This is a genomic window from Ensifer sp. Root278, from assembly GCF_001429285.1.
GTDB lineage: Bacteria > Pseudomonadota > Alphaproteobacteria > Rhizobiales > Rhizobiaceae > Ensifer.
In genome coordinates this window covers 1-57,671 of record NZ_LMJJ01000008.1, presented here as the reverse complement: position 1 = coordinate 57,671, position 57,671 = coordinate 1, and the positions used below count along the sequence as shown (strand labels likewise).

At 59.3% G+C, this 57,671-nt stretch carries 43 protein-coding genes, 3 pseudogenes and 1 riboswitch (1 of these 47 running past the window's edge); of the genes and pseudogenes, 31 read left to right on the top strand and 15 right to left on the bottom strand.

The features are described from left to right. From ASE60_RS09190 to ASE60_RS09150, 9 genes are all read left to right on the top strand, one after another. Nucleotides 1-898, top strand: the 3' portion of a protein-coding gene (locus ASE60_RS09190) for a lipopolysaccharide biosynthesis protein (protein ID WP_057249478.1). The gene continues 587 nt to the left of window position 1, outside the view; 898 of the gene's 1,485 nt are visible here — the last part of the coding sequence; its start codon lies beyond the left edge, outside the window; the stop codon is at nt 896-898. A gap of 415 nt (nt 899-1,313) precedes the next feature. Next, on the top strand, nt 1,314-2,429 hold the full coding sequence (locus tag ASE60_RS09185) for an acyltransferase (RefSeq protein ID WP_057249701.1): 1,116 nt from the start codon (nt 1,314-1,316) through the stop codon (nt 2,427-2,429). Between the two features lie 2 nt (nt 2,430-2,431). After that, nucleotides 2,432-3,214: a glycoside hydrolase family 16 protein gene (locus ASE60_RS09180; protein WP_057249476.1), complete on the top strand. Its 783-nt coding sequence runs from the start codon at nt 2,432-2,434 to the stop codon at nt 3,212-3,214. Between the two features lie 107 nt (nt 3,215-3,321). Beyond that, on the top strand, nt 3,322-4,527 hold the full coding sequence (locus tag ASE60_RS09175; RefSeq protein WP_057249474.1) for a hypothetical protein: 1,206 nt from the start codon (nt 3,322-3,324) through the stop codon (nt 4,525-4,527). Then, nucleotides 4,524-5,522: a glycosyltransferase family 2 protein gene (locus tag ASE60_RS09170; RefSeq protein ID WP_057249472.1), complete on the top strand. Its 999-nt coding sequence runs from the start codon at nt 4,524-4,526 to the stop codon at nt 5,520-5,522. The genes ASE60_RS09175 and ASE60_RS09170 overlap by 4 nt, the downstream gene beginning before the upstream one ends. Then, nucleotides 5,519-6,445, top strand: a complete 927-nt coding sequence (locus tag ASE60_RS09165; RefSeq protein ID WP_057249471.1) for a glycosyltransferase — start codon at nt 5,519-5,521, stop codon at nt 6,443-6,445. The genes ASE60_RS09170 and ASE60_RS09165 overlap by 4 nt, the downstream gene beginning before the upstream one ends. Continuing rightward, entirely contained in the window at nt 6,442-7,458 is a 1,017-nt protein-coding gene (locus ASE60_RS09160) for a glycosyltransferase family 2 protein (RefSeq protein ID WP_057249469.1), read from the top strand. The genes ASE60_RS09165 and ASE60_RS09160 overlap by 4 nt, the downstream gene beginning before the upstream one ends. Nucleotides 7,459-7,462: 4 nt before the next feature. Next, nucleotides 7,463-8,368 (top strand): UTP--glucose-1-phosphate uridylyltransferase, encoded by a 906-nt coding sequence (locus tag ASE60_RS09155; RefSeq protein WP_057249467.1) that lies wholly within the window; start codon nt 7,463-7,465, stop codon nt 8,366-8,368. Nucleotides 8,369-8,481: 113 nt separating this feature from the next. After that, nucleotides 8,482-10,803, top strand: a complete 2,322-nt coding sequence (locus tag ASE60_RS09150) for a polysaccharide biosynthesis tyrosine autokinase (RefSeq protein ID WP_280137705.1) — start codon at nt 8,482-8,484, stop codon at nt 10,801-10,803. Nucleotides 10,804-11,431: 628 nt separating this feature from the next. On the opposite strand, the gene ASE60_RS09145 is transcribed toward ASE60_RS09150, so the two are convergent. Beyond that, nucleotides 11,432-12,886, bottom strand: coding sequence for a TrkH family potassium uptake protein (locus tag ASE60_RS09145; RefSeq protein WP_057249463.1), 1,455 nt, complete (start codon nt 12,884-12,886; stop codon nt 11,432-11,434). A 356-nt stretch (nt 12,887-13,242) separates the two neighbouring features. On the opposite strand from ASE60_RS09145, the gene ASE60_RS09140 reads away from it, so the two are divergent. After that, complete coding sequence (locus tag ASE60_RS09140; RefSeq protein WP_057249462.1) at nt 13,243-13,485, top strand: hypothetical protein; 243 nt, start codon at nt 13,243-13,245, stop codon at nt 13,483-13,485. A gap of 48 nt (nt 13,486-13,533) precedes the next feature. Here ASE60_RS09140 and ASE60_RS09135 read toward each other — a convergent pair whose 3' ends face one another. The 7 genes from ASE60_RS09135 to ASE60_RS09105 form a co-directional block, all read right to left on the bottom strand. Further along, nucleotides 13,534-14,640 (bottom strand): glycoside hydrolase, encoded by a 1,107-nt coding sequence (locus tag ASE60_RS09135; protein WP_244495574.1) that lies wholly within the window; start codon nt 14,638-14,640, stop codon nt 13,534-13,536. 7 nt (nt 14,641-14,647) lie between these two features. Then, entirely contained in the window at nt 14,648-15,820 is a 1,173-nt protein-coding gene (locus ASE60_RS09130) for a polysaccharide pyruvyl transferase family protein (RefSeq protein WP_057249460.1), read from the bottom strand. A gap of 144 nt (nt 15,821-15,964) precedes the next feature. Beyond that, entirely contained in the window at nt 15,965-17,143 is a 1,179-nt protein-coding gene (locus ASE60_RS09125) for a polysaccharide pyruvyl transferase family protein (RefSeq protein ID WP_057249458.1), read from the bottom strand. Nucleotides 17,144-17,181: 38 nt separating this feature from the next. Further along, nucleotides 17,182-19,863: a glycosyltransferase gene (locus ASE60_RS09120; protein WP_057249456.1), complete on the bottom strand. Its 2,682-nt coding sequence runs from the start codon at nt 19,861-19,863 to the stop codon at nt 17,182-17,184. Further along, entirely contained in the window at nt 19,850-21,322 is a 1,473-nt protein-coding gene (locus ASE60_RS09115) for a DUF6212 domain-containing protein (RefSeq protein WP_156414615.1), read from the bottom strand. The genes ASE60_RS09120 and ASE60_RS09115 overlap by 14 nt, the downstream gene beginning before the upstream one ends. Nucleotides 21,323-21,496: 174 nt before the next feature. After that, entirely contained in the window at nt 21,497-22,750 is a 1,254-nt protein-coding gene (locus ASE60_RS09110; RefSeq protein WP_057249452.1) for a glycosyltransferase family 4 protein, read from the bottom strand. A 44-nt stretch (nt 22,751-22,794) separates the two neighbouring features. Beyond that, complete coding sequence (locus ASE60_RS09105; RefSeq protein WP_057249450.1) at nt 22,795-23,367, bottom strand: MarR family transcriptional regulator; 573 nt, start codon at nt 23,365-23,367, stop codon at nt 22,795-22,797. A 232-nt stretch (nt 23,368-23,599) separates the two neighbouring features. Here ASE60_RS09105 and ASE60_RS09100 point away from each other — a divergent pair, with 232 nt between their 5' ends. The 9 genes from ASE60_RS09100 to ASE60_RS09060 all read left to right on the top strand — a co-directional run bounded on the left by ASE60_RS09100 (nt 23,600) and on the right by ASE60_RS09060 (nt 36,401). Continuing rightward, nucleotides 23,600-25,345: a type I secretion system permease/ATPase gene (locus ASE60_RS09100; RefSeq protein WP_057249448.1), complete on the top strand. Its 1,746-nt coding sequence runs from the start codon at nt 23,600-23,602 to the stop codon at nt 25,343-25,345. Beyond that, nucleotides 25,342-26,760: an HlyD family type I secretion periplasmic adaptor subunit gene (locus tag ASE60_RS09095; protein WP_057249446.1), complete on the top strand. Its 1,419-nt coding sequence runs from the start codon at nt 25,342-25,344 to the stop codon at nt 26,758-26,760. Before ASE60_RS09100 ends, ASE60_RS09095 begins: the two co-directional genes overlap by 4 nt. A 291-nt stretch (nt 26,761-27,051) precedes the next feature. Next, nucleotides 27,052-27,711 carry a calcium-binding protein gene (locus ASE60_RS09090; protein ID WP_057249444.1) on the top strand — a complete coding sequence of 220 codons (660 nt, stop codon included), beginning with the start codon at nt 27,052-27,054 and terminating at the stop codon, nt 27,709-27,711. A 67-nt stretch (nt 27,712-27,778) separates the two neighbouring features. Then, nucleotides 27,779-30,031: a glycosyltransferase family 2 protein gene (locus ASE60_RS09085; protein WP_057249442.1), complete on the top strand. Its 2,253-nt coding sequence runs from the start codon at nt 27,779-27,781 to the stop codon at nt 30,029-30,031. After that, the gene (locus tag ASE60_RS09080) at nt 30,028-30,873 is read left to right on the top strand and encodes a class I SAM-dependent methyltransferase (RefSeq protein WP_057249440.1); all 846 of its coding nucleotides are present in this window, start codon (nt 30,028-30,030) and stop codon (nt 30,871-30,873) included. Before ASE60_RS09085 ends, ASE60_RS09080 begins: the two co-directional genes overlap by 4 nt. Continuing rightward, complete coding sequence (locus ASE60_RS09075; protein ID WP_057249438.1) at nt 30,870-32,132, top strand: glycosyltransferase family 4 protein; 1,263 nt, start codon at nt 30,870-30,872, stop codon at nt 32,130-32,132. The genes ASE60_RS09080 and ASE60_RS09075 overlap by 4 nt, the downstream gene beginning before the upstream one ends. A 10-nt stretch (nt 32,133-32,142) precedes the next feature. After that, complete coding sequence (locus tag ASE60_RS09070; RefSeq protein ID WP_057249436.1) at nt 32,143-32,874, top strand: hypothetical protein; 732 nt, start codon at nt 32,143-32,145, stop codon at nt 32,872-32,874. Between the two features lie 9 nt (nt 32,875-32,883). Then, nucleotides 32,884-35,103: a hypothetical protein gene (locus ASE60_RS09065; RefSeq protein WP_057249434.1), complete on the top strand. Its 2,220-nt coding sequence runs from the start codon at nt 32,884-32,886 to the stop codon at nt 35,101-35,103. Continuing rightward, nucleotides 35,100-36,401, top strand: coding sequence for a glycosyltransferase family 4 protein (locus ASE60_RS09060; RefSeq protein WP_057249432.1), 1,302 nt, complete (start codon nt 35,100-35,102; stop codon nt 36,399-36,401). Before ASE60_RS09065 ends, ASE60_RS09060 begins: the two co-directional genes overlap by 4 nt. 156 nt (nt 36,402-36,557) lie before the next feature. Here ASE60_RS09060 and thiD read toward each other — a convergent pair whose 3' ends face one another. After that, on the bottom strand, nt 36,558-37,367 hold the full coding sequence (gene thiD / locus ASE60_RS09055) for a bifunctional hydroxymethylpyrimidine kinase/phosphomethylpyrimidine kinase (protein ID WP_057249431.1): 810 nt from the start codon (nt 37,365-37,367) through the stop codon (nt 36,558-36,560). Nucleotides 37,368-37,619: 252 nt separating this feature from the next. Next, nucleotides 37,620-37,722: riboswitch (TPP riboswitch) on the bottom strand. A 643-nt stretch (nt 37,723-38,365) separates the two neighbouring features. Between thiD and ASE60_RS36180 the strand changes: the two genes are divergently transcribed. Further along, on the top strand, nt 38,366-39,100 hold the full coding sequence (locus ASE60_RS36180; RefSeq protein ID WP_348272221.1) for a recombinase family protein: 735 nt from the start codon (nt 38,366-38,368) through the stop codon (nt 39,098-39,100). Nucleotides 39,101-39,178: 78 nt separating this feature from the next. Here the strand turns inward: ASE60_RS36180 and ASE60_RS09045 are convergent, their stop codons facing one another. The 3 genes from ASE60_RS09045 to ASE60_RS09035 form a co-directional block, all read right to left on the bottom strand. Continuing rightward, on the bottom strand, nt 39,179-40,333 hold the full coding sequence (locus tag ASE60_RS09045) for an amidohydrolase (RefSeq protein WP_057249429.1): 1,155 nt from the start codon (nt 40,331-40,333) through the stop codon (nt 39,179-39,181). Nucleotides 40,334-40,647: 314 nt separating this feature from the next. Next, nucleotides 40,648-43,959, bottom strand: coding sequence for a Ti-type conjugative transfer relaxase TraA (gene traA, locus ASE60_RS09040; RefSeq protein ID WP_057249428.1), 3,312 nt, complete (start codon nt 43,957-43,959; stop codon nt 40,648-40,650). A 375-nt stretch (nt 43,960-44,334) separates the two neighbouring features. Next, a complete protein-coding gene (locus tag ASE60_RS09035) occupies nt 44,335-45,225 on the bottom strand; it encodes a LysR family transcriptional regulator (RefSeq protein WP_057249427.1) in 891 nt (296 codons plus the stop codon). 133 nt (nt 45,226-45,358) lie between these two features. Here ASE60_RS09035 and ASE60_RS09030 point away from each other — a divergent pair, with 133 nt between their 5' ends. After that, nucleotides 45,359-45,694, top strand: coding sequence for a helix-turn-helix transcriptional regulator (locus tag ASE60_RS09030; RefSeq protein WP_057249426.1), 336 nt, complete (start codon nt 45,359-45,361; stop codon nt 45,692-45,694). Between the two features lie 104 nt (nt 45,695-45,798). On the opposite strand, the gene ASE60_RS09025 is transcribed toward ASE60_RS09030, so the two are convergent. Further along, a complete protein-coding gene (locus tag ASE60_RS09025; RefSeq protein ID WP_057249425.1) occupies nt 45,799-46,053 on the bottom strand; it encodes a hypothetical protein in 255 nt (84 codons plus the stop codon). 847 nt (nt 46,054-46,900) lie between these two features. Between ASE60_RS09025 and ASE60_RS09020 the strand changes: the two genes are divergently transcribed. The 7 genes from ASE60_RS09020 to ASE60_RS08990 all read left to right on the top strand — a co-directional run bounded on the left by ASE60_RS09020 (nt 46,901) and on the right by ASE60_RS08990 (nt 54,375). Then, the gene (locus ASE60_RS09020; protein WP_057249424.1) at nt 46,901-47,902 is read left to right on the top strand and encodes a glycosyltransferase family 4 protein; all 1,002 of its coding nucleotides are present in this window, start codon (nt 46,901-46,903) and stop codon (nt 47,900-47,902) included. Further along, nucleotides 47,895-48,866 (top strand): glycosyltransferase family 2 protein, encoded by a 972-nt coding sequence (locus ASE60_RS09015; RefSeq protein WP_057249423.1) that lies wholly within the window; start codon nt 47,895-47,897, stop codon nt 48,864-48,866. Before ASE60_RS09020 ends, ASE60_RS09015 begins: the two co-directional genes overlap by 8 nt. 352 nt (nt 48,867-49,218) lie before the next feature. After that, nucleotides 49,219-50,433: a hypothetical protein gene (locus ASE60_RS09010; RefSeq protein WP_057249422.1), complete on the top strand. Its 1,215-nt coding sequence runs from the start codon at nt 49,219-49,221 to the stop codon at nt 50,431-50,433. Nucleotides 50,434-50,437: 4 nt separating this feature from the next. Beyond that, the gene (locus tag ASE60_RS09005; RefSeq protein WP_057249421.1) at nt 50,438-51,091 is read left to right on the top strand and encodes an ABC transporter ATP-binding protein; all 654 of its coding nucleotides are present in this window, start codon (nt 50,438-50,440) and stop codon (nt 51,089-51,091) included. Nucleotides 51,092-51,117: 26 nt separating this feature from the next. Beyond that, nucleotides 51,118-52,386, top strand: coding sequence for a hypothetical protein (locus ASE60_RS09000; RefSeq protein WP_057249420.1), 1,269 nt, complete (start codon nt 51,118-51,120; stop codon nt 52,384-52,386). 223 nt (nt 52,387-52,609) lie between these two features. Next, nucleotides 52,610-53,659 (top strand): hypothetical protein, encoded by a 1,050-nt coding sequence (locus ASE60_RS08995; protein ID WP_057249419.1) that lies wholly within the window; start codon nt 52,610-52,612, stop codon nt 53,657-53,659. A gap of 65 nt (nt 53,660-53,724) precedes the next feature. Beyond that, a complete protein-coding gene (locus ASE60_RS08990; protein WP_057249418.1) occupies nt 53,725-54,375 on the top strand; it encodes a class I SAM-dependent methyltransferase in 651 nt (216 codons plus the stop codon). Between the two features lie 28 nt (nt 54,376-54,403). Here the strand turns inward: ASE60_RS08990 and ASE60_RS35015 are convergent. Beyond that, nucleotides 54,404-54,505: pseudogene (locus tag ASE60_RS35015) on the bottom strand (transposase domain-containing protein); the annotation flags it as partial. A 393-nt stretch (nt 54,506-54,898) separates the two neighbouring features. After that, a pseudogene (locus tag ASE60_RS08985) lies at nt 54,899-55,171 on the bottom strand (transposase); the annotation flags it as partial. Nucleotides 55,172-55,257: 86 nt separating this feature from the next. Between ASE60_RS08985 and ASE60_RS35560 the strand changes: the two are divergent. From ASE60_RS35560 to ASE60_RS08970, 3 genes and pseudogenes are all read left to right on the top strand, one after another. Beyond that, nucleotides 55,258-55,470: pseudogene (locus ASE60_RS35560) on the top strand (transposase); the annotation flags it as partial. A 170-nt stretch (nt 55,471-55,640) separates the two neighbouring features. Further along, a complete protein-coding gene (gene tnpB, locus ASE60_RS08975) occupies nt 55,641-55,985 on the top strand; it encodes an IS66 family insertion sequence element accessory protein TnpB (protein WP_057249416.1) in 345 nt (114 codons plus the stop codon). A gap of 74 nt (nt 55,986-56,059) precedes the next feature. Next, a complete protein-coding gene (locus ASE60_RS08970) occupies nt 56,060-57,649 on the top strand; it encodes an IS66 family transposase (RefSeq protein WP_057249415.1) in 1,590 nt (529 codons plus the stop codon). Nucleotides 57,650-57,671: the final 22 nt, after the last annotated feature.

The window sequence follows — 57,671 nt, the reverse complement described above, 5'->3', positions numbered from 1 at the left end:
TGTGCCCCGGCTCGTCTTTTCCCCACGCCGCGTGCTGACGCTCAGTCGGTTCAGTTTCGGCATGATGGGGTCGGAGATTGCCAATTTCGTCACTTTCCAATCGCCAATGGTGGTGATCAGCCGGTATCTCGGCCTTTCGGACGCCGGTGCCTATTCGGCGGCGAACCGTTTCTCCAGCATTCCCAACCAGATCGTGCTTTCGGCGGTCATGGGCGTTCTCTTTCCCGCCTTCAGCCATATGGGCGAGGATCGCCAGCGGCGGTCTCAAGCGTTGATGTTGAGCACGCAGGTCACCACCGTGCTGTTGGCACCGATGATGTTTGGCCTTTGGGCTCTTGCCGAGCCGGCGATGCTGGTGCTTTTCGGCCAGCAATGGGCGGCCGCCTGGCCGGTCCTTGGTTTGCTTGCGCTGTCAAAGGGACTTTTGACACCCTGCAGCACCTACGTCCCCTACCTGAAAGGCATCGGCCAGGGGACCATCCTCTTCTGGTGGGCGGTCATCCGCGCTGTCGTGACGACCGCAGCTGTCGCCTACGGGGCAATTGGTGGCTCACTTGTTGAAGCGATGATTGCGCTCTGCATCGTCAACCTGGCAACGCTGCTCGGCTATTCCTGGGTCGTGTTCCGGGCCGATCGCCTGCCCTTCTTGCGCGGCTTCCTGATCTCGATCAGGCCGATGATCGCGGCTTTCGCGATGGCGGTTGCCGTCAGGCTGTTGCTGGACTTCTATGGCGCGCTCATACCGAGCGCGGTTCTCCAGGTGCTGATTGGCACGGCAATCGGTGGCTTGATCTATCTCGTGCTGATGCTGCTCGTCGAGCGCCCGTTGTTGGCGAAACTCTACGGCATGATCCGCAAGCGCAACGCTTCGTCGAGCGTGGCCGCCGCGGCTGAATAACCGATTTCAGGCGCCGGAAACTGCCTCATCCTCGCCGCATTTCGGCTCGGCTCGGGTCCGTATTGGCCATTTGTCGCGTGACAAGAGAGAAAAACAGCACAATTTTACCGCGACTAGCGACACCAAACACTAGTAAAAGCATCAGCAAATAAGCGGCTGATAATATTCCGTAAATGCCCTATGCATAGGCTTTTTTCCCGACGCCGGCGCGCAAATGGGTAAATCTTCCTAGAAATTATTGAACATCGGATGCTGCATTGCAACAAAGTACGGCCGATTCGTTTGTTGCAGCGCCATATTTTCATCCGTGCCCGGGCCTAGCCTTTAGCACAATGAATGCGGGCTCTGGTCTGCTCTGTTGAAACGGTCGCCTGGAAAATGGCGCTGGCAGATAGGGGTGACGGACATCGTGGATGTGAACGCGAACATCTCGTCGCGGATCAATCTGATGCGCATCGTGCTGATCTCCGGCATCGTCTTCGTGCACGTGCCGCATGATCCGGTGACGAGCCCGTATGTCGGCACCTATGGTGTGCTCGATTGGCTGCGCGTCTTTCTTGGCGACAGCCTTTTTCGTGTCGGCGTCCCGTGCCTCAGCGCGATCTCCGGCTATCTCCTGTTCCGGCGTGGCCTCGACAGTTTCGACTATGGCAAAACGCTCAAGACCAAGGCCAGAACCGTCCTGTTGCCCTTCCTGCTTTGGAACATTGCTTTTCTGGCACTGGCCTTCGTTGCGCAAAGCAAGGGTATCAGCTTCGGCTACCTGCCCGATGTCGTGGGCGCAAGCGCACGGGAATGGTTGAACCTCGCCGTGGCGCTCCAGGATTTGCCGATCAACGTGCCGCTCTACTTCCTGCGGGATCTGCTGCTTTGCATCGTGCTTTCGCCGGTACTGGCGTGGCTGATCAAGCGTTATCCGATGCAGACGCTCGCACTGTTGCTCGCCTATGCCGTGCTACCGCTGCCAAACGGCATCTTCCTGAAGAAGTCGATCCTCTTTGGTTTCAGCGTCGGCATATACATGAGCCTGAATCGCGTTGACGTGCGCAGTCTCGATCGCTTTTCCTGGCCGATCACCATCGCCGTCCTTGGCGCTTCGGTGCTGCTTTCGCTCGTGCTCTATCGGTACGGACCCGACTTTCCGGTCTGGGTCGATATGCTGCGCAGTCTGACCGCCCTCTGCGGCATTCTCGGCTCCTGGGCGGTTTCCGCGTTACTGGTCCGCACGAACGTCGGGGCATCTCTGGCGCGCGGCGGCGGGCTCAGCTTCTGGATCTTCTGTACGCACTATCCGCTGCTGGTTCTTTTTTGGATGATTTGGAACCGCGCCGGCCACGGATATTACCCGGCCTTCTATTACACGGTTCCGTTCATCACGATCGCAATCCTTGTCGCCGCCTACGGCCTCGCCGGGCGCTGGCTTCCGAACCTGACTGCAATCCTGACCGGCAGCCGAGCGGGCGCCGCCCGAGGCGCAAAGGTGCGGCCGGCGGAACAGCGCGCCGAACTTTCACCACAGCAAAGGACCTGACCATGAGATCTTCTGGACCTCACCGCCTCGCCCTGTTGAGCCTTGTCGCGATTGGCCTTGCCGGCCCGGCAAACGCCGGGGACACAGCAGAGGCAAAGTCCTTCATCGACAACTTCGATACCCTCGACACCGGCATCTGGTATGTCTCCGACGGCTGGAACAATGGCGCCCACCAGAACTGCACCTGGTCCAAGAAGCAGGTGAAGGTCGAGAACGGCATCGCGGAACTCTCCTTCACCGAAGGAAAGCTTGGCAAGCGCAACTACGCCTGCGGCGAGATCCAGACACGCAAGCGCTTCAGCTACGGGACCTATGAGGCCCGCATCAAGACGGCCGATGGTTCCGGGCTGAACTCGGCGTTCTTCACCTATATCGGCCCGGCCGACAAGAAGCCGCACGACGAGATCGATTTCGAAGTCCTCGGCAAGAACCCCGCAAAGGTTCAGATCAACCAATATGTCTCTGCCAAGGGCGGCAACGAAAAGCTTGTCGACGTGCCGGGCGGCGCCAACCAGGGCTTCAACGACTACGCCTTCGTCTGGGAGAAGGAACGTATCCGCTACTACGTCAACGGCGAACTGGTCCACGAAGTGACCGATCCCGCGAAGATCCCCGCCAACCCGCAGAAGATCTTCTTCAGCCTTTGGGGAACCGACACGCTTTCGGATTGGATGGGCGCCTTCTCCTACAAGGGACCGTCGACCATGCAGATCGACCGGATCGCGTTCACCGCGCCGGGAGACGAATGCCAGTTTGCCGAATCGATCGCCTGCCGAACGAACTAAGCGGCGGCCAGGAACCGCATTCCTAATCGACGCGTTCAAACCGCGACGCCCAACGTTTCAAACCATGCTCGGCGACGGCCGAGCAGAGAACCGGATATTCGATATTCATGCTGCAGGTACTTTATTTCGCACAGGATCTTGCCGACCCCGCCGTTCGTCGGCGTGTCCTGATGCTCCTTGCCGGGGGTGCAAGGGTCAAGCTTGCGGGGTTCAGGCGCGACGCAAACCCGCTAGCGGCGATCGAGGGCATCGAGCCCATTGAGCTCGGGACAACGCATGACGGGCGTTTCGTTCAACGGATCGGCGCGATCGCCAAGGGCTGCTTCTCGCTCAGGCAGGCGCTGCGCAATGTCGAACGCCCGGACGTGATCATTGCGCGCAATCTCGACATGCTGGCGATCGCCAGGAAGGCTGTGAGTGTGTTGGGCGGTGACGTGCCGATCGTTTACGAATGCCTCGACATTCACCGCCTGCTATTGCGCCCCGACATCGCCGGCAAGACGTTGCGGGCGAGCGAGGCGTTCCTCGGGCGTGATGCGCGGCTCCTGATCACCAGTTCTCCGGCCTTCGTCGAGCACTATTTCCGCCCGCTTTCCGGCATCACGGCCCCGACCATGATGCTGGAAAACAAGGTGCTCGAGCTCAACGAGACCATGGCGCGACCGCTGGTTCCGGCAGCGTCGCCGCCAAAGGATGGGCCGTGGCGCATCGGGTGGTTCGGCGCATTGCGCTGCCGCAAATCGCTGGCGCTGCTGTCGGCCTTGTCCCGCAAAATGGAAGGACGCTTCGAGATCGTGCTGCGCGGTCGGCCGGCCTATTCGCAGTTCGATGACTTCGAGGGCTTCGTGCGCAATGAACCCTTCATGCAGTTCCACGGGCCCTACCGCAGCCCGGAAGAACTGAGCGACATCTATTCCGACGTGCACTTCACCTGGGCGATCGATTTCTTCGAGGAAGGCCAGAACTCGAAATGGTTGTTGCCGAACCGGCTCTACGAGGGCTGCCGCTTCGGCCGTGTGCCGATTGCGCTCCGCGGTACCGAGACGGCACGGTTCCTCGCCATCCGCGGCCTCGGCATGCTGCTCGACAAAGCGGAGCCGGAGGCGCTCGCCACCCTGCTCGGTTCGATCGACCCCGAGCGTTACATTGAGGCATCCGGCCGGATCGCGACTTGCGCGGCTGATACCTGGATTTTCAGCCGCAGTGACTGCGAAAGCCTTGTCCGGCGGCTTTCGGCGGTCACGTCGGCGGCTCCGCCGCGGATCGCGCCTAACCTTTCCCCAACTCCTCAGAACGAAGGCGGATTGTCATGAGCAACAACACGCTGGCTTCGACACGAACCCTTATCGTCATTCCCTGCCTCAACGAGGCTGAGCACATCGAAGGCCTGGTTGAGGGACTGCGACCGGCAGCGGCGCATCTCAACGGCGCCATTCTGATTGTCGACGGCGGCAGCACCGATGGCACGGGCGAGATTGCTGCGCGCCTCGCCAAGGCGCATGCCTCGGTGCTTGCTCTCGACAATCCGAAGCGCATCCAGAGTGCGGCGATCAATCTTGCCGTCGCCGAATACGGAGCGTCCTACGATTACCTGATCCGCATCGATGCTCACGGGACCTATCCAGACGACTACTGCGAGCGTCTTGTCGAAGAGGCGCTTGAGACCGGTGCGGACTCCGTCGTCGTCGCAATGCAGACGGTCGGCTTCACGCCTTTCCAGAAGGCGACGGCCTACGCCCAGAATTCCAAGCTCGGCAATGGCGGCGCCAAGCATCGGCTCGGCGCCACGAGCCACTGGGCCGATCACGGCCACCATGCGCTGATGCGGATCTCCGCCTTTCAGGCAATCGGCGGCTATGACGAAATCTTCAGCCACAACGAAGATGCGGAGTTCGACTACCGCTTCCGTCAGGCGGGCTATCGCATCTGGATGACCGACCAGACGAGCATGGTCTACTATCCGCGCGCCAAGGTCGGCCCGCTCTTTCGCCAATACTTCGCCTATGGACGGGGGCGCGCACGCAATGTCCTGAAGCACCGCGCCTGGCCGAACCTCCGACAGCTTCTGCCGCTCGCCGTGGCACCCGTCGCCATTGGCGCTCTGCTCGCCGTCATCAACTGGCTCGCGGTCGTGCCGGTGGCGCTCTGGGCGGCCGCCTGCATCGGCTACGGCATGTGGATGGCGCTCGGCCAGCGGAACCCCTACGGCCCGCTTGCAGCCCTTTCGGCCATGGTGATGCATTTCGCCTGGTCGGCCGGCTTCTGGCGCGAGCTTCTTACCGCGCGAAACCGAAAGGTGGCGCCATGACCGATCTCGCCAGAAAACGGATCGATATTGCGGTCTGCACCTTCCGCCGTCCGGAACTTGCGGAAACTCTGCATTCGCTGGCGCTCATCACGTTGCCCGCCGATGTCGACATCCGCGTCATCGTTGCCGACAACGACACGACGCCGAGTGCCGAGGCGCTGGTCAACCAGATGCGCCCGACCATGCCCTTCGAGATCCTTTACGTGCATTGCCCGGCGTCGAACATCTCGATCGCCCGCAATGCCTGTCTCGACAATAGCGCCGGTCACTATCTCGCTTTCGTCGATGACGACGAGACCGTATCGAGGACGTGGCTCCTGCAATTGCTCGACACGGCCGCTACGACCGGGGCCGATGTCGTGCTCGGCCCGGTTCGCGCCGAATACGCGTTGTCCGCGCCGAACTGGATGCGCCGCGGCGACTTTCATTCGACCCGCCCCGTATGGGTCGATGGCGAGATCCGCACGGGCTACACCTGCAATGTGCTGCTCGATCTCACCCGGCCGGTCCTTTTCGACAGACGGTTCAACCTGGCTCTTGGGCGGACTGGTGGTGAGGACACAGAATTTTTCCGCCATATGCATGCGGCCGGCGGACGTCTCGCCTATGCCCCGGATGCATTGGTCTTCGAACCGGTTCCGGAAAAGCGCGCGCGCCTTGCCTGGCTTGCCAAGCGCCGCTTCCGTTCGGGCCAGACTCACGGGCGCCTGTTAAGCGAGCCGGGCCAACCCACAAGGCAGGTGGTGGAAATCGCCCGGGCGATGGCCAAATCCGGCTATTGCGCTACGGCGAGCCTCTTTCTTCTCGGGTCGCCGATCGCCCGTTCGCGCTACGCCCTGCGCGCCATCATGCATGCGGGTGTCGTCAGTGGGCTTCTCGGCGTACGTGAACTTCAGCAGTATGGGGCCGCGACCGCCGGATGACGATCCCAGCACCAGAGGTCAGTTTTGTCGTCGCGGCCTATAATGCCGCCGACACGATCCGCCGCGCCATTGAGAGCGCGCTCGCACAGGAAGAGGTCGACCTGGAAGTGATCGTCGTCGACGATTGCTCCACCGACGACACCTGTGCCGTGGTCGAAGAGATCGCGGATCCACGTGTGCGGCTGTTGCGGCTTGCGAAAAATCGTGGGCCCGGCGGAGCGCGCAATGCCGGACTTGAAGCGGCACGCGGCAACTGGATCGCCATTCTCGACGCGGACGATACCATCAGCCCCCGACGGCTCTCCCGCATGATTGCGCTGGCTTCGACGGCGAGCGCCCAGATTGCCGTCGACAACATCGACGTCGCGAACCTCGACGGGCGCGTCGAGCGCATGTTTCCGGAAACCTTGCTCGAACAACACCGGGTGCTGACGCTTGCTGCTTTCATTCAATCCAATGTGCTTTTCCGCTCGACCTATAATTTTGGCTATATGAAGCCGATTTTCGAGCGCCGTTTCCTGGAGGAGCATGGCCTTCGCTTCAAGCAGTCCATACGGATCGGTGAAGATTACATCCTGCTTGCATCTGCGCTCGCCCATGGCGGACGTTGCATCGTCGATCCCTTAGCCGGCTATTGCTACCACATTCGCGAGGGCTCGATCTCCCGGGTGCTCGAACTTCGCCATATCGAGGCGATGATCGCAGCCGACAAGGATTTCCTCGCAAACCACTCGATCGACGCCGAAGCGATGACAATGCAGCGTCGCCGTGACAGGAGCCTGAGCGAGGCGCATGCCTTCCTGCGCCTCGTCGATCATCTGAAATCCAGATCGTTGGTTGGGGCCGCCCAGGTGGCCTTGTCCGACCCCAGTGCGCTTCGGCACCTCAGAATGCCGATCGCCGTGCGGCTGCGACGCTTGCTTGCGCCGCTCGCACGATTGAAGCCCGCCACACCGACGGTGGCGGCTGAACGATCCACCTCGGGCAATAGCCCTCACGTACGTAAAGGATAAAGCCATGGACCGTATCAGGACCGTCAGGAAAGCTGTGATCCCGGTCGCCGGCAATGGAACGCGGTTCCTCCCCGCGACAAAGGCGATACCCAAGGAGATGCTGACGATCGTCGATCGTCCGGTGGTGCAATATGCGGTTGATGAAGCCCGCCAGGCGGGTATCGAGCACATCGTTTTCGTTACCAGCCGCAACAAGCAGGCAATCGAGGACCACTTCGACGACACGCCGGAGCTCATCTCGTCGTTGACCCGTTCCGGCAAGAATGCCCAGGTTTCGGAACTGGAAGAGATGCTGCCGCGTGCCGGCTCGGTCAGCTTTACGCGGCAGCAGGCGCCGCTCGGCCTTGGCCATGCCGTCTGGTGCGCGCGCGACGTGATCGGCGACGAGCCTTTCGCGCTGCTCCTGCCGGATATGCTGTGTCACGGGGCGCGCGGCTGCATGGCCGGCCTCGTCGATCTCTATCGCCAGACCGGCGGCAACGTCGTCGGGGTCGAGCAATGCGCCCCGGAAGATGCGTCGAAATATGGCATCGTCGGCAAGGGCGCCACCGTTCCCCACGGTTTCGAAGTCACGAAAATGGTCGAAAAGCCGCGTGCAGGCGAAGCACCGTCGAATTTTTACCTGAACGGCCGCTACATCCTTCAGCCCGAGATCTTCGACATTCTCGCGCACCAACAACGGGGTGCCGGCAACGAAATCCAGCTGACCGACGGGATGCTGAAACTCTCGCAAAATCAAGCGTTTCACGCCCATCCGTATGAGGGGCGCACTTTCGACTGCGGTTCCAAGGAAGGCTTCATCGCCGCCAATGTCGCCTTCGCACTCGCGCGCTCTGACCTCGGCGACATGGTCTATGCCGCGGTCAAGGACATGGTTCTGTCTCATGAAGGCCGCATCCGCGCGGCATAGAGCTAGTTTGGCGCCTCTTATCGAGGCGCCAGCCTTCGGACCAAAAGGGAAACGGACAGAGCGACCCAATGAACCAAAGAAGTCTCCCCTTCAATAGCGTTGTGCCGAGGGAAATGGAGGAACCCGATAGGTTCATCGACCTTGACCGGCTCTTTTCGGTCATCGTTCGCCGCGCCAGGCTGGTTGGCGCGTTCGTCGTGCTGTTCATGGCACTTGGCGCGGTCTACCTCGTTTTCGCGACGTCGTTCTATACGTCGATGACGCAGATCCTGCTCGACGAGAACCTCTCGAAATATGCCGAGGAGCAGGCAACGCCACAGAACAGCCAGCTGCTCGACACCCAGATGGCAAGCGCCGTCGAGATCCTGAAGTCCGGCGAGCTCGCCTTGCGGGTCGTCGACAAGATGAAACTCGACGACAACGACACGGTCCTCAATCCGCCACGCTCGCCCTTCGGCGCCGTTAAGGACTGGCTGAGATCCGTGACCGGCGTCTTTTCGTTTGGATCCGATATTTCCGAAGAGGCGGCCCGCAATGGCCGACGTCAGAAGGCGGCCGCGCTCATCCAGCAGGGGCTGGCCGTCGAGCGCGTAAACCGAAGCTCCGTTGTTGCGCTTGCTTACCGTTCCAGCGATCCGCAGCTCGCCGCGGCTATCGTGCGCGGCTATGCGGATGCTTATCTCAACGATCAATTGAACGCCAATTTCGATGCGACGGAGCGCGCCTCCGTCTGGCTGCAGGAGCGTCTTGCCGATCTCAGGCAACGCTCGCAGGTGGCTTCGCTCGAGGTCGAGAAATACCGCAGCGAGAACGGCCTGACGCTCGCTCGCGGCGAACTGATGTCCGAACAGCAACTGGCAGATCTCAACAGCCAGCTCATCATCGCTCAAGCCGACACGGCAAGCGCGTCCGCACGGTTCAAGCAGTTCCAGGCGATCGTCGACCAAGGGCCTGAAACTGCGGTCAAGAACGCGACGATTTCCGCCAAAGAGGGCGACAACTCCGTCATCCGCGAACTGCGTACCCGTTACCTGGCCGTCAGCAAACGCGAACAGGAAGTGACGCAAAGCTTCAGCGCCGACCATCCCCAGGCAGTATCGCTGCGCAAGGAAAAGTCCGATGTCGGCCGGCAGATCTTCCAGGAACTGGAGCAACTCACCGCGAGTTACCGCAACGAATATGAGGTCGCCCGCTCGCGCGAGGCTTCGCTCAGGGAAAACATCGAAGGCACAACGGGCCGAAACTCGGATGCGAACCTTTCGCTCGTGCATCTGCGTGAACTCGAGCAGAAGTCGGCAGCGTTGAAGACCCTCTACGAGACCTACCTGAACCGCTACGAGCAGGCCTCGCAGCAGCGCTCCTTCCCGATCGCCAAGGCCCGGGTGATTTCCACGGCTGGTGTTCCAACCTCGCCCTCAAGTCCGAAGAAGACCTTGGTTCTGGCACTTTCGGCGGTGCTCGGCATGATGGCAGGCGGTGCGTTCGCAGCTTTCCAGGAGTTCCGCGAGCGGACCTTCCGGCTCGAAAGCGACGTGCGTTCAATCCTCGGACACAGGTCTTTCGGCTATGTTCCGCTGATCGGCCCGCGTCAACTGACCACGACCGACCGCGTTCGCGCGCGGTTGATGAAGGGCAAGACGCCCCAGCCGGCGACACAGGCCGCAGAGCCGTTGCCGTTTGAACGGGTCAGTCGCATCGTGCTCGACGCGCCGCGATCGTCTTTCGCCGAGACCTTCCGCAACGCCAAGCTCGCCTGTGACCGGATGTTGCACGGAAACGGCTCGCGGGTGATCGGCATTGTTTCTGCCGTTCCGGACGAGGGCAAGTCGATCATCGCGGCGAACTTTGCCGCACTGCTCGCGGCAAGCGGCAAGAAGACGCTGTTGATCGACGCCGACATCCGCAAGCCGGGGCTGAGCAAGATGATCAATCCGCCGCCAAAGACCGGCCTCGTCGAGGCGCTGATCGGCGAATCTTCCTGGCCCGCCGGCATCAAGATCGACCAGAAGACAAAACTGGCAATCTTCCCGGTTGGCGGGGAAGCTGGGGCAAAGAGCGAGCCCTATGACAGCCACGAGTTGCTCGCCTCCCCGGCGATGGCCGACCTTATCGACAATGCCCGCAAATCGTTCGACTACGTGATTGTCGATCTTGCGGCGCTTGCTCCGGTGGTCGATGGCAAGGCGTTTTCGCCGCTCGCCGATGGCTTCATCTACGTTGCAGAGTGGGGCCGCACGCCGTCGCGTCTGGTGCGTGATCTGCTCAATTCCGAACCGCAGATCAACGGCAAGATCCTTGGCGTGATCCTCAACAAGACGGACATGAACGAACTGGCGAAGTACAGCGACTTTGGTGGCGCTGAGCACTATCGCCATCGTTTCGAGAAGTACTACGTCGAGAACGCCGGGACCTACCGCAAGACTGAAGCGGCCTGATCGCGTTCCCTTGCGCGTCGAGACACGAAGCCTCGGACCGGAAACGGTCCGAGGCTTTTCACTGTGGGTGGTCGCAGGCTAACAGGGCTGAGAATGCCATCCACTGTCGAGCGAAAGCCCAGAAAAGATGATTGCAGCGCCAGCGGAAAGCTATTCGGCGGACGGGTCTGGTAGCGAGGGCGATCCCAGCAACCTCAACCGTGCAAGATGGGGCGAAGACGTGGATGCAAGCAATCTAGGATCACGCACACGTTTCACGAAAGCAATTACGCCTACGCTCAGTTGAATAACGTTTGAGGCGAATTATGTTTCCAGACGAAATTACCGCGGCGGCGTGGACCATTTCAGCCAGACATCTCGCACGCGGACAACGCGACCCTACGATGATGGTTGCCGAGGCGATTGCGTTGGAGCGGCAACGCTGTTTGGCCATTGCCACTGAATGCTGCGGAGAAAACAGCGGCGTGGCCAGAGAAATACGAAACGCCGGTAGTTAGGTGACGTGTTTCAATCTACTCCGTTGTAGGTGGCAGGCGCCAACTGATGGTGCTTGCCGTACTCACGCGTTGATGATGCCTGCGGCGATCGCGAGAAGTGCACTATCAACGACTGGTACCATCCGCGGAGCTCAATCCTTCCAGAAGAGCGGGGTCAGGATGACCAGCACCGTCAGGATTTCGAGACGGCCAAACAGCATCATCACCGACAGAAGGTATAGGGCTGGATCCGACAAGGTCGAGAAGTTACCAGCCGGTCCGATGATCGGCCCGAGACCGGCGCCGACATTGGAGAGCGCTGTGGCAACGGCGGAGGCAGCAGTGACGAGATCATAGCCCATGGCGCCCATTGCCAGGCTGCCGAACGCCCAGATGAACATATAGGCGGTAAAGAACATGAAGACCGTGCGCTGGACATCAATATCGACGAGGCCCTTGCCGTAGCGCACCGTGTGGACCGCATTCGGATAGATCAGCTTGAAGAGGCCCGCCCGAATGGAATTGAAAATGATGATGAAACGGTACGCCTTCATGCCGCCGGCCGTCGAGCCGGAGCAACCGCCCATGAAGGTGGCGGCGAAGGCGAGCGCCACGATGAACTCCCCCCACAGCATGTAATCGTCGCTGGCAAAGCCGGTGGTCGACAGGATTGACGAGACCGTGAAGAACCCATGCGCAAGCGCATCGCTCGCTGTGACGCCATTGGCGAGCCGCTGATAGAGACTTGCGGCAAGCGCAAGTGTGGTCAGATAGGACAGGAAGACGATGATCTGCGGATCCTTCAGCGTATCGAGCCGGCCGCGAACGATGAAGAGAATGAGCACCGAAAACGGCAGGCTGCTCAAGGTCATGAAGAACGTGGCGACCCAGAGGATCGGCAGGCTCTTGAAGTAGCCGAGCGAGGCGTCGTGGGTGGCGAAGCCTCCGGTCGCGATCGTCGACATTGCATGGTTCAGCGCGTCAAAGCGGCTCATGCCGAGGTAGGAGTAGATAATCGCGCAGGTGACCGTCAGCACCACGTAGATGAGGATGAAGGCACGGGTAAAGGTGACGATCCTGGCGAAGGGCTTTTCGGTCGTATCCGACGATTCCATCTTGAAGAAGGACATGCCGCCGACACGCAAGTAAGGCATGACAAAGAGCCCGAGCGCCACGATCCCGATGCCGCCCAGCCAATGCAGCAGCGAGCGCCAGAGCAGAATGCCCGGGGGAGCGAAATCGAGACCGGTGATCACCGTCGAGCCAGTCGTGGTAATGCCCGAGACGGATTCAAACAGGGCCTTGGCAAAATCGAGTTCCAGCGACGAGAACCAGAAAGGCACCGCGCCGACGAGCGAGATGACGAGCCAGAGCAAGTTAACGACGAGGAAGCCCATCTTGCGGCTGAAGGGCGGAGGGCCGCCCTGCGTCGCGGCCATCGTCAGGAGTGAGATGCCCCCAGTCATGAAGGCCGACACGGCAAATATCCGCCAATCCGGATGCCCATAGAACAGGTCCACCGCCGCCGGAAGAAGCATCGTGAGCGACAGGTAGAAGGCTGCCTTCGCGGCGATGTTGATTGCGGATTGGTAGAGAGATGCATGCAATGGTCGGCGGCCCCAGCGCAGTTGCCCGAAAGCCCGAATCGGCTGTTGGGATCGGCCGCCATTCAATCCGAAAGTCGCGCGATTCGCACCCGCCGCGCTTGGCAAGCCCGCCGGGCATCGACCGACAGCCCGCTTTCTATCTTGCATTCCGCGCGTTTTATCACTGCCAGTGGGACGAGCAGCAGCGGCAAACGCCGATAGGCTGCGGTTTCCACAGCCCTTCTGCGGCATTTTGCCCATTCAACTCTAACTCACGAAAAGATCGGGCCTTTCGGCAGCGACAAGTCATCACCTTGACTTATTTCAGCGTGTAAAGCCTGCTGCATCCATTCCACATGCAACCTTGAGCACAACCGATGACACCCGCCCGTTTCACCCAATGCCTTCTCGTTCTTCGTTGGACGCCGATCAATCTGGCGAGCGCCCTCCATTGCAACCTGGCGTGGATCGAGGCGATGGAGACCGGGGAGGAGAAGGTGCCGGACGAACTGGCGACCTGGCTGGAGACGCTGGCGCGGACCCACGAGGAACTCGGCATCCCCGTCACATATCGTGGCAAAGGCCTTGAACCGGCAACAAGCCGAGCTTCGCGCCGTTAACCGACGCAGCCGGGCGCTGATCCAAGCGGAACTCTGCGCCGGGGTAGGTCAATTGTTCTCCGGGGCGATTGCCAAGGCACCAGCAGGGCTGAGCGTACCGCAGCGCCAGAGCCGGTAAGATTGCTGCGTATCCCAGTCATAGTAGTAGGCCGCATCCAGTCGCTTTGTCTTCGCGAAGTCGGAGAAGACGCTGCGCATGGCAGCCATCGCGCCCTCGCGCTGACGATCATCGACGGGACAGGTGCGGGCCGTGTTGGCGATCCCCCACTCCGTCACCCAGCATGGCCGGCCGCTCTCCGATGGCTCACAGAAACCGAGGAGCTTAGTGACGACGGATGTGATCGCTTTCGGATCCTTGCGGGCGGGGTAGATGTGGATGCCGTAGGCATCGACATGCTTGTCCATTCCTCGTTCCCGCAGAAGCGTTATCACCTCAGCTGGATCGAGCCGCTCCATGCCTTGCCGGTCCGCTTCCTTGGCGCCCATGTCAGAGAGCCCGGCGGAGACAATGGCGCCGCCGCTGCTCTTGGCGCTTTTGCGCACCTCATCCCGGGTGATCCTTAGTACCTCGATGTAGCGGTTGAGGCCTTCTTCGAAAGCTGCGCGATCCTTGAGATCGGCGACAGTTCGCGGCGTCTGCTGACCGGGTTTCGGATAGACGGCAAGATCGCCATTGTAGCCGGCAAGGTTGATCTCGTTTCCAGGCTCCACAGCTTCGAGGCGAACACCGAGCGCATCCAGCCGCGTGAGTGCTTCGCGAAGGCCCAAGCGGTATCGATCGAGATCCAGATCGGACAGGCGGTTGATGTCCCAGATGCGCCCCTGGCCGCTCCGGGGGCGTACCGAATCCGCATAGTAACTTTTGTTCGCCAGCTGGATTTCGAGCAGGATACGCAATCCGAGCCGGCTGGCTATACCGACCGCGTCGATGCTCTTTTCGACCGGCCGCGACAGAGAAAGCCGCACATGCGTGGCGCCGCTATCGGCGATCTCTTTGAGCACGCGCTCCTGCTCGGCACGGTCGAGCCAGGCGAGATTGAGCCGATTGACCCCGTAGCGCGCAAAAGCGGCGTCCCCGGCCAGGGCTGGCAGGGCGATCGCCGCCAGGGAAAGCTGGGCGGCAAGGAGCAGCGCCCATGGCGCTGCTCTCGTCAAGAGGCGATTAGATCCCAACCTGTTTGAGCGCACTTTGGAAGTTCGCCTCGCAAGCCGAATATCGCTCGGTGACGGCCTGTGCATCGATCTTGGACAGGAAGTTGGCGAGATGGGCGCGCTTGTCGCTTTCGCGGTTCCACACGCCCGCCTCGATATAGGGGAAGCCGATGAATTCGAGCATCTCCCGCATGCGGTCGTCGACGGCAATCATCAACGACGGCGTACCCGCCTGCATGCCGATGACGCAACCGTGGAATCGCCGGCCGATGCAGAGGTCTCTCGACGACGACCAGGCGCGCCACTGGTTGGTGTCGAAGAACACCATGAGCTCGTTCTCTCTCTGCCACTTCTCTTGATGCTTGTATTCGGTCTTGCCGGTGATGCGCCCGCTTGAGCGGTCGTAGACCGGGTCGTTATCGTCAACGGGAAGCGTAAGGTTATAGGCGACGACCTCGTCCTGGATGACGTAGCTTGCGACGCTATCGGGCTTCAGCAGCGCATGGGCATCGACGATCGTGTCGGCGACGCTGCCGAGATAACCGCCGAGAGCGAGTTTCTGGGCCGATGCCAGGTCCGCATTGGCTAGAGACGTCAGCGAACGTCGCATCTCGTTCGGCGCGAAGAAGAGCGACGGGCAGCCGGTCGGCTTGACGAACTTCATGCCCTCGGCCCTGAGGAACTCCGCGGTGAAATAGCCCCGGGTCAGGAAGAAGCTCTCCTTCTGCTTCAACACCTCGAGGAACCGCAATGTGCCGGCCGGCAGGTTCTCCTTGAGCCCTTCCCGTTTCTGGATGCCGATGCCCATCACCAGCACGGGCATCTTCAGTTTCTCGAAGACATCCGCTTCGAGATCGGCAGAGTATCCCGGGCGCAACAGGTTCGCCGAGGCGAACACGCACATGTCGAATTCCTTGTTCAGGGCATCATAGACATCGTTGGCGCCGCGGCTGTTGACCAGGTGCCAGAAGGGCACATAGGTCACGTCATGTCCGCGCAAGGCGTAAGCTGCGCCCTCGCCGATCAGGTAGTTACCGGTGTTGGCGATCTTTTTGACCTGATCGATCAGTTCCTTCTTGCTTCGGATGTCGTCGAAGTAAGGCTTGTGATGGACCGTCGCACCGGAAACACGCGAGACGGTACGCTGGAGATATGAAGGGATTCCGGTGAGCAGGATACGCATCGATACACCTGAGTTATGGGCTGACCCACAGTTGACGTAGAGCGGGATGAGGAATCGTGTGCGCAGTCTTCCCCATCCCGCCCGAACATTATGAAATCGATCGCATTCGTGCCTCGGGTAGAACGCACCCGAGGCGTCAGCGATTTATTGGCCGATGCCGATTTCGCGCAGCGCCGTGCGGAAATTGCGTTCGCGATCGGAGTAACGGTCGACGAGTTCGGATACGTTCAGCCCGGCCAGATGGCTGGCGACGAATTCCGCGCGGTTTTCGGCTTTTTCGAGTTCCTGCACCTCGACCGACGGTAGGCCGGTAAAGCCCAGCATTTCGCGCATCCGGTCGTCAACTGCCACCATCAGGCTCGGCACACCCGCCTGCATGGCGATGATCGAGCCGTGGAACCGTCGGCCGAAGTTGAAGTCCATATGCGAGGCCCAGGCGCGCCACTGGTTGGTATCGAAGAAGGTGCGCAAGTCGAACGGCACCTTCAGACGATCCGTACCGGGATAGGCGATATCGCCGAGCATCTTTCCCGAGCAAGAGTCAAATACTCTGCCATCGGCATCCGGCTCGACCTTCATGTCGAAGTGGAGGAACTCATCCTGGATAACATATTGCGGCTTTGCACCCTCGGGGTTCATCGCGATGGCATCGACGATGCAATCGTGATTGGCGCCGAGATAACCCGAAAAGATCGTCTTTGCCTGGCCGATCTTGACGCTTGGCAGCTTCTTGATCGATGCGCGCATGTTGTTCGGCGCGAAGTAGACCGAGGGGCAGCCGGTCGGTCGAACGTATTTGAAGCCCTGGTCCTTCAGATAGCCAGCCGTCTCATAGCCACGGGTCAGGAAATAGTGTTCGCGGTCCTTGAGCACGTCGAGCAGCCGCTTCGTCCCTTCCGGCAGGCCGGTTTCGAGATCCTTGCGGTTCTGATGGCCGATGCCGAGCATGACGATCGGCATCTTGAGCTTGCTCAGCACATCGGCTTCGGCATCTGCCGACAGTCCCTTGCGCAGGAGATTTGCGCAGGTAAAGACGCAGATATCGAAGTTGTTGTTGAACTCGTCGAACCCGCTGCCGTTCTTGTGGGCGTTGTAGAGATGCCAGAACGGGATCTGCTTGGCATGCGGCGCGATGGCACGCAGAGCTCCCTCACCGATCAGATAGTTGCCGGTGTTGCTGATGTTGCGAAGCTCCTGAAGAAACTCGTCCTTCGATTCGGGCTGTTTCTGCCGTTCCGAATAGGAAACCGACAGGCCATTCGCGCCATTGGCGAGGCGCGTATAATGGCCAGGAATGCCCGTCAGGAGGATTCTTGGACGCATGCGTATGTCCCTTCTAGTTAAAAAGTCGCCCGGCGCGCTCAAACTGCTGCTGCAACGCCGGTATTGGATGTCTCGCGTGCGCGGATAACCTTGGCGCGCGAAAGAGATGAATTGGTCACGGAGCCGTCGCACCAGCCAAGGAACTCCGCAAAAGAGTTTGGCCAGGCACGGCGCGCCGCCGTTCTGAGGCAGCCTTCCATGATGGGGGCGAGCAGGTTGCGGTCACGGGCGACCTCGGTGATCGCCTTCACCATGTCTCGCACCACCTGCGGGTCGGAGGGGGCGTCGATCAGAATGCCGTCCTCGCGATCAACGATGAGCTCATCGACGGCCCCGACGGCGGTAGCGATCGGGACGCAGCCAAGCTGCTGCGCTTCAGCGATCATCAAGGGCGCACCTTCCCAGCGCGACGGCATGACCAGCACGTCTGCCCAGCCGAGCGCCTTGATCAGATCCCGGCTGGCAAAGACGGGCGGGCGCACATCGACGCCAAGCTCTTTCAGCCGGTCGGTCCAGGAGAAGCTGGCGTCAGCCAGGATCTCGCCACCGATCGCCCGAGCGTCGAACGGCACATGTGCCGCGCGCAGCTCCGAAATCGTCGCAGCGAGCCGGTCGATACCTTTCTGCTGGTCGAGGCGGCCCATGTAGAGAAGCCTCAACCGATCGTCCTTGCGTTCGATCCGCCGCACCTGCAGCACCTCCGCAAGCACCTTCGGCGGGACGGAGAAGCTCGCACCGTTCGGAACCGCGAAGATCTTTTCAAGCGGCACACCGAAGCTGTGCAGATAGAACTTGAGCTGTTCCGAGCAGGTCAGGAAGGCGTCGTAGCAATGCTCGTGCGCGATCGCTGCGAAAGGCTGGCCGGCCGGGCGCTTGAACGGCGTGTTGTCGACGACGTGCAGATAGCAGGCCGTGCGCGTGCCTTCGGAACGCAATCGGGCGATCAGCGGGTGCACCGCCATGACGTGGTTGTTGATGACGAGATCGAAGCCCGAAAGCTGGCCCTTCAACGCGCCCCAGTCGACCTCATGATGTTCGGCGATGAAGTCGTGTCCCAGGAACGAGCCGGAGCCTCCCCAGGCCGGAATGCCCTGGTCCCAGAAATGAACGTAGTCGAAGCTCGCATCGAATTCGTCGATCACGTCCATTCGGCTGGTGCCAAGCACGAACAGGTGCGTCTCATAGCCGGCGGCGCGCAATTCGCGGGACGCAGCGTAGATCACCTTCTCGGCGCCACCGAAGGAGGCGTTCGGCACGAGTAGTGCTGCCGTTTTCTTTCCGGCTTCGCTGTGCCCGAGCGGCAGCACCGGCGAACCGCCGATTTCCGTGCGCAACGCCTTATGCAGATCGGAATAGGGCATGAGCCGCGGCGGGCGCCAGGTCCAGCGGCGCCCGGCGGTGCGGCGCAGCGGGCTCGTAGCGATCGCGTTGACGCAGTTGATCATCACCTGCTGCGGTGTAATGAGCGTCCGGCGCGGCAGGGCCCTTGGGAACGGGAACCGCACATTGAGGACCGCCGATGTCGGCCAGACCTGCTGGCTGCCGATCGAGGCGAACCAGTCGAGCGCGTTGTTGCGGATGACATCGCGCAAAAGCGCCGTCGAAATGAAGATGAGATCCGGCTGGCCGAGGTGCTCGGATCCGGCATCGAGGAAAGTCGGTTCGATCTTGCGCTGCGTGGCGTCGTTGCCGAGGTGGACGAACACGACGTTCGCCTTCTCGCTCAACCGCTCCAGGTGGCAAAGCACGTTCGGCAACATGCGCGAGCGCAAGAGGAGATCGATCGTCGCCCCGCTGCCGGCCATCACAAATGGCGGAAAGTGCACGTTGTCGGGCTCGCCGGTATTTGCCCAAAAGGCCGGAATGATATCGTCGAGGCGCAGCCGCTTCGGCTGCTTGGTCGGGTCGGTGAAGAACGAGATCGCCGTGTCTTCGGTGCGTGCGAAGAGATAGCGCGGGCACTCCTCGTGCTCGAAGTCGACCAGCATAGGTCTCTGGAACAGGGCTCTGTGGCGCTTCCTGAGGAAGCTTACGGACGTCGCACGGTCGCGGTTGGCTTCCTTGAACCGGCTTTCCGCCCGCAAGCGGTATTCGAAGGTCGTCTCGTGGCAAGGCGTGCCGACGAAGCCGTGTTCCACGCAGGAGAGCCAGAATTCCCAGTCCTCGAAACCGTTCTGCCGGTCGTCGTTGAAACGAACGCCCTCCCGGAAGACATCGATGGAGATCATCGAGCCCGTGTCGCAGATGTTGTCGGTGATGCAGTGAACCAGCCTGGAATAGTGGTTGCCGTAGTGCGCCCGCCAGCTCACCGAGAAGGTGTCGATATTGGTGTAGACCCAGCCGGCGCCGCTCTCACGCAGTTGGCGGTAAAGGGTTTCGATCGTGCCCGGCAGAACGCGATTGTCGGCGTCGAGAAAATAGACGGCCTTCGCTTCAGACAGGTTTTCGAGCACATAGTCGATGGCCCGGTTGCGCGCGCCGCCCGGCCCTGCATTCCGGCCGAAGACCACGTGGATGTCGGGATGAGCCGCAGAAAACAACAGCAATTGATCGAAGGTCTCGTGCCGTGGGTCACCATCGACCGAGACGACGATGGCGATCCGGCAATCCGAAAGCGCCGAAGCCAACGCGGACTCGATTGCCTCGAGTGCCAGCGCCGCGTGCCCGTAGAGCGGCATGGCAATCGCGATCAGGTCGCGTGGATCGCTATTGCTTGACATGAGACGCACCACCCGACTGCTTTACCATCCGGAAGCCCGACACCTTGAGCCAGGAAAAGTCGACGGAGTCGGTGACCGCACGGCTGAGGATCATCAGATCCATGGGATGGCGCACCGGCTCGTCCAATTGGAAATTGATATTGATCGGCTGCTGGTTCGTGACCTCGCGCCAGCCACTGAAAAAGGCCGAAGGCTTCACCGAGCCCTTGCGGGCGAGTTCGGCAACTTCCGAACGCGCGTTCGAAGTCGCTGGCGCGAGCAGGAAGCTGACGGCAGCGGGCGCCCCCTTCGGATGATCGACGATGGCGCTTGCGGAGAACGAAATGGTTCCGGGCTCGACCGCCCGACCGATGGCGCCGGCCGACACGCCGCTCGGCAGCGGGTGGCAGACCACTGCGTGTTCGTGCTCGAGGTAGCGCACGGTCTGGAACTCCGGAACCACCGGCGTGACCGACACGTCGACGATCTGACTCAAGAGATCCACCGACAGCCGGTAATCCTCGATGAAGTGACCGTCGAGCAGCGCCGTTGGCGCGATCATGTTCGGCATGCGTGTCGGCTTGACGCCAGGAAGGCCCGTATAGATGCGGAACGCGAGCGGACGCAGATCGAGGTCGGCGTGACGCGTTTCGGAGCGTGCGGTGTAATGCTCGCTGGCAATGGGGTAACCAAGCGAAAGACCGATGGTTTCCGAGCCCGTCGTCGACACCCTCACCCGCAACGTCCTCGCTCCGCCTCCGCATGTGCGCGGCAAGGCGAAGAAGTTCCACGTAGGCACCAGCTGTGAAAACGGCACAGACCATTCGGCCACGCCTTCGCCGCTTTCGACATAACTCAGGACGACGACCAGTTCGCCACCGTCTCTCGGAACCGAATTGAAATGAAGCGCGATGCCTGCCACGCCATGGCTGGAAACCGGCAGGAGTTGCTCGACGAAAGCATTGGCGATCAGATGGCCGATGCCTTCGTCCTTGGGGTCGACATAGGGATCGTGCGCAAAGACCTCGGTGACCGGCTCCCAATTGCGCGCCTGGAAGGCGTCTTCGAGCGCACGATAATTTTCGAGCAGCGTTTCGCGCTCGCGGCGCAACAGCGCGAGTTCCGACGTGATCGCACTCGAAAACCGCGCAAGACGCCCGACACCACCGTCGACCAACGCCTGAATGATTACGGCACTTTCCGCCGCCGTGTGTGCGCTCAACCGCTTGACCGGGAAATCCGGTACGGTGCCAAGCGCACGCAAGGACACGAGCCGTTCCGCAAGGTCCTCCTCACCCTCTTTTGAGAAGGCAAGCCCGATCAGCGGGAATACGTTTTCGAGAGTGGTTTGGGCCCGATCGCCCTTGGGAAGGAAATGAACCAGGTGCTCGATGCCGCTACCTTCGACACTCGCCCTGTCATGATCAGATGCCACCACCAGCTTTCGCTTCGCCTGCGAATACCTCACGCCAGAAGACATCAACTCTTGCACGCGCCACCTTCAATATGAACAAGTTCCCTCTGAAGTTGAATTCGCCGAAACGAAATACATCGGCGAATTCAAGCTCATACGAAAAGCATATCAAGGTTATTTGCACTGCACAATAAGTGATATTTGTGTTTTTCGTGAAATAATACTTCGGATTTTGAAGTATTATTTGGATGAAACCAGTGAGATATTAGAGGTAGAGGCACTGTTTGTTGCCTTGTCCAGCAACATCATCTGCCGCGCGATGCAATCACCCAGCCGGAACCGCTGCTCGATCGTCCGGCGCGCGGCCGCACGCATGTCCGTATACTTTTCCGGATGACGCAACGCTTCGGAGAGCGCGCCCGCGAGCGCGTCCGTATCAAAGAATGGCACAAGCAGGCCGTTGCGACCGGAACTCACGACTTCCTGCATCGGGGCGGTATCCGACCCGATGACAAGTGCACCGCAGGCCATGGCCTCCAGCACCGACCAGGAAAGCACGAAGGGATAAGTCAGATAGATATGCGCAGCCGAAATCTGGAAGAGCTGTCGCAACACGGCATGTGGCACGACGCCCGGAAACAGGAACCTGTCGGCCGGCACATCCAGGGACTGAAGCAGGTGCTCCCTCCAGGAGCCTCCGCCCGGCGGCGGAGCGCCGTAGCTGACGCCATCGCCTCCGACGAACACGAAGAGCGCATTGGGGTGTTCCCGCGCGACTTTCGCCGCCGCCGCAATCGCCTGCGGAAAGCCGCGATAGGGCTCGAGGTCGCGGGCCACGAAAGTGACGATCGGCGGATCGCCCGCCTTCAGCACCCGCCCATCCGGAAGCTTGAGCGAGGCCGACGCATCCGGACGGAAGACGCGTGTATCGACGCCCTCATGGCAAACGGCAATGCGTCCGCGGTGCTCGGCCGGATAGAGGCTCCTTTGCCAATGGGTCGGACTGATGCCGCCATCCATTGCCTCCAGCGACAGAAGCTGCGCCATGTTTCGCAGACGCAGCCGCTTTCGCGTGTCCGAATCGGGTTGGTCGTCAGGGGCAAAACCGATGTCCGCCCCTTCAGCGCGATAGAAGAATTCGCAATAGCCGAGCGCTGGAACGTTCGGCAGCACGTCCTTGACGAACATCATGCTGCCCCAGCCCGTGTGTCCGACGATGACGTCGGGCACCTGGCCTTGCTTTGCCATCGCCTCGAAGGTCTCTGCGACCCGGTGACCTATGCGGACGTGATGGTCCGGGACGCCCAAATGCCTTGCCATTTGCGCATTGGCCTGCGGCCCCGGTTCCGCCCTGTGGCGGATGACCCGCGTTGACGGAATCCGTTGATCGACGGTTTCCGTCACGAGGGTTACTTCATTTCCCGTCTGCGCCAAATGGGCCGCGAGAGCGGCGAATTGGCAGAAGCCGCGCCGGTGTACAAATGCTACGTGCATGTTCTAGCCTTTTACCGATGAAAGGACAGCGTTCGCGCCGCGGCTCAGATGCCGTAGCGCGTCGCATTCCCCCAAACCAGCTCAAGCCGGTGCAGCGTTTGAAATGCGGTTTCCAGATTGCGCCGGTCCTGCTCGCCGTGGCTGAGCACCCGTTCATAGGCACCGGCAGCTTTCCTGAGCGAATCGCAGAGCTGCCTGCCCTTTTCCGAAAGCCGAATGCGAGCCGAGCGCCGGTCGCGCTGCGATGCAGCCCGGTCGATATATTCCCCATCGCCCAGTTGCTTCAGATAGTAGGACACGTTTGAACCGACATAGTGGCCGCGATCCAAAAGCTCAGCCACGGACACCTCGGCATCGCCGATCGCGAGCAAGACCATGGCTTGCGCCGGGCCAATGTCGTCGACGCCAAGCTTTGTCAATTCGGCGCGCAACAGGCCGGTAAACCGTCTGCTTGCTCGCTCCATCATCCGCGCCAGTTCGAAATACGAGACCACGGAGGCTTCGCTCTCCTGGCCAATATCTTCGTGTTCAGCGGCACTACCAACTGCGTCATCCCCGGGGCGGATGGCAACAGCGCCGCCGAAATCTGCGAACGGATAGAGAATCTTTTGATTCATCCCTCTCTCCAACTAAGCATTACTACGATATTCAAAAATTACTTCAAATTTTGAAGCAATTTTTCGCCCCCTTTACTCCCCCCGAATATGATTATCTTGAGCATCCCACCATTATTGTGTCACACTTATCACGGCAACACTGTGATTTAAGTGATAACAAACAAAATAGCTTCCTCAAGACCCCAACGAACTTATCCAGAAATTCGCCACGCGTGACAGCAAACGAGGCAATATGATTAGCAAGAACCAAATTGGGCCAAAGACGGCGCAAAATGGAGCAAACGATCCACGGCTGCTTATTCTGAAGGCACGCCGCGTGTTCGTTTTGGCACTTATTTATGCAGCGCTGCTGAGCGCCTGCATCGGCATCTTGCAGCTCTCTACGCCGCTTTACATGATGCAGGTCCACGACCGCGTCCTGAACAGCCAGAGCATGGATACGCTTACCATGCTGACGATTCTGGTGATCGGCGCGCTCATTATCTATGGCGTGCTCGAATACATCCGGGCGCTGACGTTCCAGGCGATGGGAAGCGCGGTCGTGCGTTGGCTGAACCTGCCAGTGTTGACCGCGGCAGTGCAGGCGGCGGCCGATCAAGGGCTGACCCGCGCGACCCAGTCGCTACGGGACCTGGCTGAGTTGCGCAGCTTTCTCACGACCTCCGCCGTCAGTGCACCGCTCGATGCCGCCTGGTCGCCGATCTTCCTCGGCGTGCTCTTTGCGCTGCACCCGATGTTCGGCCTTCTTGGCGCCATTTCCATTGCCCTGCTCGTGTGTTGTGGATTGCTGACTGATTTGCTGACTCGCCGGCTGATGAAAGAGGCCAATCAAGCCAATATCGAGGCCGTCTCGAAAATTGGTGCGAGCTTGCGCCACGCCGAAGCGATTGAGGCAATGGGCATGCTCCCGGCTCTCGCCCGCCGCTGGCGCGCGGCGCAACTGCATGCGCTGGATGCGCTCGAAGTCAGCGGCAGCCGAAGCAAGGCGATGGCCTCCATCACGCGCTCGCTGCGCTTCATGATCCAGGCGGCAGCGCTGGCGACGGGTTCTATCCTCGTGATGAAGCAGGAAATCTCGCCCGGCGCGATGATGGCGACGACCATTCTGGTCGGACGCCTTCTCGCCCCATTTGATTCGATGATCGAAAACTGGCGCCAATGGGTACTGGCCATCGCGAGTTGGCGACGGATCGAGGCGGCACTCAAGGAAGATCTCGCCGTACGCCAGACGATGCCGCAGCCGCGCACACAAGGCGATCTCGTCGTCGACAAGCTGGTCTATGCCGCCCCCGGTCTCGATGTGCCTATCATCAAGGGCATCGGATTTTCGCTTTCGCCGGGCGAGGTGCTCGGCATTGTCGGGCCGTCGGCTGCGGGAAAGTCGACGCTTGCCCGCCTCCTTGTCGGCATTTTGAAACCGACCACGGGCGGCGTCTTCCTCGATGGCAACAACGTCTATCTCTGGGAGCGCGCTTCGTTCGGGCAGATGACCGGCTACCTGCCGCAATCGGTCTCGCTGCTCGAGGGCACCATCCGCGATAACATTTCGCGCATGGAGGAAGGCGAGCCTCAAAAGGTGCTCGACGCCGCCCGCCTTGCCGACGTGCACGACATGATCGGCCGGCTGCCACTTGGCTACGACACGCCCGTCGGGGATGGCCATTTGACGCTTTCCGGTGGCCAGCGGCAGCGCATCGCACTTGCCCGCTGCCTCTATGACCGCCCCCGCCTGATCGTTCTCGACGAGCCGAACGCCAACCTCGACGCGATCGGCGAGCGAGCATTGATCCGTGCGATCGAGCGTGCCCGCAACGACGGCGCGATCGTCATCATGATCGCCCACCGGCCAACCATCATGCAGGCGGCAGACAAGCTGCTCGTCCTCGAAAACGGCCGAATCACCCAGTTCGGACCGCGCACCGACGTGGTCGCATCCATGACCCCGGGCGAACCGAGACGGGAAGGCGTTTCCGCATGACAAAGAAACCCAATCTACCGATCGCGCGCGATGCAAAGAACGCGGTGACAACGCGTGGCGGGGAGAACCTACCTGTTATCATCGACCGGCCTCATCCCCTGCATGGGCTGGATGTCGATGCGGAAGGCAGCGCCTCCGCCCCGTTGCGTGGCGTGGTCCTTGCCGGTCTCACGACCATCCTCGTCGCCTTTGGCGGCTTTTTCGGCTGGGCTTTCTCGACGGAGCTCAGCAGCGCCTCGGTCGCAAGCGGCACGATCGTGGTCGATTCGAAGCGCAAGACTGTCAGCCACTTCGAGGGGGGCATTCTCAAGCGCCTGCTCGTCCAGGAGGGTGATCGCGTTGCGGCCGGACAGCCACTCGTCAAGCTCGAAGATACTCGCGCCCGCTCCGACCTGCAGGCGCTGCAAAGCCGTCGCCTCGGTCTGATTGCGAAGCTTGCCCGCCTGAGGGCGGAGCAGACGGATTCACAAGAAATCACGTTCCCCGATGATCTGAAGGGCGCGCCGGATCCGGCAGCCGATGATGCGGTGAAGGCCGAAACGAACTTTTTCGAGCGCCGGCGCGAAGCAAAAGCCGGTCGCCTCGATGTTCAGGGCAAGACTATCGAAGAATTTTCGGAGAAAGCCAAATCGCTCGCCGAGCAGATCCGCGCGACCGATCGACAGATCGAACTGATTACCGAGCAGCGGACTGCGATCGCCACTCTCGTCGCGAAGGAGTTCGCCCAGCGCTCGAAGCTTATCGAGATCGATGCCAAGCTGAGCGAACTGGCGGCAACCCGTGGCGAGCTCGCCGGTAATAAGGCCCAGGCCGAAAAGGCGGAAGCCGGAGCAGAACTCGGGTTGACCGGTATCGAGAATGAGTTCCAATCCGAGATTGCCGGCGAAATCACCACGGCCCGCCTTGAGCTTTCCGATGTCGAAGAACGATTGGTGTCCGCCAAAGACATCCTGACCCGCCTCGACATCCGCTCACCACAGGCCGGGATCGTCACCAACATTCAGCTACGCACAGCAGGCAGCGCCGTCTCGGCGGGGCAACCGCTTCTCGATATCGTGCCCGAGGACGAGCCACTGCTCGTAGAAATGCATGTCGGCACCCGTGACATCGACAGCATCGGTATCGGTTCGAAGACGCAGATCAGGCTGACGGCCTACAACCAACGCACGCACCTGCCTCTTGACGGTGAGATCAGCTATGTTGCGGCCGACCAGTCGGTCGATGAAAAATCGAATGTCTCCTACTACGTGGCGCGTGCCCGCATCGCGGCTTCGTCGCTCAGTGCCAACCCCGACATTCGGCTCTATCCCGGCATGCCTGCCGAGGTCCTGATCGTCCACAAGCCACGCTCGGCGATTGACTACATGGTCTCGCCGATTGCGGATAGCCTGAACCGTGCCTTCCGCGAAGACTGAACTAGAACTTAACCACTATACGAAGCCGGCGAAATTCAATTTCGCCGGCAATTTATTTCTAAATTTGAATTGAATTCCAAGTAATAGCGAAGATACTTACCCCTTATATCCCAGGGATAATCATCAAAACGACACACAATATACATCTGAGGTAGCAGGAAACAGCACAGTACATCTGTATTTATTTTGTCTTTGCTGTTGCCATATGTTTTTTTGCAGTGCAATGTCGCGGCGCTCATCCAAGGTTTGAGGCCAGAGATGGGCGTAAGCAACAACTCAGAGGAGTAGCATATGGCCACGTTGGAAGGCGGCGCGTATGATGACGCCCTTTTTGGCTCACGCTTCGACGACTTCATCCATGCACGCAGCGGCGATGACTTCGTGAACGGAGGCAATGGCGACGACACCATCTTCGGCGACGAAGGTGATGATCTGCTGTTCGGCGGCAACGGAAACGATGCCCTGTTTGGCGGCTGGGGCGACGACCTCATCCATGGCGACAACGGGAACGACGTCCTGTTCGGCGGCCAGGGTGATGACGTGCTCAACGGCGACAATGGGAACGACATTCTCCTTGGCGGCGGCGGCAGTGACTTGCTGTTCGGCGGCAGGGGTAACGACGTATTGTTCGGCGGCGCCGACAACGACGTTATCAACGGCGGCCAAGGCGACGACGTCTTGAGCGGCGGCGAAGGCAGCGATGTGTTCGTCTTTGACGGCGGTGGCGGTAACGACGTCATCCTCGACTTCACGCCCGGCGAAGACCTGCTGCAGGTTTCGAAGGACATCAACGGCCTCGACATCTCTTCTCCGGAAGATCTGGCATCGCGCGTCACCCAGGTTGGCGGCAACGTCGTGATCGACTTCGGCCATGGCGACACGCTGACGCTTGTCAATGCCGATGCCGACGACATCCAGGCAAATCCGAACCACTACTTCACGATCCATTGAGATTGACCGGCGCGCCCCACTTCCTCCCGGTGGGGCGCCCTCCCTTTTCGTCCTTCAGGAGTAGCGCGTGACGGCAGACGACCGCATCAGGAGCCTCAGCGATGAATTCGCAACTGCTGTGGCATTCAGGCTCAGCCTTGATGTTGCTGTGCTGATCTGGGACGCACCCGCAGACCTGCCGGTGAAAACCAAATACGCGCTTTCCGCATCGCGATCCCTCGTTCCTCTTGTCAGCATGACCCTCCCGCGCGCCGACGGCGGGCAACGCGTCTTCTGGGCAATGCGGCCCGGAAACGAGCGCGAGCTTGCGGAAATCGCAGTCGATCGCGATGTCCTTCAGACCGTCGTCCTCGAACCGACTGGCCGGCTTCCGTTCCTCGATATGGCGGCACAGTTCGCCAGCCTCGCGCCCGAGGGGCGCTTCAAGTTTCTCAACACCCTGCTCACCGTTTGGCGCAGCGCGTTCCGGCTTTCCCGCGACGAGTTTTTTACCGGTCTGGTCGACGACGCGATCCATGCCCTGAACCTTGGCCAGCGCCCCGCGACGATCGCCTGCCGGCTTGCCCATGGCCGATACCTTGCGGAAACGACCGTCAGCGCCGAGTTTGGCGAGATCAGTGCAATCTATGCGCTGAGCGCCGACGCGGTCGTGCCGTTGCCGCAGCAGTTTGCCATCACCGGTCGGGCGGAGCGCGGCTGGCGCCGTTGCCACTTCGTGCTCGAAACGCCACGGGCGCCGCAGGCGCTCTCTCTCATGATCATGGGCAAGCGTGGCGTTGCCATCCGCGAGGTCGCCCATCGCGGCTCGCGCTACCAGAACATCCAGGAATGGTGGCCCGAACACGGCGCCGCGCTGGGCCTCAGGGAGTTCGTCGTTCGTTGCCTCTCTGCGATCCCTGAAAGCGGGACGGCGCTCGCAACCGACCTGCAGCTTCGTTCGCCCTTGCCGGCACGCCAGGCCGGAAAATCCCCCCTCCACCCCGGTGCAGAGATCGATCTGGCGCTCGCGCTACCCGACGGGCTGCTGGTCGGCGGTTGGACCCGTGACCCGTCCGGCGTGCTCTCGGGGATCGACTATCTTCAGGAAGACGGCACTGCGCTACCGCTTGACGGCAACTGGTATGAATTCCCCGGCTGGGCCCGTGGCGCGGAAGAAGGCTCGAAGACTGATGTGACAGGCTTCGTCAGCTGGTTGCCGATGCGAGAACCGCTCGGCGCCCTACTTCAGCCCCGTTTCCAGATGCGGCTTGCCTCCGGCGCCGTCAAACCGTTGGTGCCGAAGCCGCAGCCCTTCGATCCCGCGACACAACGCAACCGCATCCTGCGGGCCGTTCCGCCACAGCACGCCATCGATTCGGCGTTCCGCACGATCCTTGCGCCCGCGCTTAAGGACGTGGAGCAAAGACTGGGAAAGACGATCAGGGTCGATCAGACGAAGGACTTCGGTCCTATGCTGGAGGCGCCTCTGGTCTCGATCGTCGTGCCGCTCTACCGCGTCCTCGATTTTCTGCGCTTCCAGCTCTCAGGCCTCGCCACCGACCCCTTTGTCGCCGCCAACGCCGAGATCATCTATGTGCTGGATTCCCCTGAAATCCACGACGAGACTGAGCACCTGCTCGGCGGCTTTCACCTGTTGCATGGGCTTTCGATGAAGCTCGTGGTGATGAACCGCAATGGTGGCTATGCCCGTGCATGCAATGCAGGCGCACGCTATGCCCGCGGTTCTGTCGTCGTCATGCTCAACTCGGATGTCGTGCCCTGCGGGCCGGGGTGGCTGGAGACGCTTGCACTCCCGGTGCTCCGAGAGAAGTCGCTCGGCGCGATCGGCCCGAAGCTTCTCTTCGAGGACGGTTCGCTGCAGCACGCGGGTCTCTACTTTGCCCGCAACAAGCAGGACATCTGGCTGAACCATCATTTCTACAAGGGCATGCCCGGTGCCTATGCGCCCGCGCAAAAAGCGCGCGTCGTGCCTGGCGTCACCGGTGCCTGCCAGGTCATGCGCCGGGAGGTCTGGGAACTCGTCGGCGGCTATGCCGAGGACTTCGTGATCGGCGACTACGAAGACAGCGATCTCTGCCTCAAGATCCGGCAGGCCGGCTTCGACATCGTCTATGAGCCAGCTGCCTGCCTTTACCATCTGGAGCGGCGGTCGATCAGCCGCAGCCAGGATTACACGCGCGGTGTTGCGAGCCAGTACAATGCATGGCTGCACACCGAACGCTGGAACGACGACATCAGCGCGCTGATGCCAGCCTACCTCGGCGCCGAAGAGGCGGCAGCGCCGAGCGGTCACAAGACTGCCGCCAGGAGCGCCGCATGAACCAACCCGCACTTCGCCACGCAGAGAGCCTGCAAACGGCCTGGCAGCCGAACGAGGACCGCATCGACGGGATGCTTCAAACGGTTCTCAACAGTCGTTTCCTGCCACAGCCCGACAGCAACAGCGTGTTCGTCGGAGACGGCAACTACCGGGCGGTTGGCGCCGAGTTTCTCGGCCATTTCATCCGCATGGGCGGATTGCAGCCGGAAAGCAGCGTGCTCGACATCGGTAGCGGCATCGGCCGGATGGCAGTTCCGCTCACACAGTATCTCGACGCCGATCGCGCCCGCTACGTCGGCGTCGATCCGGTCGAAGGCGGTGTCGCCTGGTGCCGCAAGTCCGTGACGCCCGCCTACCCAAACTTCACTTTCGAGCATGTGGACATTGCCCACGAGCTCTACAATCCCATGGGCAAGATCAACGGCAAAGCGCTGAAGCTCCCCTATCCGGATCGAACCTTTGATTTCGCGATCATGACGTCGATCGTCACGCATCTCCCGCCAGATGAAGTGCTTGTCTATTTCAGCGAGATCAGCCGGATGCTGAAGCCCGGTGGCCGGCTTTTCGTGACGGCGTTCTTGGTCGATCGCGTGGCGGCGAAGAATGAAAACGGCAGGCGGGATCCGCGCCTTGGCTTCAATCGCAGCGGCGATGGTCCCTGCTGGTTCGTGCCGGGCCTGCCGCCGCTTGCCGCCGTCGGTTTCGATGACGGCTTTCTCGATCGGGCGCTCGAACGGGCGGGCTTTTCAACCATCCTGAAATCACTCGGCCATTGGCGCGGGCAGGATGCCGGCCACTACCAGGATGTCTTCGTTGCCGAACGCCGGGGTGCAAACGGATGAAGAAGCGCATTCTGGTCGCCGCGCACAATCATCCAGCGCTCCATCCGGGCGGTACAGAGATTTTCGCGCACGACCTCTTCCGCGCCTATCAACGCGCCGGCCATGAGGTACTCTTCCTCGGCGCCACCAACCAGACCCATCGGCAGGTGCGCCCAGGCACGAGCTTCCAGGCGATTGGCTCTGAGGGCGACGAGGTGCTGTTGTGGTCCGGTCATTTCGACCGTTTCTTCATGAGCCAGATCGACCTCTATGGCGTCGTTCCTGATCTGACCGAGCTTTTGCGCGATTTTCAGCCGGACGTGGTCCACATTCATCACCTGCTGCTGCTCGGCGCCGAGTTTCCGCACATCGTGCGCCGGACTTTGCCCGAGTGTCGCATCGTCATGACGCTGCACGACTACTATCCGCTTTGCCACCATGACGGGCTGATGGTGCGAACCAGCGGCAAGGAGCTTTGCCACAAGTCGACGCCCGACCGCTGTCACGCCTGTTTCAAGGATATTCCGCTCGACCGCTTCGTGCTTCGCGAGCAGCATCTGAAAGCCCTGCTGCGCACGGTGGATCGCTTCGTATCGCCGAGCCAGTTCCTGAGGCAGCGATACATCGACTGGGGCCTCGACGGGGAGCAGATCGATGTCATCGCCAATGGCTTGCCACGGCGGGACCTTCCGACGCGGAAGGATCGACAGGAAAACGACCGGCCGATCTTTGGTTATTTCGGCAACCTCAATCCCTGGAAGGGCACCACCGTCCTGCTTGAGGCCGCGCGACAACTGATCGACGAGGGCCTACGCTTCGAGCTCAGGGTACACGGCGGCTCGCCGTTCCAAAGCGATAGCTTCAAGGACGAGATGGCCCGCCTGTTCAAGAAGACGGCCCCCACCGTCCAGCAGCGCGGCGCCTACCGGCGTGACGACATTACCGACCTCATCGCCGCGGTCGATTGCACCATCGTGCCGTCGATCTGGTGGGAGAATGCGCCGCTCGTCATTGGCGAAGCGCAATCCCAGCGCAAGCCCGTGATCGCGAGCAATATCGGCGGCATGGCCGAAATGGTTCAGGACGGAGTGACCGGCCTGACCGTTACGCCCAACGACCCGCGCGCCCTTGCTGCCGCCATGCGCCGCATCGCGGAAAACCCGGATCTCAGGCGTCGCCTTTCGGCGAACGCCCGCAAACCCGATGATATCGACGCCACTGCCCGCCGCTATCTCACGCTCATCGACACGATAGAGCCGGCACGAACTGCCGCGGCCTAGAGGAATGACCATGTCTGTAGCAGCCGATAAACCGGATGTCGCACCGGAACAAAACAATGCAAAGCCCTTGAAGGGCCGGGTGGACGCGATCGACCAGGGCCGCGTTTTCGGTTGGGCATTCGACCCAGAGACGCCAGAGAAACGGCTCGCCATTCGCGTGCTGCTCGATGGCAAGGTGATCGCCGAGGCACTGGCCGACCGCAACCGATCCGATCTCAAGCGAAACGGGATCGGCGACGGCAACCACGCCTTCGAGATCGCGCTGCCTGACATGGCTAGCGCTCGCACCGGCGAACTGGTTGTCATGGCCTCGACGGAAAAAGGCGGCGAACTGCCGCTTCGCGTTCCCAAACCCGACGAACAGGCGGCCGAAGCCATGATCGCCGCGCCGCTGGCAAAGGTCCTCGACAAGCTCGATGTGCTGATGGCGGCACAGCGTCAACTCCAGGTCTCGCAACGCTCGGCCATCCGGCAAAAAGTCGATGACGGCGAGGAAGGCGAAGCTGCAGGACTTGCCGCAGTCAGTGACGACGTCGCGAGCCTGCGCACAGAAATCACCCAACGATTGACCGATCTCGACGTGCACCTGATGCGCCTTGATGGGGTTGTGGCTGGCATGGAGAAGAGCCTCAATGCCTTGAAGCAACGCTCGAACGGAGACTTGAAGCCGGCATTTCTGCTTCTCTTTGTGCTTGCGGGCTTTACCGCAGGTGCGATCCTGACGCTTCTCCTGCGGACCTGAGGGCGTCTCATGCCCAATCAGGAGCTTTCCCTTTCGCCAAGCCCCGCACCGCTTGCCCGCATCATGCGCAGCGGACGGATCGTGGTGTGCCCGATCGACGAGGCGCTGCTGATGGTGATCGGCGCCGGCGGCCCGTTGGCCGATCAGCTGCCGGTAGAGATCGACGAAGCCCCGGAGACCCAGGCGATCGCCTCCATCATCGGCTGGCGGCTTTCCGCGCCACAGGCATCCGCCACCCATGGTTTTGCCGCGCTTATCCCCGTCGACCGCACGCGTGGCATGCCGGCAACGCTGCGCTTCGGAAAGGATGGCAGCGGCAAACGTTACATCGTTGCGCCCCGCACCGTGTCGACAGGTGATGTCGCCGCCATGCTGAAGGAGCTCGCCGGCCCGCAGGTCGTTCACGTGCTTGGCCGCCTGGTGGACGTGTTGATGAAGCCGCCGCTCGATCCACGGAAGCTGACGGCAATCACAGCCTTGCTCAAGGCGGGAACCGCGAAGGACGGCTACATCGAGCTGCTCGGTGAAAGCCACGCTGATGCGATTGCACTCAAGGGTTGGGCGCATGACATTGCCGCGGGCGTTAGCCGCGCCATCATCCGGGCCGAAAACGCATCGGTCGCCGAGTGCAGCATCGCGGTTTTCCCGCGCAACGACGCACCGGAAGATGCCGTCGGCTTTCTGGGCCTCCTGTCTGCAGATGATCTGCCGCGGGCGCGTGACATCCAGGGCATTTTCTATCGTGGGCGTGGCGCCTGGCGCTATGCGCCGGTCCACGAGCGCAAGTTCGTTGCGGGACCCCTTGAAACGCCAGGGCATCTTCGCGCGATGCTGCTCCAAAGCCAGAGCTCGCCGCAGGTGCTGTTGCGCCTGCGCGAAGCAGCCAACGGCTTTGACGGCACAGAAACGATCTCAGGTCTCCCCATTCCGGTCCGGCTCGGTGTCGACGCGCTCTACCAGGGCGATGAAGGTACTTTTCTGATCTCGGGCTGGATGCTCGATCCTGACGATCACGTGCAGAGCGTCCGATTGCGCCGGGGACGCGCCGACGCGCGTCTTGATGGAGCCTGGACTCGGACCGAGCGGCTGGACGTGGAAGATGCCTTCTTGGACCGGCCGGAATTCAAGGGCGCAATATCTGGACATCGCCGTTCGCACGGTTTCATCGCTTTCGCGGATGGCCTCGTCGGCGATCCGGCAGCACCCCTTCACCTCGAAATCACCCTTCGCGATTCTCGCCGCGCCTATATGCCGCTTCACCCGACACGGCTGTCGGCAAGGCATTCGGCGCTGCGGCTGCTGAACGCCATCGATCCGACCAGTTGGGCCTTGCCCGATATCGTCGATCGCCAGATCGTTCCGTTCCTCGATGCAGCTCGCGCGGGTGCACCAGCCATCGAGACCGTCATAGACATTGGCCGCTTCGGTGAGGCTGTGGGGGCAGCAATCCTTGTCGCCGTGGGAGAGGCCGAGGAGGATTTTGCCGCCCTGTTGGGTCTTCTGGCGCTCGATCCGCATACGCGGCAGGCCCCGATCGTGCTCGTCCTGCAATCGGAGCAGTTTCGCCGGAGCGCCACCCGTATCCGGCGGCTTGCGGAATTCTATCGCTTGCCGCTGCGCCTTTTGTCCGTCGAAGGTTCAGGCGATGCCAGCGACCTGGCGCGGACTGCGGCGCAGGCCGTCGACAATGAGACCGTCATCCTGCTGTCTGCGTCCCTGACGCCGGCCAATCCCGGTTGGTACCAGACGCTCGTTGCGAACTATGAGACAAAAAGCGGAAGCATCATCTCGCCGACCCTTGCCTATGAGGATCATTCGATCCGCTGGGCCGGCAGTTCGTCGCTCGATCGTGCGGACCATCTGCAGTCGAGCCGCTATGCCGGCTATCCCGTCGGCGCTGTGAACCGCCTGAAGCTGACGCGGGTGGCGACCGCGTCGCTCGAATGCGCCATCATGCCCCGCAAGGCGCTTCTCGACGATACCGGCCCTTCGCCGGCCTATCTCGGTGCGTCTCTCAATGGGCTGGACCTTGCCTTGAGGCTGAGCCGCAAGGGCTACGAATCCTATTGGTTGCCCGCCTTGCAGATGCTCGGGTCGGATGAGGCGTCCGGCGCCGTATCGGCAGCCACGGCCAGATACGTGGAGCGTGTCGATCAGACGCTGTTCCGCGGCCGCTGGATGCAGACTGTCGAGACAGAAAACACGACCCACAATGAGGTTTCGGCATGAGTGACAAACTCCGCGTGCTGGTCGTCTCGCACGGCCACCCGACCCATTCATTGGGCGGCGCCGAGATCGCCTCCCATGGCTTGCACAAGGCATTGAACGGCCTGCCGGGGATCGAATCGATCTACCTCGCCCGCGTCGGCAATCCCGTGCCGCGCCACGGCGCGTCGGCGCTGATGAGCCTTCGCCTGGCGATGGACGAAGTGCTCTACCATGCCGAGGACTTTGATCATTTCTTCCTGTCCAACGGCGATACCGACGCGATCCGTCGCGACCTCTTGCGCTTTGTGGGAGACATCAAGCCGGACATCGTCCACTTCCACCATATCATCGGCTTCGGGCTGGAAGCGCTCTATGCGGTGCGCGACGCTCTGCCGAAAGCGCGCATCGTCGTGACCTTCCACGAGTACCTGCCGATCTGTCACAACCACGGACAAATGGTGAAGCGGCCCTCGGGCCAGCTTTGCAATGGCGCTTCGCCAATCAGTTGCCACACGTGTTTCCCCGAAATCCCCGTGTCGCGTTTCGTACGCCGCGAGCAGTTCGTGCGGGGCATGCTGAACCTTGCCGACGCCTTCATCGCCCCGAGCGCCTTTCTCGCCAACCGCTATGTCGAGTGGGGCATCGCTGCCGAGAAGATCTTCGTGATCGAAAACGGCATCGTCCTGGGTGAAAAGACGGCAGCGCGCGAATTGCCGGCGCCGACGGCACGTCGCAATCGTTTTGCCTATTTCGGGCAGATGACGCCCTTCAAGGGCGTTCATGTGCTGATCGACGCGGTATCGCGCGTGGCCGACGATATCTGGGGTGACGATTCCACGCTGATGATCTTCGGCGGCAACCTCGAGCGTCAGCCGACCGAGTATCAGGAACGCGTGGCGAAATTGATCGAAGACGCCGGCCGCCGCGTCCGCTTTTACGGCTCCTACCAAAACCAGGACATGCCGCGGCTGATGCGATCGGTTGACTGGGTTGTGATGCCATCTGTCTGGTGGGAAAACTCGCCGATCGTGATCCAGGAAGCGCTGCACCATGGCCGGCCGATTATTTGCTCCGACATCGGCGGCATGGCCGAAAAAGTCCGCGACCGGCTGGACGGCTATCATTTCCGGACCGGCAGCGCACAAGACCTTGCCGATCGCCTTATAGACGTGCTGAGCACGCCAAGGTCATGGGACAACCTCAGGGCAACGCTCAGGCGCCCGATAAGCCATGTCGACTGCGGCCGCGAACATGTCGCGCTCTACCGGAAACTGCTCAAGGAGGAGCAGCCGGTGCACCCCAGCGCCGCTGTGGCCTGAACCGAAAAGCGCTCCGTCCCCGGCACTCACCTCGCATTTACAAGCGGCCGACTTCCCGACTCGACGGACATTCCATTGCTTATCGGGCAATGGAATGTCCTGGTTTTTTAAAGGTCAACTTGAACGGTGGAACCGGCGCCAAGCGCCGGAATGGAATTAATCGCCGTTCGGTGCCCACCATCGATGGAAGTGATGAACCGGTCCCCGCCCCTGCCCGATTTTGAGCGCTGCTGCGGCAACAAGCGCCTCATGCAGATAGGCCTTGGCAGCGATAACCGCGTCTTGAAGCGTCTGCCGACGGGCAAGACCGGCGGCGATTGCGGCAGACAACGTGCAGCCGGTGCCATGATCGTTTGTCGTCTCAACCCGCGGGCGCGACAGGCGCAAGGAAGTGTCCCCGTTAAAGAGGATATCAGCCGCTTCATCGCCCTTGGCATGCCCGCCTTTCATCAGCACGGCGCGTGCACCAAGTTTCAGGAGCACCTCCGCCTGGCGCGCCGCCTCCGTCTCGCTCTCGGCAACGCTGCGGCCCGTCATCAACGCCGCTTCGGGCAGGTTGGGCGTCACGATAAGGCCAAGGGGCAGCAATTCCTCCTTGAGGGTCGCGATCGCATCCGGACGCAACAGAATGTCACCTGACGTGGCGACCATCACCGGATCGATGACTGCCAAATGCCCGTATCGCTTCAGGCCGGACGCGATCGCAGCAATGGTCTCCTGGCGGGACACCATTCCGACTTTCGCAGCGCCAACCGCGAGATCCGAAAACACGGCGTCGATCTGAGCTACAACGACGCCCGGAGAGATATCCTCAACGGCCGTAACACCTCTGGTGTTTTGCGCGGTGATGGCCGTGATCACGCTGGCACCATAGACCCCAAGGGCCGAAAACGTCTTCAGATCCGCCTGGATACCGGCACCGCCACCGGAATCTGAGCCTGCGATGGTAACGGCGATAGCGGTCATGCCTGGCTCCGCTGAAATGTGGAAGCGGGTCCAAATATGGCAAACGCGCTCACAAGCCAGGCACTTTGGCACGCGCCCATTCCCGAGCGTGTTCCAGCTACCAGCGAGGAAACCGAATGATCGAGCACGCGCGCCGGTCGGCTCATCCCCCGGAATTCTACGTCGCCATATTCTAAACTATGTGCAGGCACCAACGATCTCCCGAAACCAAAATCACGGAGATCCGGATGAACGGCGAAGACGCGGGAGTGCCAGAGAGGCCCTTGCCGTTCCTACGCCGGTATGATCCGGATCAGGTTCAAGGGTCTGGCTCACCGCCATCTCAGCACCGTCAGGTGCGCCCCTCGGCAGGCATGAATGCTATGGGAGCGCGGGAGGGGATGTCAATTGCTTGAGTTTAGCAGGCCCGTATGTAAGCCGGTTCGATGCGGGCGAAGGAGGCCCTTAAAGGATACAAACAGCAAAAGGCCCCTTTTGCCTCAAGAGCATAAGGAGCCTTCCGTCTGAGCGTTCGACTTCACAGACGCTGGTAGAGTAGCCACCTCAAGGCCGTTAAGGCAAGGGGATTTCGAACGCGAGCCTATGCAATCCCGGAGTGAATTGTTCGGCAGCACTACCGATTCACTCAGTGGCGGCGGGCCTTCCACGCATAACGGTAGATGTTAGGCGCCTCATCGCATCAATATCACCGCAATGCTTTGAGAATTGCACTTGCTCGGGCCAACGCCGCTTCGGCTGCGCACAGTTCGAGTGTGACAGACAGAATATCGCGGTGCGCCATTGCGATCACAACCTGCAACACTTCATCAGAGTGTCTGGCCAGCAGAATGAGGTGCCATCGGTCGGGGCCGCGATCGCCGGCTAGCCAATATCTCGTCGTTCGGCCACTCGCGCCTGTCCAGCGCATGATCGTCTTTATCGCACGGCCTCCCCCACCCAATTCATGACGCAGCGCCGCCGCAACGGCGGCAAAGTAATCGTCTTAGCGGCGCGCGCTGATGCTGGAACAATTGTGCCTGTATTCGGAACCATACTGCTCACCTCCCCGGTCTATACTCCGGCATTCTGACCTCAATTCACACGTGATATACCGGCACGTCATGGTTATCGGTTGGACTGAGAACAGCGACGAACAACCACCCTCGGACGAGCGACCCAAGGTTCGCGCGGCGATCTACGTTCGGATGTCGACCGAGCATCAGAAGTACTCGACCGACAACCAGATCGCCGCCATCGAGCGCTATGCCGCCAAGCATCGCTTCGAAATCGCGTGGACATACGCCGGCGAAGGAAAAAGCGCCAGATATCTTGGCAGAGTTCCAAAATATCTCGGAGCTTCGGAAGGCAACTTAGGAAACCGGTCCCTGCATGTTGCTGAACGGCTGCGGGAAATTTCTGACCGCAATGTTCTATTTAGCTGTCCGCTTAGTGCACTGGTTCTCTCGCTTGATGCAAGCTATCTCCGCCGTCGAGCATTCGGCAACGCCGTTGACGACCGCGCAATGCGAGCACTGATCGGTGAACTCCAGGCAATCCGGATTGGCCTTGATGAAGTCCTGCAGACTAACATTCTCAGTCTGTCGCGGCTCAGGAACGATATCTGCAACGGGCATATCCGCCGCGTAAGCGCTCGCCATTCCCGCCATGGCAATCGCGAGGCAAACCGCGTCACGGAAGCTGAAATGGCTCATCCATTTGGTCCTCCTGAAGGCAGTTACGGAAAAGGCCGTTAAACGGCTCTCCGTCCGGACTTGCGCAATTGCAGAGAGTGCCGCCCCAGCGCCTGCCGCGCAAGCGACTTTCCGCCGCGCTCACCCCAGTTCGTTCCGGATCGCCCGCATGAAGACCCTAGCGCCGATACCGATTAGCCCGTCCGGGAAATCATAGTCCGGATTGTGCAGCCGCGCGTGGCTTTCGCCGGCGCCGAGGAAGAACATCGCCGAAGGCGCAACGCGCCCGAACAAGCCGAAATCCTCCGAACCCTTCATAGGCAACACGCCCTCGCCGCGATCGTGGCTGACGCCCTCCTCATTCATGGCACGTTCGAGCGCGATCACCGCGACTTCCGCATTGCTGCACTGGTGAAACACGTCCTCATAGCCAATCGTGACCTTCAGCCCCGCAGCCTCCACCTCGCTCGCCACTAGCGCCTCGGCACGGGCAACCAGATCGGCCATCCGCCCGTCGGTGAGCGTCCGGAGCGTCGCCCAGATCTCGGCATAACCAGGGCTTATCCCGAAGGCCGCCTCGCCGAGCCGTGCATGCGTCACCGTGACGAGCGAGTAATTCTCGTTGAGCGGCCCGTTGTTGCCGAGCGCCGTCAGGCCCGAAAGCAGAGCGGCCATCGCAAAGGTCGGGGCAACGCCGTCTTCCGGTGTCGAGGCATGCGCCGTCTTGCCGGAGAGCGAAATCCGCATGCCGCGCGAGGCGCAGTTGACAGGGCCGGCGCGCAGCGCCGCATGGCCGACGCTTAATCCTGGAAAATTGTGCAGCGAGAACACGAGGTCCGGCTTGATCGCCGCAAATTTCGGATCGGCGAGCACGGCGGCGGCACCAGCACCGTTTTCCTCAGCCGGCTGAAACATCAGGATCGCACGCCCCTTAATCGGCCGCTCGCGCCCCAATCCCTTGGCCAGCGCCATCAGGATCGTCATGTGCCCGTCATGGCCGCAGAGATGCCCTTTGCCCGTGATCTCCGAGCGATGTCCGATCTCCGAAATCTCCTCGATCGGCAGCCCGTCCAGCTCGGCCCGCACCATGATGGTTGGCCCCGGCTCCCGGCCTTCATAGATCGCCGCCACCCCATGCCCGCCAAGACCTGTCATCACCACATCCGGCTTCGTAACAGCCAACGCCGCAACGATCGTTTCCGCCGTCTCCCGCTCCTCGCCTGAGACCTCCGGTCGCCGGTGCAGTTCGCGTCGAAACGCCACGAGCGCCTGAAGTTCACGGTCAATCAGAAACATTATGGTACTCCACGAAAATCTCCGCGCTCTCACCACGCCCCCGCATCATGGAGCCGAATCACGGCTCTCTCCATCAGCCTGGACGTGTCCGAAGCCTCACGTTACACCACCTCAACACTTTAATGGAAAGCCTAAAGCAGCGAGCGATACCAGCCATATGATCGCGAACCGATTTGATGCCACGGCCTCATTGATCCTTTAGCATGACCAGCGACGGACCGACCGAGCTATTGAAAACAGAGACGCGATAGCTTGTTGCCCTTTCCGGCCCTGATTTGTGAGAAACGCCATATCCGTTCACCACGCGCGTTTCGTCATCTGGGCGACAACCCTTGGCTCCTGGTTTGCCGTAAAGACGCTGCCTGCTTCAACGCGACGGACACTCGTTCATGGGCAGCAACTTGTTGTATTGTCCGCAACAGACTCCAGACCGCCCGCAGATCTTCCCTTTGGGCCGCGGTCATCCCGGCTGCGACCTCTTTGAAAACCGCTCCATTGGCATCCCTCGCCGCGATTGCGAGAAAAGTGCGCTCACCAAACCTCTCGGTCACGGCCGTCGAGAACCGTTCAAGCTCGGCCCTCACCTTGCTGTCGGCATGCACAACGTGGAGAGCACTTTGCACATCCTTGCGGCCAATCGCGTCTCGTGCCTCCGTCAGAACCTGCCTCGCCTGTGATGAAATCGCCGGGATGTCGATCGCGAGCTTCGTTCGCAGTTTCTGCTCCTCCGCTCGGTATTTCTCCTCTGCTTGGTGGCGAAGCCGAATGTAGAGCGCGAGGTTCCGTGAAAGTGCGGGCAGGTTCGCAAGCGCGCGCTCGCGGTCCTGTTTGTCAGTTCGCCAAGCAAGTACTCCACTCTTTCCGTTGAGGGCACCAAACGTCTCGGGACTACGTGCAATCTTGGCAAGAGTTGCGCCGGCCACGTCTTCGTTCTTGAGCATGGCCTCGACATCAATCGCATGGAAGGCCATCTGCGGATCAGCATAGACAAGGCGAAAACGCAAACTCACGTCCTCCCATTGGCGCTTCAGACTCTCATCGGCCGCAAGCCTCTCCTCGATAGTCTCCGCAAAGGTCCTAGAAAAGGTTTTGATCCCGGCTAGCATCGGAACTTCGTCGTTGCCTGCGTCGGATTGCTTCATTTGCGCGGCTGCGGTGGCTAGCCAGAAGCGTTGGCCGATCGTCGTCAACCTCTGAACAAGGTCGCTGAGCCGCTGCTTCTGTCGGACAGTCCATTCGATACGATCACGAACGAGCGTTCGTGCCACTGCCATCAAATGCAAACCTCGTAACTCGGCGAAGCGCAGGGCATGCCGGTAGAGGGAACGATCTGTATAGTCGAGCGTTGATTCCTTTGCATTTGTGCGCGATAGCACTGAAACCAGCCCAGCAGCATTTTCAAACGAGCGTCGTCCATAGTAGACCGCCAGTTCTTCGCGGTGTCGCGTCATACCGACATAAGTGAGATGTCGATCGAGTGAGAGGGAAGCTAGTAACTTCACACTATCGACCGTGGCACCTTGGCTTTTGTGTATCGTGGTAGCGTAACCAAGATCTACGTTCGGGTATATTCGGCTCTCGATGGTCACAGGGCGGCGATAGCCAGGCTCACCGACCTCCACAACGATCCGATTAAGGCGAGCTTCGAGTACACGCCCGATCATTCCGTTTTTGACGTTTAGTATCCCGTCGTTTTTCAAGAAGACAATTTGGTCGCCCGCCGCGAAGTGGCGAACGCCCTCTTGCGTCGCAAACGGAAGCCCTTTTCCAACCACACCGCGCTCGACAAGTTTGGCACGGGCCTTCTCGTTCAATGTCCGAACGTCGCGACGCAAGTGCGCGAGGATCAACGAGGTCTTTGTTGGATTGTGGTCTCTATCCCAATCGGCGATCAGCGCTTCCACTGCTTCGGCTTTCAGCCCGGTACTGACGATTCTGTCGTGAGCTTCGTAGGCCCGGACCGCATCCCCGACTTGTCCGCGAGCGAGAGCCAGTGACGCCGTTCGCATCCAGTCTTGGCGTTGGCGGTATATAGTATCTAGTTCGGAGTAACCGATGCGCTCCACAATGGCGCGGAATGGCGCACCCGCCTCGATTGGCTGGAGCTGATCCGGGTCGCCAACCAACACGAGCTTCGCGCCCTCCTTCGCGACAGTCTCGATCAGGGACGCCATCTGCCGCGACGAGACCATGCCTGCCTCATCAAGAATGAAAACTGTCTTGTTGTTGAGGGTAGCGTTTCCCTCGGCCCAACGCCGCTCCCAAGAAGAAAGTGTTGCGGCGCAAATCCCCGCCTCCTTCTCCAATCCCTCTGCAGCCTTGCCCGCCAACGCACCACCGACCACTTGATACCCGGCTGCCGTCCAAATTTCGCGTGCAACTTTCATCATTGTGGTCTTGCCGGCGCCGGCACGACCGACAACCGCAGTAAGTCGGCCCTCACCCGTAACATTCGCGATGGCCGCCTGTTGCTCTGTGGACAGGCGCGACACGGACATAGCACGCGTCAGCTCTTTCCGGATGCCGTGGGTTGATTGACGCGCCAACCAAGCAGCCCGTTTGGCCATTTCGGCTTCCAGACGGATCAGTTTCCGCGTGGTGTATTTGGCTGGAAAACGAGCGCCGGTCATTAAGTCAATACGCTCGCGATCGATACGCAAGATCTCCGGAGATTGGAGGATACGTGCCATGAGTTGGGCGAACACCCTCTCATCGTCGGTATATCGATGAAGCACTTTGGCGATGTCGCGTTCGTCGAAGACACTTTTTTGGCTGGCAATGAGGTCAATCGCTATTTCCGGCCGGCGTTGAATGCGGCGGGTATTCCTGGCACGCAGCTCCGCTTGCAACTCAATCGACTTCGGTTTTCGGAAAACCGGTGTCTTTTCGCGCTCTATTCTCCGCTCAATAGCCTTCGTTTCAGCGCTAAAGCGGATGATTGGCTCAAGGTCGATGCCCTGCCGCTCGAATGATCTCCCATCAATCCGGAGATCGAGACCAGCAAGCGCCAAATGACGGTTTTGGCAGGCGAACCAACCGTCACGAAAGGCATTGAATTCCGCAAGTCCGCCAACCCAATTTCGGTAGACAATTCTGCCATTGGAGCTGCGCCGCGGCGTACCATCGGTTGAAACCACCTTTATTTTCTTCGATCCAAAGCCATAGACGGTGAGCGGCCGGAGCGTCATCATAAGATGTGCATGAGGATTTCCGGGAGTGTTGTGGTAGGCCCAATCAGCCACCATGCCGTTCCCTAGGACATGTTGCTCGACGAACTCGCGCACCAATGCAATGTTCTGATCGCTCGTAAGTTCGATTGGAAGTGCAAGTGTCACATCCTTAGCAAGCTGGGCGTCCAGTCTCTCTTCGAAATTCTCCACGCGGTTCCAGAATGCTTCGGATGCTCGTGCGGCCGAGGGATCAGCCGCAATCAACCGCAACCACTCCGGCGCATCGACGGGAATGGCAAATTCCTCGTACAAAAGATCACGCTTCTCAGAATAGTTCGCCGTAGTGGCTTCACGCTCGAAGTACATCTTAGCCCGATGCTTATAAGCAGCGGAAAGAACGGCGCTTCGTCCTTTTCCACGACTAATAACGTTCACGTCAAAATGGGGGCTGACCATAATATTTGCTCCCGGCTCGGTTCGAATTTCCGCCGATTCCGGGGGGGGCGCCATCCGGCCATGTAAGAAGCGGAGCCTTAGGCGCATGTCTGGCCTTGCCGGGCGCTTCCCGGAAATGCCAATGAAGGTCTGTGTTCCATGCCCATTGCGAAAGGGACAAAAGTGCTCCCCAATTTGCGAGGTGAGCGCTTTGGCGGTTCAACGGTCTGGCATAGGCCCAAGTATTGCGGCTGCAGCCGCTGAAACTAGGCGTCGCAAATCCCGCCCATGTCGCGCTAGTTCACAATCAAACGAGAATGCATGTCGACGAGGTGAGAGACCGCATGCCGCGCGGTTATGCGCAAGCGAGGGCGTCGAAAGGAACCGTGGCCTATCTTATCTGCCCGGCCGCGCCAGCGACCGGGCAATATCGATGATGTCATCGCGAGACGCGGTCGGATCTTCCTTGTTCCAGGCAACACCAAGCCCAATTTTCAGATCGACGCCACGCACGGGCCTGAGTTCGAAATTGCGGTTAGGCAGATCCTTCGTCCATTCCGGCGCAAAGCCGATGCCAAGGCCGGCCGAAACCAGCGACACCAGCGAGAAGGTATCGTCGCAGCTATAGGCGATATTGTCGGTCAGCCCATGGGTCTCGAACATCTCGGCGAAGTAACGCTCCGAGTAGGAAAGGTTCTGACGGGAAAAGGCGATGATCTTCTCTCCCCGCAGATCCTCGATGTCGATCTCGCTTCGAAGTGCAAGCGCGCTCGTCTTTTCGACCGCCAGCAGATAGCGCTCATGCGCGATCGAAAAGAAGCGCAAGGAGCCGATGTTTTCGACTGGTCGGATGAAGCCGAGATTGATCTGGCCGTTTTCCAGTCCACGGATGATGTCGCTGGTCGAACCACTCCTCACATGCAGGGCGACATCCGGAAACTTCCGACCGATACGCGAAAGAAACGCCGGCAGCACGCCTATGGTCGCCGGATAGACCGTTCCGATCTTGATCGTCCGCGCCGCCTTGCCGGCGACCGAGCGCGCCACCTCCATCGACAGCCCGACATCGCCAATGATCCGAACCGCCCGATCGTAGAACACCTCCCCTGCCCGCGTCAGTTCGACCCGCCGCGTCGACCGTTCAAGCAGCCGCACACCGAGCTCCTTCTCCAGCGCCTGGATGTGCGAACTCAGCGCCGGCTGGGCAATGCACATCCGAACGGCCGCCCGATGAAAATGCAGTTCCTCTGCCACCGCAACGAAGTAGGAAAGTTGACGTAGTTCCATGTCAGGGTGTGCTCCCATGCCGCTCCTCCCGCCAGGAATGACGGGCCGCTTACAATTATAGCTACATATTGTTCTTATATCACTACAAATTGTTCGTGGCCAGACGCGTGTCTCTAGGGAACAGGATGTACCTATGGATATCCTGGCGAAACGATTGCAGGAACGCGCCCGGCAATTGGGTATTTCGAACTCCGAAGCTGCGCGGTGGGCGGGGCTCGATGAACGTCGTTATGCGCACTACGCCGCGGGCCGGAGGGAACCAGACCTAGCAACCCTTGTGAAAATAGCAGCCGTTTTGGGGACTTCGCCGAACTGGTTGTTAGGGGTGAACCTAAATACCGTACTCGACCAGCATGTTACGGCCATGGTCGAACGCTTCGCAAATGCCGCCAACGGGATGACCAAGCAAGAGATTGAACTCTGCGTCATTCAGGCTGAAGCCATTGTCGCCGCAAAGGCGCGCCGCTAATTCACCCCAGCCGACACAACAAGGCATCCTAAAACACAAGGGTCCGCCCTTTTCGAAGGTGGCGACACTGTCGCGTCCCCCTCGCGGGCTCGCGCTGTGCCTTGCTAGGACCTAAAGATAGCTTCCTGCCCCTCACCCCAGTTTGTGACACCCGGCCGAAGAGTCGCCTCGGAGCCCTCCATCTGCCGCACGCCTTCGCCCTTGTCGTGGCTGGCGCTGTCCTCGTCCACGGCGCGCTCAAGCGCGGTCGCGCCCACGTCCAAATTGCCGCACTGGTGGAACATATCCTCGCAACTCAGCCCGGCAGCACCGACCTCCTTCGTAACAGGCGCTTCAACGCGGGTAACAAAATCGGCCATGCGTTCGTCGGTGAGCGTCCAGAGCGTCGCCTAGGTCTTGGCATACATAGCCGGGAGTGATGCCGAACGCTGCCTCGCCGAGCCGCGTATGCGTCACCATAAAAGGCGTATAATCCTCGCCACGCGGCCCCCGCACCGTACCCCTCCGCCGGCTGAAACATCTGGACCGCCCGACCCGCCTTTTGCAGCAGCTGGTATGGAATGCTGCCTTGGCCATTTGGAACGGGGCAGCAAGATCGCTACTAGTCGCAACGCCAAATCCGCGTTGATCCTCAATTGTAGGGCTTCAGAGTTCGTTGTTCCGCCCGGGAACGCGGATTGCGTCGGGTCACATCAAAAATTTGAAGGGTGACGTTTTTTCTGCCTAAAAGAAAGTCGGCGGGAAACTATGGAAACATGGGATCATACGACCGAAATTGGCGTGCGGCGGCGATAGGTATCAAATGTAACACATTCTGCTCGACAAATTTGGGCGTGGGCTTGACACGATTACCAAGGTCACGGCAAAGGCACTTCGAGTGTGCGTCGCACATTAGTTTGCTTTCTCAAAACAGCACAATTCTCCGCGGATGAGGCCATAGAACCAAGTTCGGCTTAATCACTGGAACAGCGGGAGAGCATCTGCAAGGAGGTCGAGGTGTCGTTTTTCGCGGTGATGCGACGAGTAGCGCGTATTTTATCGCCAGCGAAGGCCTATAAAAGCCCTATTGAACGGCGTGTCGCTCATCTTGAGCGACTGACAGCATACAAACCGTCCGGTGGCAGCCCCCCCATAGCGAGCACCAATTTGTCTCGGCTCCGCATAACTTGGGTGATCCCCGATTTCACACCCGGCGCCGGAGGTCACATGACCATTTTTCGTATAGCGAGCCACCTCGAGCGCTTTGGTCATGAGGTACGTTTTCTCGTCCAGAACCCGACCATCCACAAGTCTGGAGCCGCGGCATTGGCGACAATTAACGAGTATTTCCAGCCGTTTTCGGGGACTGTCGAGTTATTCGCGGATTGTACCCCCGACGCAATCGGGGACGCCTTGATCGCAACAGATCGCTTTACATGCTATCCTGTGAACGCGATGCAAGGTTTCACGCGTAAATTCTACTTTGTTCAAGACTATGAAACGGCTTTCTATCCGGCAGGTGCTGAAGCACTCTTGACGGAAGCAACCTACTACTACGATTTCGATTGTCTTTGCGCCGGCGATTGGCTTCACCGGCGCATGAAAGACCAGTTCGGCAGATGGTCGATGTCTTGGCCGTTGGCGTATGACGCAGAAATCTACCGTCCCGGCGCAGGTCTGCCTAAGCGCCATCGGAACCGCATCGCGCTTTATGCGCGCTACGTGACACCCCGTCGTGCGGTCGAACTCGCGTTGATGGCTCTTGCTGTACTTCAAAAGCAAGGCGTAGACTTCGAAGTCGACTTCTTTGGTTGGAAGCTAGGTAGACTCAACGTCGACTTCCCATACCGAGATCATGGCGTCCTCACGAGCGACGAGTTAGCGCGCCTCTATCAGACGGCCACGATCGGCGTGGTCTTCTCTGCAACAAATCACTCACTCGTTAACAAAGAGATGATGGCATGCGGATTGCCAGTCATTGATCTCGATTTAGATAGCGTCAGATCTATCTTCCCCGACAATGCGATGGCATTCGCTCTCCCGACACCGGAAGGGATTGCCGGACAAATTAAGCGGCTTCTTGAGGAGCCACAGGAACGCGACCGGTTAAGCCGGGAAGGTCTCGCATACGTTAACAATTTTTCTTGGGAGAGGTCTGCGCGTCTGGTTGAAGCCGCGATTAAAGATCGCGTTGCCTACGCCCTTCAACAAGGAGGCGGTGATGGCTAAGCATCGTTGCGCAATAGTGATTCCGGCCAAGAACGCGATGGCGACTCTGCCTAAAGTAGTAGAGAAAGCGCTCGCGCAGCAAGTGCCCTGGTCCTATGAGATCATTGTGATCGACTCTGGTTCGAGTGATGGGACGAAAGAGTATCTTCGTGGCCAATCTCGCATCCGGCTTATTGAAATCGAGCCGCAAGAATTTGGCCATGGAAAAACCAGAAATCTTGGCATCGCCGCCGCTGATGCAGACTTGGTGGCATTTCTTACACACGATGCCGAACCCCTCAATGCAACCTGGCTTCACAACCTAGTGGCGGCATTAGAGCAGAGTCCGGATATTGCCGGGGCATTTGGACGTCACGTTGCCTATGAGACCGCGTCGCCTTTTACTAAAAGAGACTTGGAGCTACATTTCCAGAGCATTCTGCAACACCCTCTCATCGTTTACCGTGACCTTGAAGCACTACGATACGAAACGGACGAAGGTTGGCGGCAATTGTTGCACTTTTATTCTGACAACAACTCAATAATGCGCAAGTCGGTTTGGAACGAGTTTCCCTATCCTGACGTTGAATTTGCTGAGGACCAGCTTTGGGCGCAGAATATTATTGAAGCCGGTTACAAGAAGGCGTACGCACACGATGCCATTGTTTTCCATTCTCATGACTACAGTTACTCTGAACAGCTACGCAGGGCATTCGACGAGTCTCGCAATTTCCATAAGTACTTCGGCTATAAACTTTCCCCGAGCCCCATTGAAGCGCTTGCGAAGATGGTCAAGTTCTCACTTGAAGCATTTAGACAAGAGGTCGATGAACGTTTTGGCGTCGTAACGGTCGGCGATCGCTTACGGCGAGCCGGCCAGCGCGTTGCTCTTGTTGCCGGTCACTGTCTAGGCGCGAACCACGAAAAGCTACCGAAATCACTCTCAACTCAATTGTCGCTTGATGGACGGTTGTTTCGAACTTAACAGCGAACGCCTTTCCGGTCGCTGATTTCGTTGCTACACGACGACCATAATTATGCACCATCATTTGGATTGGATGCTGCCCGACGTCGAAGGCGGCATCACCTGGGAACCAATGATACGCATCGGCAGCAGCCAGCACCTGATGGAAAAACGCGCCAGCACTTCGAGTGCCATGTTAAAGCCGTATCTATCCATGATAGCAGCTCGGTGCTAAAAGGTGCGCTTGTTTTTGATCCGTGATTCAATGACGCAGTAAGCCTCCTAAAACGGTGATCGGGTCGATCTCCTGAGAGAGGTCGCCTAAGATGCGGCGTCTGTAAAGGACCTTCCAGACAGTTTAACAGGGAAAAGAATGAACCTGAAAGTTGACTATGCCGTTCAGGAGTCTGTCACGACGGCAAAGGATGACCCAGATGATGCATTTGGCTTGGCAAAGTCAGGCGCGACATCCAAGTTCCTAAGTATTATTTTTGATAAAAAAAACTCATTGATTGCGTTTGTTTTTTTTCCAAGCGCAATAATAGCCGCCTATTGTTTTTTAGTTGCGAGCGGACAGTATATTTCCGAGACACGTATGATTGTACGTACAATTGGGGTTAGTGAACAATTTGATTCCTCGGAAACGCGAGAAGGTCGGTCCATCATCGGCGGGGATTCTCTTACACAGGACTCGTATATTGTTGCAAATTACCTAAAATCTCCTCAGGTCGTAAGGCTACTCGATGAGCAAATCGGATTGCGCAACTTCTTTTTGAAAGATTCAATCGACACACTTTCGCGGCTTGGCAAGGAAGCGTCGTTTGAGCAACTGTATAGGTACTGGCTTCGCCACGTAGACACATACGTCGATGGGCCTTCGGGCATTATAATTTTCACAGTTCGTGCCTTTTCACCGGAGGATACAGTCACAATATCGACAGCGGCGTTGGCCTCAGCAGACCAAATGATTGACAAGATTTCCGAGAAGGCGAAACGGGACTTGGTCACGCGTGGTGAGGGCGACGTTGTGAAGAGCCTAGAGGCATACCGAAAGGCACTCGACGACCTTCGGGACTATCAAAACAAGACAGGGATTCTTGACCCCATCTCATCAGCGAAGATGTTAAGTACAATTATTGCGAAATTGACTGAGGAGAAGCTCGGTCTGACGGTCGCTTTGAAATCCTTGGAAGCAGCAAAAGCGGATGACACGGCACGCGGCCGCCAACTGCGGAGATCTATTCAGGCCTTAGATGAACAGATCTCTTTGCGGCAGAACAGTCTCGCTGGTAAAAACTCGACAAACGCACCCCAGTTGTCCAGTAGCTTGACAGAGTTCTCACGCTTAGAGACCCGCAGAATAGTGACTCAAGCGCTGTATGAAGCTACGGTTCGAAATCTAGACACGGCAAAGTCGGCTGCACTGAAACGAACAACATTCATGGCGGTCTTTTCGAATTCGCAAGTGCCAGAAGAGTCCGAGTACCCAGATCGCATCTCCGAATGGTTGATTTTAACTGCCGGGCTTTTCACGCTTTGGGTCACCGCTACCTTGGTATGGATGTCCATCGAGGATCACCGCGTTTAACGACATGATTACGCTCGATAATGTGACGAAATTTTATAGAACCGCCGCGCATCGTCGCTATATCCTGCGCAACCAATCCGTGCACTTCAGTGCCGGACAGTCCTACGGACTCTTGGGGGTGAATGGAGCAGGAAAGTCTACAACAATGCGCCTGATTTCCGGCGCGGAGCTTCCCAACAAAGGACGTGTTCACCGTCAAGTGCGTGTGTCATGGCCACTTGGTTTCGCAAATGGCCTGAACAACCAACTGAGCGGAAAAGAGAACCTCAAGTTTGTCGCGCGGGCTTATGGTGAAGATCACAACCGCGTTCTTAGGTTTGTGGCAGAGTTTGCAGAAATCGGCAGCTATATCAATGAACCGTTGCGGACCTACTCATCGGGGATGATGTCCCGTTTTGCATTTGGCCTTTCGATGGCCATTGAATTTGATTGTTATTTGGTCGACGAAATCACAGCAGTTGGCGACGCCAATTTCCAAAGACGGTGCCGGGACGCCTTTAGAGCCCGGCGCGCCAAATCTGACGTCATCATGATCTCGCATGACATGACTACAATCAAAGACTACTGCGACGTCGCAATCGTATTGATTGACGGTCATTTGGTCCAATTCAATGATGTTGAGGAAGGCATAGCGACGTATATGCGCCTAAATCGCTAGCGGCACGTACCGGCGCGGAGAAAAACGTGAAAGACGAAAACCAGCTTATCGTGAAATCAGAAGTGGCTAGCGTGATTGGTCGCAGCCAAAGGATGGCTGCGGCCTTAAGTGCTTATGCCCGCGCGCTGACATTCGAAAACAGGAGCCGGCGCAATCTCTACCGCTTAGCTGGGCTAGCCCCGCGTGCGCGCGACCGAGTGTTTACCGTCCTTCTCGCCGCAATCTTCGCCGGGACATTCGTTCTCCCTATGATCGGGGGGCTCGGCTACTACGCCTTCATGGTGAGCCCGGGATACGTATCTGAGGTACGCTTCATTGTACGCTCGTCCGCCCCAATTTTGTCCCGAGATCGGTACTCAACTAGCACCGTTGAGCCTAAAGCAAAAATTGTCCAGGATACTGCCGTCTTGCTTAACTACCTGGGCAGTCCCTCAATAATACAAGATCTCCAAAAGAATATTGATCTGAAAGAAGTGTTCGGTCGCGCCAACATCGACGTGTTCTCAGGCCTCGCATCTGACGCCACCCAAGATGAGACATTAGAATACTGGAAGGATCGTTATTCGGCATCAGTGAACCCGAAGAGCGGTATCGTCGAATTGGAGGTGACGGCTTTCGCTCCCGACGAGGCACAAAGACTCGTGGAACTCGTACTGCGGCTTTCCGAGGTCCAGATCAATAAACTTAGTTCCGGTATGTGGAATGACCTTCTTGTGTCCGCACAACAGGACGTGGAAACGGCCACAACTGAAGTTGCAGCTCTGAGAGGAAAACTCAGAGATACTCAAAATCTCACGGGCGTTTTTGACATAGATCTCTCGGCCGAGAGTATATTAACAACCCTGACGAGCGTAGAGTCCGACATCGCACAACTGAGAAGCCGCCGCGAAGCATTGAGCCTTAGCCTCGACAAAGAAGCACCGCAGTTGGCCGACATGGACCGAAGGCTCGCGGCACTTGAAGAGCAGGCGCGAGAACTCGGGGCGAAGGCTGCGGGCACATCAACTGAAACGTCCGGAAATCTTGCAGATTACTCTAGCGTTTTCGATAAATTAAAACTCGAACTAAAGATCGCGCAGAACAAACTAGAATCTGCAATAAGGGAGCTAGAGAAAGTCAAATTGGTTAGCTCCTTGCAACTGATTTATGTAGATAATTTTACTGATCCGACGTTGCCCGATAAAAGTACCTCACCAAATGTTCCCTTGGCGTTATTTTTGTGGTTTCTGCTTTGGGCGGCGATTTGCGCCAGTGCATGCGGTGCAGTCTTAACAATTCGCAACAAGTTGGACTAATCGGTCGAGCGCAGCGTCGTAGGGACCCTGTTTCTTCTTTTGTCTAGACGGGTCGGAAGGTGTCTCACACATTTGCAATGTCATAACCTCGGATTGGAAAGAATCGATGCACACGCAGCTAGCGCGCCAAGTGAGACCGCGTGCCCGGAGCCACCCGCAACTCGCTTGTCTGCGCTGTGCAATTGATATAAACGCAGCTACACGGACCACACAGCGCAACTAAATGAATTTTAGCGTTCATCAAGACACCGGAGCCGAGATCCACGGCTATCTCGTGCCGGACGGCTTTTCGACGAAACCCAAAGTAGTCGTGAGGATCAACGGGTCTGTCGAGGCGATTGAAATAGCTTGCTGGCTTTATGTTGAGGGCGCATATGCCCAGGGGCTGCACGAGACTGGCAATGTGGCGTTTGTGCTGAACGAGCAAAACGTGCCTGGGATCAGCTCTGCTCCATCAGTAGAGATTTCAGACCCAGAAACAGGTTTGGTTTTCTACCGCCGTGCGTCTCCGGAGAACATCTCAAAGAAAGTCCTTCGCGTGGAGACGTCCTACGTACCACACAGCGAAATAGACTTAAGTCTAAAGCATCATTTTCAATTCTTCGAGCACCGCGTGGAACGGTATGGATTTGAGACTGTCCGCCAGATGCTGGAGATTCTTCACCAACCGTCGATCTACATCGCGGGCAGAATCCTACTAAAAAACTTTCGAGTCTACATCGACTACAACATCGACGTGACTATGATTGGCCTGCGCGACCCATTCTACGAACTCGCGTTGCGTCTCATTATATTTAGCCGGTACAGCCAACATAAATTTGCATTTGTGCCGGAACGGGACAGCACCATCTTCGCGCCAGTCATCGGGTACTTCAATGGCCTCGACACGCGTGACGAATCGGCTGTGCGCCGCGCAATCCGTCAGGCACCGAAGGACGCCATCGGCGTTCTTTCATCACCCTTCACGCAGCAACTGGTAGCGTCGAATCCCTCGGAACCCGCGCGTCTGGACTCTGTCGTCAGCGCGCTCGATACATTATCTCAATTCACGCTCTTCGATTCCGGCCAAGACGACAGCACTTATGCCCGGAACATTGCCGAATTACTCGGCCTGCCAGAGGGTGCGGTGCGGATGAAACTCCAACTCGAGGCAGTACACCAATTAGCTGATATTCTGAGAGAAATTAGCACAGCCGCCCATTTGCTGGAGTCGGATCTGATCCTCTTTCATTTCATTCAAAAAGCCCAATTCCGTGCACTACGCAGTGTTTGAGTTCACTTCGAAGGCAGGACGTGCTATGCGGCTGTCGAATTGCACCGCACGTTTGAGAGTCAAGTATGTTCTTCAATAGCCTTAAAAACCTTGTGAAAAGGAATAGCTTACTTTGGGGCGAGGACGTCGCCGAAGCTTACCACGGCGCGGCGGCCCGCGACATGCAAGTGCATTGGGACCAATTTATCGAACCCGCAAGAACACGCCACCCGATCGACTACAGCCACGTGATTGACTTCGCATGTGGGTATGGTCGCAATACAGACTTCTTATTGGCTTGGGCCGAAAAGGTCACCATGGTAGACGTCAACAAGCACAACATTGATTACTGCAAGAAAAAATACGTTAACAATCCGAGAGTTTCCATAAAGGAATGTAATGGATATGACCTCCGCGATATTCCGGATAAATTTTGTACGTTCGTGTATACTTTTGACAGCATGGTGCATTTCCCACCAAAGATCGTAAAGGCATACCTTCCGGAGTTTTTTAGGGTGTTGAAGCCGGGCGGCTATGCTTTAGTTCATCATTCAAACTACACTGCCGGCGGCTCTGGTGCGAACTTTAGAAATAGCCCACACTGGCGAAATTATATGTCTGCGGAAATCTTTTCGAATATTTCCAAAGCTGTGGGCTTCATCATAGCTGACCAAACTGTGCATTGTTGGGGCGATGTTTCCGACCTCGATTGTGTAACCGTTTTGAAAAAACCGTAGCTCGTTCGTAAGCGGTGACGTGAGGCCGTTACTTCTTGAAGTTCCAGGGCATCAATGCGTCGATATGGCTCGCTTGCCAACCGGCCGCGATGCGCTCGAGCGTCTGCGTCAACCACGCCAGTGTGTCAATCAGCGTCCAAAATTCACCCCTTATCGGCATCCAATTTTGACCCCCCTGGTGGTGTAGATCAGCGCTTGGCCTGCTCGGCGCTGGCCGGGGTTGCAGAGGGTAGGCCAAGTGCGGATGGTGGGTGTCTTCGACTGTAAGCGCCCGATTGGCACCGCCTGCCGAATAGCGGCTTGATGGCCTAAGACACGTCGCTAACGACGTCGTTAGCTGCGGATTTCGGATTAACGGGACAGCGATTCCGGTAAATCCCGGACAGTCGTTTCACTAAATCGCGGACAGTCTCGCGGGATCGACCTTCGTTCGCCTGTGACCTGAGACCCTGATCTTCCTCCAAATTTTGGTAGAGTCCGTCACAACGAGGAGACGGGCATGAAGTGACCTGCCACCGAAGTTTCATCCGGCGGCGATTAGAGTCTCGGCGGGTTTGAATACGCCAAATGGCGCGGCGGGAGCAACCGGCGGAAACGCGAAGCTTTCATCTTGCGCAGCGTTGGAGCCGGTTGCGGCGATGATCCCGGCGTATCCTGCCGGGGTTTGGTATCCGAGCGACGAGTGTGGCCGGAAATGGTTATAGTCGGCAGCCCAGTCAGCAATGGCGCTGCGGGCATGATCGAGGCCGAAGAACAGGCTCTCGTTGAGCAACTCGTCGCGCATCCGACCGTTGAAACGTAAGCGACAAGGAGACCCCATCTGGCAGGGGTGATGGACGTCACGCTATGGCAGGCATCTGATTTCTCTGACTGTGAGGATCTATGTCTACGCCTACGGCTAGCCCTAGAATGATCCATATGATTGAGGCGGTAACGGATCGACTTGAGGGTTCTCCCCGCCAGTTGCGACGTTTCTGGTCTGACGAATTTAAGGTGGAGGCCGTTGAGGAGGCTTGCCGGCCTGGAGTGAATATCTCGGCGATCGCACGACGGATCGGGATTACGCCCTCTCAACTCTACCGGTGGCGGCGAGACCTTCTGAACGAGAGCGAGCCGGACCATGTGGCGTCGGCTGAAAGTGGACAGAGATCGATGATCGGGGTCAGCTCTGTCGTCGAGGTGGTCATCGGCGACGTTGTAATCCGGGCCGGTGCTGAGATCGACGAGGCGCATTTGCAGCGCGTTATCCGAGCGGTACGCTCGGCATGATCCCGTCAGGCGTGAAGGTCTTCCTTGCGAGCCATCCGATCGACTTCCGCAAGGGGCCGGACAGCCTGCTTTCGCTGGTGCGGGATGCTGGCAGTGATCCGTTCAACGGAGCGCTCTATGTCTTTCGGGCGAAACGAGCAGACCGGATCAAGATCGTATGGTGGGATGGCTCGGGCGTCTGCCTTTATGCCAAACGGCTAGAGAAAGCTCAGTTCTGCTGGCCACGTATCGGCCACAGCCGCGTCCAGCTGAATCATGCCCAGCTTCTGGCTTTGGTGGATGGTATGGACTGGAAGCGGGTGCGGTCGACGCCAGTCAAGCCTCCCGAGATTGTTGGGTAAAACCACTGCGGCGAAGTGAATCAGGTGCCTGAAACCGCGGGCGGATCACGGCAAAATATGCTCTGATCTGACCCATGACGCGACCCGAGATCGAGCTCCCGGATGATGTAGAGGCCCTGAAAGCTATGGTTCTCGCCATGGCCGAAAAGGCAGCCCGCGTCGAGGCTTTGGAAAAGCAGGTTGATGACCTCGAGGCCCGGAACGCTGACGCCGACGAACGCATCGAGCGGCTGACGCAAATCCTGAAGGCTTTTGATCGGGCCCGCTTTGGACGGCGTTCGGAAAAGCTGGCGTCCCCGGTCGATGACGAGCAGCATGCCTTTGTCTTCGAGGAGATCGAGACCGGCATTGCGGCGATAAAGGCCCAGGTCACGAAGGGCCGCGGGAATGCGGACGGCAAGCGTGCACCACGGCCACGCAAGGGCTTCGCGCCGCATCTTGAGCGCGTCGAGATCGTGATCGAGCCGGAAGAGTTGCCGGAGCATGCGGGCAAGCAGAAGATCCTGATCGGAGAAGACGTCTCCGAACGGCTCGATGTCGTCGCAGCCAGGTTCCGTGTTATCGTCACGCGTCGTCCCAAGTACGCCTTTAGGAACGAGGACGGCGTCATCCAGGCCGCGGCTCCCGCACACATCATCGAAGGCGGCATTCCAACAGAAGCACTTCTGGCCCAGATCGCGGTCTCCAAATATGCCGATGGCCTTCCGCTTTATCGCCAGGAAGCGATCTACGCGCGTGACAAGGTCGAACTTGACCGCAAGCTCATGGCCCAATGGATGGGCAAGTTGGGGTTCGAACTCGACATCCTTGCCGATTACATCCTGAACGAGATCAAGAAGGCGGAGCGGATCTTTGCCGATGAAACGACCTTGCCGACACTTGCGCCTGGGTCCGGGTCGGCAAAGACAGCATGGCTATGGGCTTACGCCAGGGATGACCGCACTTTCGGAGGCAGCGGTCCGCCGTTGGTGGCCTATCGCTTTGAAGACAGTCGAGCGACCGAGTGCGTCGCACGACATCTGAGCGGCTATCGCGGCATCCTGCAGGTTGACGGGTATGGTGCTTACAGCAAGCTTGTCCGCAAGGATGGAGGCAACGACGGCGTTGTCCTGGCTGGCTGCTGGTCACATAGCCGGCGGAAGTTCTACGAATTGCACGCGGCGAAGAGCTCGAAGGTCGCCACAGAGACGGTCGAGCGTATGGCGAGGCTCTGGGAAATCGAAGAAACCGTCCGCGGCCAAAGTCCCGAAGCTCGTGTCGCAGCGCGTCAGGAAAGTTCGGCGGCGATCGTCCGTGACCTCTTCACACTCTGGCAGGCAACTTTGCCGCGGGTGTCGGGAAAATCCAAACTCGCCGAAGCTCTCCGGTATGCCATATCGCGTCGCGACATATTCGAGCGCTTCCTGACCGAGGGCCGTGTCGAGCTCGACTCCAACATTGTCGAGCGAGCTATCAGACCCCAGGCCATCACCAGAAAAAATAGCCTCTTCGCTGGCAGCGACGGCGGCGGCAGGACCTGGGCTACGATCGCGACACTCCTGCAGACAGCAAAGATGAATGCCGTCGATCCGCAAGCCTGGCTTACCCAGACACTTGAGCGCCTCGCAAATGGATGGCCCAGCAGCGATATTGACGCGCTCATGCCGTGGAACTACGCCGCCTGAACGGCCCCGGCTTGTCGCTTAC

Coding starts and splice junctions, on each gene's coding strand:
- ASE60_RS09180 (WP_057249476.1), top strand. CDS start 2,432: ATGAGATCTTCTGGACCTCACCGCCTCGCCCTGTTGAGCCTTGTCGCG.
- ASE60_RS09175 (WP_057249474.1), top strand. CDS start 3,322: ATGCTGCAGGTACTTTATTTCGCACAGGATCTTGCCGACCCCGCCGTT.
- ASE60_RS09170 (WP_057249472.1), top strand. CDS start 4,524: ATGAGCAACAACACGCTGGCTTCGACACGAACCCTTATCGTCATTCCC.
- ASE60_RS09165 (WP_057249471.1), top strand. CDS start 5,519: ATGACCGATCTCGCCAGAAAACGGATCGATATTGCGGTCTGCACCTTC.
- ASE60_RS09160 (WP_057249469.1), top strand. CDS start 6,442: ATGACGATCCCAGCACCAGAGGTCAGTTTTGTCGTCGCGGCCTATAAT.
- ASE60_RS09155 (WP_057249467.1), top strand. CDS start 7,463: ATGGACCGTATCAGGACCGTCAGGAAAGCTGTGATCCCGGTCGCCGGC.
- ASE60_RS09150 (WP_280137705.1), top strand. CDS start 8,482: ATGGAGGAACCCGATAGGTTCATCGACCTTGACCGGCTCTTTTCGGTC.
- ASE60_RS09140 (WP_057249462.1), top strand. CDS start 13,243: ATGACACCCGCCCGTTTCACCCAATGCCTTCTCGTTCTTCGTTGGACG.
- ASE60_RS09130 (WP_057249460.1), bottom strand. CDS start 15,820: ATGCGTATCCTGCTCACCGGAATCCCTTCATATCTCCAGCGTACCGTC.
- ASE60_RS09125 (WP_057249458.1), bottom strand. CDS start 17,143: ATGCGTCCAAGAATCCTCCTGACGGGCATTCCTGGCCATTATACGCGC.
- ASE60_RS09120 (WP_057249456.1), bottom strand. CDS start 19,863: ATGTCAAGCAATAGCGATCCACGCGACCTGATCGCGATTGCCATGCCG.
- ASE60_RS09115 (WP_156414615.1), bottom strand. CDS start 21,322: ATGTCTTCTGGCGTGAGGTATTCGCAGGCGAAGCGAAAGCTGGTGGTG.
- ASE60_RS09110 (WP_057249452.1), bottom strand. CDS start 22,750: ATGCACGTAGCATTTGTACACCGGCGCGGCTTCTGCCAATTCGCCGCT.
- ASE60_RS09105 (WP_057249450.1), bottom strand. CDS start 23,367: ATGAATCAAAAGATTCTCTATCCGTTCGCAGATTTCGGCGGCGCTGTT.
- ASE60_RS09100 (WP_057249448.1), top strand. CDS start 23,600: ATGATTAGCAAGAACCAAATTGGGCCAAAGACGGCGCAAAATGGAGCA.
- ASE60_RS09095 (WP_057249446.1), top strand. CDS start 25,342: ATGACAAAGAAACCCAATCTACCGATCGCGCGCGATGCAAAGAACGCG.
- ASE60_RS09090 (WP_057249444.1), top strand. CDS start 27,052: ATGGCCACGTTGGAAGGCGGCGCGTATGATGACGCCCTTTTTGGCTCA.
- ASE60_RS09080 (WP_057249440.1), top strand. CDS start 30,028: ATGAACCAACCCGCACTTCGCCACGCAGAGAGCCTGCAAACGGCCTGG.
- ASE60_RS09075 (WP_057249438.1), top strand. CDS start 30,870: ATGAAGAAGCGCATTCTGGTCGCCGCGCACAATCATCCAGCGCTCCAT.
- ASE60_RS09070 (WP_057249436.1), top strand. CDS start 32,143: ATGTCTGTAGCAGCCGATAAACCGGATGTCGCACCGGAACAAAACAAT.
- ASE60_RS09065 (WP_057249434.1), top strand. CDS start 32,884: ATGCCCAATCAGGAGCTTTCCCTTTCGCCAAGCCCCGCACCGCTTGCC.
- ASE60_RS09060 (WP_057249432.1), top strand. CDS start 35,100: ATGAGTGACAAACTCCGCGTGCTGGTCGTCTCGCACGGCCACCCGACC.
- thiD (WP_057249431.1), bottom strand. CDS start 37,367: ATGACCGCTATCGCCGTTACCATCGCAGGCTCAGATTCCGGTGGCGGT.
- ASE60_RS36180 (WP_348272221.1), top strand. CDS start 38,366: ATGCTGGAACAATTGTGCCTGTATTCGGAACCATACTGCTCACCTCCC.
- ASE60_RS09045 (WP_057249429.1), bottom strand. CDS start 40,333: ATGTTTCTGATTGACCGTGAACTTCAGGCGCTCGTGGCGTTTCGACGC.
- traA (WP_057249428.1), bottom strand. CDS start 43,959: ATGGTCAGCCCCCATTTTGACGTGAACGTTATTAGTCGTGGAAAAGGA.
- ASE60_RS09035 (WP_057249427.1), bottom strand. CDS start 45,225: ATGGAACTACGTCAACTTTCCTACTTCGTTGCGGTGGCAGAGGAACTG.
- ASE60_RS09030 (WP_057249426.1), top strand. CDS start 45,359: ATGGATATCCTGGCGAAACGATTGCAGGAACGCGCCCGGCAATTGGGT.
- ASE60_RS09025 (WP_057249425.1), bottom strand. CDS start 46,053: ATGGCCGATTTTGTTACCCGCGTTGAAGCGCCTGTTACGAAGGAGGTC.
- ASE60_RS09020 (WP_057249424.1), top strand. CDS start 46,901: ATGACCATTTTTCGTATAGCGAGCCACCTCGAGCGCTTTGGTCATGAG.
- ASE60_RS09015 (WP_057249423.1), top strand. CDS start 47,895: ATGGCTAAGCATCGTTGCGCAATAGTGATTCCGGCCAAGAACGCGATG.
- ASE60_RS09010 (WP_057249422.1), top strand. CDS start 49,219: ATGAACCTGAAAGTTGACTATGCCGTTCAGGAGTCTGTCACGACGGCA.
- ASE60_RS09005 (WP_057249421.1), top strand. CDS start 50,438: ATGATTACGCTCGATAATGTGACGAAATTTTATAGAACCGCCGCGCAT.
- ASE60_RS08995 (WP_057249419.1), top strand. CDS start 52,610: ATGAATTTTAGCGTTCATCAAGACACCGGAGCCGAGATCCACGGCTAT.
- ASE60_RS08990 (WP_057249418.1), top strand. CDS start 53,725: ATGTTCTTCAATAGCCTTAAAAACCTTGTGAAAAGGAATAGCTTACTT.
- tnpB (WP_057249416.1), top strand. CDS start 55,641: ATGATCCCGTCAGGCGTGAAGGTCTTCCTTGCGAGCCATCCGATCGAC.
- ASE60_RS08970 (WP_057249415.1), top strand. CDS start 56,060: ATGACGCGACCCGAGATCGAGCTCCCGGATGATGTAGAGGCCCTGAAA.